Annotated in this window: 44 protein-coding genes, 1 pseudogene and 1 riboswitch (1 of these 46 running past the window's edge); of the genes and pseudogenes, 15 read left to right on the forward strand and 30 right to left on the reverse strand. The window is 48.8% G+C overall.

The window, feature by feature from the left end; genetic code table 11:
* Positions 1-210: 210 nt before the first annotated feature.
* Together GVJ32_RS03290 and GVJ32_RS03295 are read right to left on the reverse strand one after the other, a co-directional pair.
* Complete coding sequence (locus tag GVJ32_RS03290) at positions 211-876, reverse strand: fumarylacetoacetate hydrolase family protein (RefSeq protein ID WP_159238638.1); 666 nt, start codon at positions 874-876, stop codon at positions 211-213.
* 17 nt (positions 877-893) lie between these two features.
* The gene (locus tag GVJ32_RS03295) at positions 894-2303 is read right to left on the reverse strand and encodes an FAD-binding oxidoreductase (RefSeq protein WP_159238639.1); all 1410 of its coding nucleotides are present in this window, start codon (positions 2301-2303) and stop codon (positions 894-896) included.
* A gap of 92 nt (positions 2304-2395) precedes the next feature.
* Here GVJ32_RS03295 and serA point away from each other — a divergent pair, with 92 nt between their 5' ends.
* Positions 2396-3622, forward strand: coding sequence for a phosphoglycerate dehydrogenase (serA, locus tag GVJ32_RS03300; RefSeq protein WP_159238640.1), 1227 nt, complete (start codon positions 2396-2398; stop codon positions 3620-3622).
* 26 nt (positions 3623-3648) lie between these two features.
* The gene (locus tag GVJ32_RS03305; protein WP_159238641.1) at positions 3649-4020 is read left to right on the forward strand and encodes a hypothetical protein; all 372 of its coding nucleotides are present in this window, start codon (positions 3649-3651) and stop codon (positions 4018-4020) included.
* A 144-nt stretch (positions 4021-4164) separates the two neighbouring features.
* Here the strand turns inward: GVJ32_RS03305 and GVJ32_RS03310 are convergent, their stop codons facing one another.
* Together GVJ32_RS03310 and GVJ32_RS03315 are read right to left on the reverse strand one after the other, a co-directional pair.
* Positions 4165-5112 (reverse strand): alpha/beta hydrolase, encoded by a 948-nt coding sequence (locus GVJ32_RS03310; protein WP_159238642.1) that lies wholly within the window; start codon positions 5110-5112, stop codon positions 4165-4167.
* A gap of 40 nt (positions 5113-5152) precedes the next feature.
* A complete protein-coding gene (locus GVJ32_RS03315; RefSeq protein ID WP_159238643.1) occupies positions 5153-5923 on the reverse strand; it encodes an SDR family NAD(P)-dependent oxidoreductase in 771 nt (256 codons plus the stop codon).
* Positions 5924-6083: 160 nt separating this feature from the next.
* Here GVJ32_RS03315 and GVJ32_RS03320 point away from each other — a divergent pair, with 160 nt between their 5' ends.
* From GVJ32_RS03320 to mscL, 3 genes are all read left to right on the forward strand, one after another.
* On the forward strand, positions 6084-7142 hold the full coding sequence (locus tag GVJ32_RS03320; RefSeq protein ID WP_159238644.1) for an NAD(P)H-dependent flavin oxidoreductase: 1059 nt from the start codon (positions 6084-6086) through the stop codon (positions 7140-7142).
* A gap of 33 nt (positions 7143-7175) precedes the next feature.
* Positions 7176-7565: a hypothetical protein gene (locus GVJ32_RS03325; RefSeq protein WP_159238645.1), complete on the forward strand. Its 390-nt coding sequence runs from the start codon at positions 7176-7178 to the stop codon at positions 7563-7565.
* A gap of 69 nt (positions 7566-7634) precedes the next feature.
* Positions 7635-8090 carry a large conductance mechanosensitive channel protein MscL gene (mscL, locus tag GVJ32_RS03330; protein ID WP_159238646.1) on the forward strand — a complete coding sequence of 152 codons (456 nt, stop codon included), beginning with the start codon at positions 7635-7637 and terminating at the stop codon, positions 8088-8090.
* A gap of 40 nt (positions 8091-8130) precedes the next feature.
* Here the strand turns inward: mscL and GVJ32_RS03335 are convergent, their stop codons facing one another.
* Positions 8131-8652 carry a hypothetical protein gene (locus tag GVJ32_RS03335; RefSeq protein ID WP_159238647.1) on the reverse strand — a complete coding sequence of 174 codons (522 nt, stop codon included), beginning with the start codon at positions 8650-8652 and terminating at the stop codon, positions 8131-8133.
* 109 nt (positions 8653-8761) lie between these two features.
* Positions 8762-9301 carry a DUF924 family protein gene (locus tag GVJ32_RS03340; RefSeq protein ID WP_159238648.1) on the reverse strand — a complete coding sequence of 180 codons (540 nt, stop codon included), beginning with the start codon at positions 9299-9301 and terminating at the stop codon, positions 8762-8764.
* A gap of 146 nt (positions 9302-9447) precedes the next feature.
* On the opposite strand from GVJ32_RS03340, the gene GVJ32_RS03345 reads away from it, so the two are divergent.
* From GVJ32_RS03345 to dxs, 3 genes are all read left to right on the forward strand, one after another.
* Positions 9448-9681, forward strand: a complete 234-nt coding sequence (locus GVJ32_RS03345; protein WP_159238649.1) for an exodeoxyribonuclease VII small subunit — start codon at positions 9448-9450, stop codon at positions 9679-9681.
* A gap of 3 nt (positions 9682-9684) precedes the next feature.
* Positions 9685-10599: a polyprenyl synthetase family protein gene (locus GVJ32_RS03350; RefSeq protein WP_159238650.1), complete on the forward strand. Its 915-nt coding sequence runs from the start codon at positions 9685-9687 to the stop codon at positions 10597-10599.
* 127 nt (positions 10600-10726) lie between these two features.
* On the forward strand, positions 10727-12652 hold the full coding sequence (gene dxs, locus GVJ32_RS03355; RefSeq protein ID WP_159238720.1) for a 1-deoxy-D-xylulose-5-phosphate synthase: 1926 nt from the start codon (positions 10727-10729) through the stop codon (positions 12650-12652).
* Here dxs and GVJ32_RS03360 read toward each other — a convergent pair.
* Entirely contained in the window at positions 12649-13728 is a 1080-nt protein-coding gene (locus tag GVJ32_RS03360) for an ELM1/GtrOC1 family putative glycosyltransferase (protein WP_159238651.1), read from the reverse strand. The two genes, dxs and GVJ32_RS03360, sit on opposite strands and share 4 nt — an antisense overlap.
* A 225-nt stretch (positions 13729-13953) precedes the next feature.
* On the opposite strand from GVJ32_RS03360, the gene GVJ32_RS03365 reads away from it, so the two are divergent.
* Positions 13954-14172, forward strand: a complete 219-nt coding sequence (locus GVJ32_RS03365; RefSeq protein WP_159238652.1) for a DUF6500 family protein — start codon at positions 13954-13956, stop codon at positions 14170-14172.
* A 425-nt stretch (positions 14173-14597) separates the two neighbouring features.
* Here the strand turns inward: GVJ32_RS03365 and ribA are convergent, their stop codons facing one another.
* The 5 genes from ribA to GVJ32_RS03390 form a co-directional block, all read right to left on the reverse strand.
* Positions 14598-15182 (reverse strand): GTP cyclohydrolase II, encoded by a 585-nt coding sequence (ribA, locus tag GVJ32_RS03370; RefSeq protein WP_159238653.1) that lies wholly within the window; start codon positions 15180-15182, stop codon positions 14598-14600.
* An 89-nt stretch (positions 15183-15271) separates the two neighbouring features.
* Entirely contained in the window at positions 15272-15916 is a 645-nt protein-coding gene (locus GVJ32_RS03375) for a retropepsin-like aspartic protease family protein (RefSeq protein WP_159238654.1), read from the reverse strand.
* Positions 15913-17394 carry a bifunctional hydroxymethylpyrimidine kinase/phosphomethylpyrimidine kinase gene (gene thiD, locus GVJ32_RS03380; RefSeq protein ID WP_159238655.1) on the reverse strand — a complete coding sequence of 494 codons (1482 nt, stop codon included), beginning with the start codon at positions 17392-17394 and terminating at the stop codon, positions 15913-15915. Before thiD ends, GVJ32_RS03375 begins: the two co-directional genes overlap by 4 nt.
* A 258-nt stretch (positions 17395-17652) precedes the next feature.
* Positions 17653-18483, reverse strand: coding sequence for a metal-dependent hydrolase (locus tag GVJ32_RS03385; protein WP_159238656.1), 831 nt, complete (start codon positions 18481-18483; stop codon positions 17653-17655).
* A gap of 35 nt (positions 18484-18518) precedes the next feature.
* The gene (locus GVJ32_RS03390; protein WP_159238657.1) at positions 18519-18872 is read right to left on the reverse strand and encodes a DUF2834 domain-containing protein; all 354 of its coding nucleotides are present in this window, start codon (positions 18870-18872) and stop codon (positions 18519-18521) included.
* 206 nt (positions 18873-19078) lie between these two features.
* Between GVJ32_RS03390 and GVJ32_RS03395 the strand changes: the two genes are divergently transcribed.
* Positions 19079-19765, forward strand: coding sequence for a MerR family transcriptional regulator (locus GVJ32_RS03395; protein ID WP_159238658.1), 687 nt, complete (start codon positions 19079-19081; stop codon positions 19763-19765).
* A gap of 157 nt (positions 19766-19922) precedes the next feature.
* Entirely contained in the window at positions 19923-20327 is a 405-nt protein-coding gene (locus tag GVJ32_RS03400) for a PaaI family thioesterase (protein ID WP_159238659.1), read from the forward strand.
* Here GVJ32_RS03400 and GVJ32_RS03405 read toward each other — a convergent pair.
* The 5 genes and pseudogenes from GVJ32_RS03405 to GVJ32_RS03420 all read right to left on the reverse strand — a co-directional run bounded on the left by GVJ32_RS03405 (position 20324) and on the right by GVJ32_RS03420 (position 27007).
* A complete protein-coding gene (locus GVJ32_RS03405) occupies positions 20324-21109 on the reverse strand; it encodes a sulfite exporter TauE/SafE family protein (RefSeq protein ID WP_235035030.1) in 786 nt (261 codons plus the stop codon). The genes GVJ32_RS03400 and GVJ32_RS03405 overlap by 4 nt on opposite strands.
* A gap of 190 nt (positions 21110-21299) precedes the next feature.
* The gene (locus GVJ32_RS03410; RefSeq protein ID WP_159238660.1) at positions 21300-23729 is read right to left on the reverse strand and encodes a TonB-dependent receptor; all 2430 of its coding nucleotides are present in this window, start codon (positions 23727-23729) and stop codon (positions 21300-21302) included.
* A gap of 407 nt (positions 23730-24136) precedes the next feature.
* The gene (locus tag GVJ32_RS18530; protein WP_435808064.1) at positions 24137-24826 is read right to left on the reverse strand and encodes an NAD-binding protein; all 690 of its coding nucleotides are present in this window, start codon (positions 24824-24826) and stop codon (positions 24137-24139) included.
* Positions 24818-25933, reverse strand: a pseudogene (locus GVJ32_RS18535) (monovalent cation:proton antiporter-2 (CPA2) family protein); the annotation flags it as partial. The gene GVJ32_RS18530 and the pseudogene GVJ32_RS18535, both read right to left, overlap by 9 nt.
* 222 nt (positions 25934-26155) lie before the next feature.
* Entirely contained in the window at positions 26156-27007 is an 852-nt protein-coding gene (locus GVJ32_RS03420) for a TIGR03619 family F420-dependent LLM class oxidoreductase (protein ID WP_159238662.1), read from the reverse strand.
* Between the two features lie 1045 nt (positions 27008-28052).
* On the opposite strand from GVJ32_RS03420, the gene GVJ32_RS03430 reads away from it, so the two are divergent.
* The 4 genes from GVJ32_RS03430 to GVJ32_RS03445 all read left to right on the forward strand — a co-directional run bounded on the left by GVJ32_RS03430 (position 28053) and on the right by GVJ32_RS03445 (position 35314).
* A complete protein-coding gene (locus tag GVJ32_RS03430) occupies positions 28053-29291 on the forward strand; it encodes a hypothetical protein (RefSeq protein ID WP_159238664.1) in 1239 nt (412 codons plus the stop codon).
* Positions 29292-29463: 172 nt separating this feature from the next.
* Positions 29464-31929 (forward strand): TonB-dependent receptor, encoded by a 2466-nt coding sequence (locus GVJ32_RS03435; protein WP_159238665.1) that lies wholly within the window; start codon positions 29464-29466, stop codon positions 31927-31929.
* An 86-nt stretch (positions 31930-32015) separates the two neighbouring features.
* A complete protein-coding gene (locus GVJ32_RS03440; RefSeq protein ID WP_159238666.1) occupies positions 32016-32918 on the forward strand; it encodes a tyrosine-protein phosphatase in 903 nt (300 codons plus the stop codon).
* Between the two features lie 245 nt (positions 32919-33163).
* Positions 33164-35314, forward strand: a complete 2151-nt coding sequence (locus tag GVJ32_RS03445) for a TonB-dependent receptor plug domain-containing protein (protein WP_159238667.1) — start codon at positions 33164-33166, stop codon at positions 35312-35314.
* A 168-nt stretch (positions 35315-35482) separates the two neighbouring features.
* Here GVJ32_RS03445 and GVJ32_RS03450 read toward each other — a convergent pair whose 3' ends face one another.
* The 13 genes from GVJ32_RS03450 to GVJ32_RS03510 all read right to left on the reverse strand — a co-directional run.
* Positions 35483-40387: a tandem-95 repeat protein gene (locus tag GVJ32_RS03450; protein ID WP_159238668.1), complete on the reverse strand. Its 4905-nt coding sequence runs from the start codon at positions 40385-40387 to the stop codon at positions 35483-35485.
* Positions 40388-40653: 266 nt separating this feature from the next.
* Positions 40654-41295 carry a glutathione S-transferase family protein gene (locus GVJ32_RS03455; RefSeq protein ID WP_159238669.1) on the reverse strand — a complete coding sequence of 214 codons (642 nt, stop codon included), beginning with the start codon at positions 41293-41295 and terminating at the stop codon, positions 40654-40656.
* A 101-nt stretch (positions 41296-41396) separates the two neighbouring features.
* Complete coding sequence (locus tag GVJ32_RS03460) at positions 41397-42197, reverse strand: thiazole synthase (protein ID WP_159238670.1); 801 nt, start codon at positions 42195-42197, stop codon at positions 41397-41399.
* Between the two features lie 98 nt (positions 42198-42295).
* On the reverse strand, positions 42296-42511 hold the full coding sequence (gene thiS, locus GVJ32_RS03465; protein ID WP_235035031.1) for a sulfur carrier protein ThiS: 216 nt from the start codon (positions 42509-42511) through the stop codon (positions 42296-42298).
* Positions 42512-42698: 187 nt separating this feature from the next.
* Positions 42699-43817, reverse strand: a complete 1119-nt coding sequence (gene thiO, locus GVJ32_RS03470; protein ID WP_159238671.1) for a glycine oxidase ThiO — start codon at positions 43815-43817, stop codon at positions 42699-42701.
* A 38-nt stretch (positions 43818-43855) separates the two neighbouring features.
* Positions 43856-45769 (reverse strand): phosphomethylpyrimidine synthase ThiC, encoded by a 1914-nt coding sequence (thiC, locus tag GVJ32_RS03475; protein ID WP_159238672.1) that lies wholly within the window; start codon positions 45767-45769, stop codon positions 43856-43858.
* 114 nt (positions 45770-45883) lie between these two features.
* Positions 45884-45998, reverse strand: a riboswitch (TPP riboswitch).
* Between the two features lie 143 nt (positions 45999-46141).
* The gene (locus GVJ32_RS03480; RefSeq protein ID WP_159238673.1) at positions 46142-46345 is read right to left on the reverse strand and encodes a DUF6447 family protein; all 204 of its coding nucleotides are present in this window, start codon (positions 46343-46345) and stop codon (positions 46142-46144) included.
* 219 nt (positions 46346-46564) lie between these two features.
* Positions 46565-47200, reverse strand: a complete 636-nt coding sequence (locus GVJ32_RS03485) for a hypothetical protein (protein ID WP_159238674.1) — start codon at positions 47198-47200, stop codon at positions 46565-46567.
* Positions 47201-47481: 281 nt separating this feature from the next.
* Positions 47482-51972 carry a beta strand repeat-containing protein gene (locus GVJ32_RS03490; RefSeq protein WP_159238675.1) on the reverse strand — a complete coding sequence of 1497 codons (4491 nt, stop codon included), beginning with the start codon at positions 51970-51972 and terminating at the stop codon, positions 47482-47484.
* Positions 51973-52358: 386 nt separating this feature from the next.
* Positions 52359-53537, reverse strand: a complete 1179-nt coding sequence (locus GVJ32_RS03495) for an HlyD family efflux transporter periplasmic adaptor subunit (protein WP_159238676.1) — start codon at positions 53535-53537, stop codon at positions 52359-52361.
* Positions 53534-55756, reverse strand: a complete 2223-nt coding sequence (locus GVJ32_RS03500; protein ID WP_159238677.1) for an ATP-binding cassette domain-containing protein — start codon at positions 55754-55756, stop codon at positions 53534-53536. The genes GVJ32_RS03495 and GVJ32_RS03500 overlap by 4 nt, the downstream gene beginning before the upstream one ends.
* A gap of 7 nt (positions 55757-55763) precedes the next feature.
* Complete coding sequence (locus GVJ32_RS03505) at positions 55764-57377, reverse strand: TolC family protein (RefSeq protein ID WP_159238678.1); 1614 nt, start codon at positions 57375-57377, stop codon at positions 55764-55766.
* A 228-nt stretch (positions 57378-57605) separates the two neighbouring features.
* A protein-coding gene (locus GVJ32_RS03510) for a DUF2442 domain-containing protein (protein WP_159238679.1) crosses the window boundary here: on the reverse strand, positions 57606-57671 show its end. It continues 171 nt past the right edge of the window; the window shows 66 of its 237 coding nt (coding positions 172-237); its start codon lies beyond the right edge, outside the window — the gene reads right to left on this strand; the stop codon is at positions 57606-57608.

The following is a 57671-nucleotide window of genomic DNA, read 5'->3' on the forward strand; positions in this document are numbered from 1 at the left end:
ATGTAGCTCTTAGTATGTCGGACTTCGCATGTCTTAGTTAGGCGGTCAGAGTAAGTAGTCATTACGAACGTGGCATCACGGAGTACGTCGTATGTCGGATGTCGGATGTCGGATGTCGGATGTCGGAAATTTTCTGGGTATCCGCAAACACTGTCAAATGCTGCTTTTGAATTTTCATCAGACGCCCGACGTCAGACCTCCGACTTAAGCTTAAAGCACTACCGTTTCAATCCTCAAAAAATCACCTAGTTCAGCCAGTAACTTATCGCCTGAACGCAGCGGCCCAACACCCGCCGGCGTTCCAGTCAAAACGACATCGCCGGGCATTAAGCTAAAGCTGTGACTGATCTCACTTAATAAATTTTCAACGCTGAATAGCATGTCACTACAGCTACCCTGCTGCTGTACGTCGCCGTTACGCGTTAAGCGCAAGGTTAGCGTTGCAAAATCTAGGTTTTGATCAAAGGGCACAAAGTCTGCAAGCGGGCACGCGCCGTCGAAGGCTTTAGCGCGCTCCCAGGGATGGCCTTTTTTCTTAAGCTCGTCTTGTAGCTCACGCAGGGTCAAATCTAGGGCAAGCCCGATTCCGGCAATGGCAGCGCGGCACTCTTCTGGCGCCGCCTTAGTCAACGGCTGCCCAATCAACAAGGCCATTTCCAACTCGTGATGACAGGCGCCAAAGCCAGAGGGCAACAGCAATGGCTCGGCCATTGCCACCATCGCCGTCGCCGGCTTAATAAACAGCAACGGCGACGCTGGTATTGCATTGCCCAGTTCTTTTACGTGATCTGCATAATTTCTGCCCACGCACACCACCTTGCCCGGTGCGTGCGCAAACTCAGCTTGACCAACAATGTGATGGCGGTACGTCGACATAGCAAACAAGCCCTTTATTAATCGAATATCTTACCGGGGTTCATAATGCCCTTGGGATCAAAAACCTGTTTCACCTGACGCATCAAGGCAATTTCTGTTTCTGAACGGGAATACGGTAAATAGGCTTTTTTCAATAAACCCACACCATGCTCGGCAGACACGCTGCCACCATATTTGGCGACAATTTCAAACACCCCAGTGCTGACCGTGCCGCACTTTTCAAAGAACTCATCCTTATCCATATCGTCTGGCTTGAGGATATTAAGATGCAAATTGCCGTCGCCGATATGGCCAAACCAAATGATTTCAAAATCGGGGTATTGGGCGTCCACCAAGGTTTCGACGGCTTCTAAGAAATCGGGCACCCGAGAAATAATGGTAGAGATATCGTTTTTATAGGGCGTCCACTTAGAAATGGTTTCAGAGATATCTTCTCGCAAGCGCCACAGATTTTTGAGCTGCTCTAAGCTTTGGCTCATCACCCCATCAGTGACCCAGCCCTCTTCAACGCAGGTTTCAAACAAAGCCATGGCCTGCGCCTCAACCTCGTCATTCAGGCATTCAAATTCCAACAAGGCGTAATAGGGGCACGTCGATTCAAAGGGACGTGGCACATTGCTATGGGCAACCACTTTTTGCAGCGCCTGCTCCGAGAAAAACTCAAACGCCGTTAAATCCATCTCCGCCTGAAAGCGGTTAAACAAATTCATAATGCCGCTAAAATCTTCCACCCCAAGCACAAAGGCAGTGAGGTTTTTAGGTGGCCGCGTAAGCTGCATAGTCGCTTCTACGATCAGCCCCAGGGTGCCTTCTGCACCAATAAACAGCTGGCGTAAATCGTAGCCCGCGTTGTTCTTCAACAGGCCGCGATTCAACTCCAGCATATCGCCGTTGCCGGTGACGACTTTTAAACCCGCCACCCAGTCGCGAGTCATGCCGTAGCGAATAACTTTAATACCGCCAGCATTGGTCGCGATATTGCCGCCAATTTGCGACGAGCCCGCCGAGGCAAAATCGACGGGGTAAAACAATCCGCGCTCTTCGGCAAAATCCTGTAACTGCTCGGTAATCACACCTGCTTGGCAAACCACCGTGCGGTCAATGGGGTCGAAGTCGCTGATATGGCTCATATAGTCAAAAGACACAACCACTTCGCCATTGGCGGCTACCGCACCACCGCTCAAACCGGTGCGGCCGCCAGAAGGCACAATGGCAAAGTCTAATTTATTAGCCAGCTTTACCACCGCCTGCACTTCTGCCGCCGTGCGCGGAAACACCACCGCCAGCGGCGCAGGAGTGTGCGCCTTGGTCCAATCTCGGCCATGACTTAACAGAATTTCGGCGTCGCTACGCACTTTGTCGTCGCCGACGATCGCCTGCAGCTCACTAATAATGGTTTCGGATGACGGAACAGGGCTTGCCGACATGGTAAAAATGCCTCTCTGAATAGCACTTGGGAAAGGCGAATATGATACCATACTGCGCTTTCACAGTACCTCAAAGTGGGGCTAGCAAACTCATGGCAAAAACATCCCTCGACAAAGCCAAAATTAAATTCTTGTTATTGGAAGGACTTCACCAGTCCTCTGTCGACGCCCTGCATGCAGCGGGTTACACCAATATCGACTACTACCAAAAAGCCCTGCCTGACGACGAGCTCAAGAAAAAGATCGCCGACGCCCATTTTGTCGGCATTCGTTCGCGCACTCAGCTTACCGAAGAAGTACTCGACGAAGCCAAAAAGCTGATTGCCATCGGCTGCTTCTGCATCGGCACCAACCAAGTTAATTTACAGGCAGCCACCGAGCGCGGCATTGCCGTATTTAATGCGCCGTTTTCAAATACTCGCTCCGTTGCCGAACTCGTTATTGCCGAAGCCATACTATTAATGCGCGGCCTAGCCGAGAAAAACGCCGCCGCTCATCGTGGTGAGTGGATGAAATCTGCGATTGGCTCATACGAAATTCGCGGTAAACGCCTTGGTATTATCGGTTATGGCTCTATCGGCATGCAGCTTTCCGTTATCGCCGAAAGTTTGGGCATGGAAGTGTGCTTTACCGACGTGGTCAACAAATTACCGCTAGGCAACGCCAGCCAAATCAGCTTAGGCGAACTACTCGCCACCGCAGATGTTATCAGCCTACACGTGCCAGAAACCGCGTCTACCCAAATGATGATTGGCGCCAATGAACTGGCTCAAATGAAAACCGGCGCCATCTTAATTAATGCGGCACGCGGCACCGTGGTTGATATCGACGCACTCGTCAACGTACTGCGCGACAACAAGCTCGCAGGCGCCGCCATCGACGTTTTTCCAGAAGAACCACGCAGCAATAACGATGAATTTATTTCACCACTGCGCGAATTCGACAATGTCTTCTTAACACCACACGTCGGCGGCTCTACCGTTGAAGCCCAGCTCAATATCGGCATGGAAGTCGCTGACAAGCTAGTAAAATACTCAGATAACGGCACCAGCACCTCTTCAGTTAACTTCCCTGAAGTAGCGCTACCTGCCCACCCCGGCAAGCACCGTATTCTGCACATTCACCACAATGTGCCCGGCATACTCAGCGCGATTAACCTTATCTTCTCTGAGAACAACATCAACATCTCTAGCCAGTACCTGCAAACCAGCGAGAAAGTAGGTTACGTGGTCATTGATATTGACGAAGCCTCTAGCGAATTTGCGGTAGAAAAACTGCTGGATGTGAAAGGCACCATTCGCTGCCGCGTACTTTTCTAAACACTTTATAGGAAACATTGTCGAATATGGCTGATATTCTCTCCCCCGAACTCGCCGCACTGCTAGATAAAAGCGCGCTCGTCGGCATCAGCTATTTCGACATTAACGGCGATGCCCTACAGCAAAGAATGTTAGCCGGCACCGTGGTTAGAGTCACCATAAAAGACGGCATCACCCTGCGCCAACACAATGAGGAAGAATTCACCCTGCCCTCATCAATGGCCCCGTGGTTTCTTGCTCCTGCCGGCAATTACAAAACCAGTGATGGCGAAGCCGTTAGCAACCCAGACTACCTCGTTACGTGGAATGTCCATCGCTGTCAAGACACCGACAAGCCCGAAGGCGAACACCAGTGGTGGGAATGGGTGGCGAATACTACACCACCATCGGTGGGATGAGCTACGGGAGTCGGCTTGACGGGAGATGGGAGACGCTTAAAGGCATTCGCTTCGCTCATAAGAACACCCGCTTTTGCGTTCACCGTCTCCCATCAAACATTCAGACCCCAAATATGGGCTTCCGACATCAGACACCCGACTTTCCTATAGATAATCATCACAAGCCTGCCACAACTGTTCTCGAAAACGCTCGCCCTCCTTCGCAAGATGATGCCGCGCTCCCGATACATAAACAATTTTCGCATTGGGAAACTTAGCTTGAATCCGTGGCAAGTTGTAACGCCACTCAACCGTTTCGTCTTGATCGCCCTGCAAAATAAGTAAAGAGCTAGCCACCGGCTTTTGGCGATGAAACCACGGTTGCCATTTTTTAAGTGCGCCCACCCAACTTAGCGGTAAAGATCGAGCTTGCAGCGGATCGCGCTCTCGCAAAAACTCCAAAAATAATTGGTCATCGGAGTTGTCGGCAAATTTACGCGGCAGGCTATGTATAAAATATTTCAACAGACTGTGAGCTGGCTTTCCCCACCACCAATCGCAGGGCTTTAACAGCGGTGCAAGTAACACAACGCGTTCAAAATCTGCATCGCCACCACTTAGCAGGTGCGACATAAGCACAGCACAACCTGTGCTTTGCGCGAGCGCTACACGCCGCGATGGCAAGCCAAAATTGGCCACGACGGCGAAGGCATCGCTCAGCACTTGGCGGTAACGCATAAAATCATCAATCGCAGCGCGCTCTCCCGTAGACAAACCATGCCCGGGTAAGTCGTAGGCGACAACAGAATAACCATGTTTTAAAAAATAATTTATAACGTTATTAAATAAACCAACATGATCATAATAGCCATGATAAACAAAAGCCGTGCTATGGGCATCTGCCAACTGAAAAACCTGCATGGCTATACGCTCACCGGCGCTATCGAAGGCACCAAAGAGGTGGCGCAATGTTGGATAGCGCTCCTCGTAATCAATATCGTAGTAACGGCTATACTCAGGCGCCCATTCAACATCAGAAATTAAACTGGTCGCAGCTATTTCTGGCAAGGGAGGAAGATTGAACGGATCTAAATCTGGCGACCAATTGAACAAATGAGCGTACTCCGAAATTAAATTAGTGAAGCCATTTTGCCTAAGCCAAACCAGCGGCTTGCGCACTTATGCCGCGTTGCGCCAGTACGCGATTATGATCATCGGGAAGACACATCACCGCGTGCTCTTCTGCGTCTAGCTGAGCAAGGCTTACCGCCACAATGTCTTCAGCATTCCACCAAAGCTCATCGGCCACTTTACTCTGATCAAGCGCCGCCAAGGGCTCTCTACTACTAAAATCACTGCGAGTGTAACTAGGGCACAGGCACTGCACGCGAATACCATCAGCTTGCACTTCCTGCTGCAGCGCCTGTGAAAACATATTCAAAAATGTTTTGCTCGCGCCGTATACCGCAGAATATTTTACTGGGAAAAAGCTGCCGACCGACGACACATTAATCACCACTCCCCGCCCTTCATCTTTCATATAAGGCAGGGCAGCGCGGCAAAGTGCCAATGTGGCATTGCAGTGCAGATTGACCATGGCCATTTCCATATCCATATCTGACTCAGCAAAACGCCCGTGGGTAGCAAATCCCGCATTATTGACTAGCATTGTGACGGGCCCTTTCTGACGAATAGCTTCCATCACCCGAGTTAGCCCCTCGGTGCTGGTTAAATCCAGAGCCAAACTCGTAATACTTAAATCTGCGTGCTCCAGCTCTGCAACAACGCTCGCTAGCTTGTCAGCGTCGCGGCCAATTAAAATCATGCCCTTGCAACGCGGCGCTAATTGCTGGGCAAAAGCACGCCCAATTCCCGCCGATGCACCCGTAATTAAGGCAATTTCTGTTCGCGACTGCGCACTCATTTTGTTTCCTTTTTATTTATCGATTGGCAGCATAGTACCTCAGCGCATATTGGCCGCAAAACCCCAAGCGGATTATAGGCAGACCACCGTGATTTTTATTTGTCGCAGCGCTCAGCTCTGGGCTAAGCTGTTTGGATCTATCAATCGCTCGGAAGGTATTATGTCAGCAAGGCTTTGCTCGCTTATCAACACCGAATTGGCCATTGTGCAAGCACCTATGGCTGGGGTGCAGGGCAGTAAGCTCGCTATCGCGGTGTCAAACGCCGGCGGCCTTGGCTCTCTGCCCTGCGCAATGTTAAGCGACGACACACTCCTCGCTGAACTCAACACACTTAGTAAGCAAACAGACAAACCCTACCAGCTAAATTTTTTCTGCCACACCCCGCCGCAGCAAGACCACACAGCAGAGGCCGTATGGCGACAGCTACTTAGCCCCTACTACAATGAATTCGACCTAGATATTAAGGACATTAAGAGCGGCCCCGCACGCAAACCTTTCACCAGTGCCACCGCAGACTTAATAGAAAAATTTAAGCCGCCGGTTATCAGTTTTCATTTTGGATTACCTAATGCAAGCCTGCTAGACCGCATTAAAAGCTGGGGTAGCGTCATATTGGCGTCAGCTACCACCGTTGAAGAAGCGCGATGGCTGCAAGCCCACGGCGCCGATGCCATTATCGCCCAGGGGCTTGAAGCCGGCGGCCATCGAGGTATGTTTCTCTCTAGTAATATCAACGAGCAATTACCGCTACGAGATTTGCTGGCGGCGATTAAACCCCTTATCAACATTCCGATTATCGCCGCAGGCGGGATTAGCTCTGCTAACACTATTGCCGAAATTATGACCCTCGGCGCCGACGGCGTACAAATCGGAACAGCATTTTTACTCTGCCCAGAGGCAGATACCAGTGCAGTTCATCGCCGCGCACTCCACGACAAAGCACACCCAACTACCTTGACCAATATTTTTTCCGGCCGTCCCGCTCGTGGCATTAGCAACCGCTTAATCCGCGAACTTGGCCCAATCAATCCGCATGCACCGGCATTTCCGCTGGCGAGCACCGCTATCGGCCCGCTTCGCAGCCATGCCGAAAAGCAAGAGAGCAGCGATTTCTCGCCACTTTGGGCAGGAAGTGATTACCGCCACTGCCGCGACATTCCCGCTGCGCAATTAATCGCAGAACTTGCCGACGGCTTCACTAGTCATTACACGCCATAAAGCGGCTCACCCAACATCAAGAGAAAATGATCTATGAGAAAACTAATGATCTATTTTGCCGCCGGCAGCATTGGCGCCGTCGCAAACAGCCTTGCACTTTGGTGGCTGGGTTATTACGGACTAACGGCACGATATGATATTGCGATTGCGCCCCACCTCAGCCCTGAGTGGATGTATCCGCGCATTGTGTGGGGTGGGATTTGGGGTCTATTGTTTATACTGCCAATGCTGCAATCTCGCCTATTACTGAAGGGCTTAATTATTAGCCTTGCACCAACAGCGGTGCAGTTACTGGTCTTTTTCCCTCAAGCCAACAAGGGCCTCGGCGGCACCGAGCTGGGAATTTACACGCCGATTTTAGTGCTCTTGGTCAACGGTATTTGGGGGCTTGCCGCCGCACTTAGCCTGCGTTTTTCGCGGTAAGTTACTTGCGCTAATTTTTTTATACACTACATTTCTTAAACATCTATCTTTCTTTCCGAGGAAATAGCCATGCTAAATGAGTTTAAGAAATTTGCCATGCGTGGCAATGTTGTTGATATGGCCGTCGGCATCATCATTGGCGGCGCCTTTACGACCATCGTTAAAAGTATGGTAGCCGATGTGATTATGCCGCCGATTGGTATTTTAATGGGCGGCGTCGATTTCGCGGAATTGTTTATCACCCTACAAGAAGGCACCGAGGTCGCGGCGCCCTACGCTACCCTCGCTGCGGCAAAAGCGGCAGGCGCTGTCACCATTAACTACGGGATTTTCATTAACGCGGTAATCAGTTTTATTATTGTTGCGTTTTCAGTATTTATGCTCATCCGAGCAATGAACAATATGAAACGTAAAGAAGAAGAGGCTGCCCCCGCAGAACCTACTACCAAAGAGTGTCCGCACTGCATTAGCCAAATTGCGATTAAGGCAACGCGCTGCTCTTGCTGTACATCAGAGCTGGTCTAATTTTTTAAATCCCCAGCAAATTACCCGCTGGGGATGAATACTACTTAGCACTTGTTAATTTTTTCCAGCCATCTTGCCCAAGCAGTGTGATCAGACGCTTTTTATTCACACTTAAAACCTCGTTCTTCGCCACCGCAATCAGCTCGTCGCGAACCTCAGGCTTTACTCCCGCTAAAACGTACAAATGACGCTGCGGACTTGCTGCTTTCTCTAAAATTTTCACACCTTTAAATTTAGCCACCCGCACCAAGTCTTTGGCATCTGGCAATTCAAGAGCGGTGTTTGGTGGTAACTGCGCGGCGACATCTGCCAGCGCGTAGTCGAGTAAATTGGCAACCACAGCAATCATTGCGGCTTTTCCGGCTAAGCGGTTTTGAAGCGAGATAGACGGCAAACGGCTTTTATCTCCGTAGGCCAAAAAATCTGCGCCTTCATAACCGTCTAGGCTACACAGCCATTCTGGAGCGTCACGCCTATCACTGTCTGGGTAGGCGCACTCCGCCTGCACCGACGTCGCAAAAATACAGCCCAGCATCAAGCTTAGCAGCGAACCCTGTCGCATCCCCTTACTCCTATTGCTAATATCCTGCCGGCAGCCTACAAGGAATCGGCGGTTTCAGCCACCGCAACTCACACTGAATTCAGTGAAACCACTGCTACAACGTACGAGGTCAGAATGAAGAACCCGCTTCCTGCAAAAATGCCAATTCCTCCGCAGTAGAGACTCGACCAAGCAAAGCGTTACGGTGAGGATAACGACCAAAGCGCGCGATAATGTCATGATGAGCAACGGCAAAACGATAATTATTTTCTAGGCCCAAAGCCTCATAAAGCCGCAGCGATGCATTCTGAATAGCCAGAGATTCGCTGTGCATATACGGCATATACAAAAAAATACGCTGCTCTTCCGTTAATTCCGCGTCGGCATAGGCACGAATGGCCTCCTGCGCGAGCACTAATGCCTGCCCATCGGCGGCAAATGCGCGCGGGCTATCGCGAAAAATATTACGGGAAAACTGATCCAGCACCATAATTTCAGCAAGTCGCCCCAGCGGCTTATGCCGCCAAGAATAAAGCTCTCCTGCTAGCGCCGCGTGATGAATGTCGCCAAAACGCCTCACGATAGTACTGTCTAATTCAGTGCTGCCTGCAAACCACGCTGAAGACGGTAGCTCAGCAAACCAAAATTCTATTATCGACCGATAGTGCATTGCGAACGGCTACCCCTTATTCCCTAAAAGCTGCGCCTATTATCGTCATAATTTTAGAAACTGAAAGTGCGGAATTACCCTGATCGACTCAGACACTGCTAGAATACGACCCGGCGACAACCCCACACATTCCCCAGGAGCGGCTGATGCCCAAGGCAAAAACGGTCAATTTTGAAACCTCACTCACCGAGCTAGAAAAGCTAGTTCAGAGCATGGAGTCTGGCGAACTTAGTTTAGAGGATTCATTGAAAGCTTTTGAAAGCGGCATGCAATTAAGCCGCGACTGCCAGCAAGCCCTGGCGGACGCTGAGCAAAAAGTGCAGCTGTTAATGGAAAAAGACGGCGAAATTGTTAGCAAAGCGCTTAACACGGACGATTAATAGATGAACCGAGAGTTTTCGGACTTTCTCGCTAACTGCCAGCAGCGGGTGCAACACGCCCTGCCCGAGCGTTTACAAAATACCGGTAGCGAATTTGCCGACGCCAACGCATCTCAGCGCTTACAAGTCTTAAGCGACGCGAGCTTATACAGCCTGCTCAATGGCGGAAAGCGCGTGCGCGCCACCTTGGTTTACGCCACCGCCCAAGCCCTCAACAGCAATATCGACGGCCTAGACGACATTGCCTGCGCCATTGAAATGGTTCACGCCTACTCGCTTGTTCACGATGATTTGCCCGCAATGGACAACGACGACCTACGGCGCGGCAAACCCACCTGCCACATTGCCTACGACGAAGCGACCGCCATTCTCGTTGGCGACGCACTACAAGCCCGCGCTTTTGAGCTGCTTGCCAATTTACCTGGACGCGACGCTGACACCAAACTCGCATTAATTCAGCAGCTCAGCGCCGCCGCCGGCCCTCGCGGCATGGTAGGCGGCCAAGCCATCGACCTCGCCTCAGTCAATCAGCAACTCGACCTAAGCTCACTGCAAACCATGCATCAACTTAAAACCGGCGCGCTCATTCGGGTGGCAATTAGCATGAGCGCAACATGGTGTCAGGCTAACGCCGAACAGACCGCCAAGCTTGACGCCTACGGCAAGGCCATCGGCCTGTCCTTTCAAGTTCAAGACGATATCATTGACATCGAGAGCAACACCGAAACACTGGGAAAAACCCAAGGTGCGGACCTCGCCCTAAACAAACCCACCTTTCCAGCTCTGCTGGGCCTAGCCGGCGCAAAGACATTAGCCGCCAAACTACACCAAGGCGCACTCGCCGCACTGAGCGACTTTGACGAAAACGCCGATCCGCTACGCGCGCTATCGCACTATATTATTGACCGCCAGCACTAATGCCCACACGAGCTCCAGGGGGCTATATGCGCCAATAGAAATCCACTTTATGCGCTACGTGAATAGGTAAAGCCAGTCAAATTCGTTTACAATCTCGCCCTTCCATCGGTTCTGGGTTCTACGCTTGATGTTTCAGGAAATCCCCCTTACAAGGCCAGCCACACCACTGCTGGACACGATCGACTCCCCAGCCGATCTTCGCCGCTTAGAAGAAAACCAACTAAGCGAGCTGGCCCTGCAACTACGGGAATACCTGCTATACACCGTCGGCCAAACCGGTGGCCACTTTGGCGCAGGGCTCGGCGTAGTCGAATTGACTGTTGCCCTACACTATATTTACAACACCCCAGAAGACCGCTTAGTCTGGGACGTTGGCCACCAATGCTACCCACACAAAATTTTAACCGAACGCCGCGAACGCATGGGCGGCATGCGCAAAGCCGATGGGCTGGCAGGCTTTCCAAAGCGCGAAGAAAGCCCTTACGACACCTTTGGCGTCGGCCATTCCAGCACCAGCATTAGCGCCGCATTAGGCATGGCCATTGCTGCGCGCCAACAGGAGTTAGACCGCCATACCGTGGCCGTGATTGGCGACGGCGCAATGACCGCCGGCATGGCCTTTGAAGCCATCAATCACGCCAGCCACACCGGCGCGAATATGCTGGTGGTGCTCAACGACAATCAGATGTCGATCTCTAAGAACACCGGCGGTTTGAACACTTACTTCTCAAAAATGTGGGCCTCTAAAACCTACAATCAAATTCGCAGCGGCGGCAAAACGGTTCTCAAGAAATTTCCACGTTCGGCAACCGATCTTGCCGCACGACTAGAAGAATATATGAAAGGCATGGTGTCGCCGGCCACACTATTTGAAGAGTTAGGCTTCAATTACATTGGCCCCATAGACGGTCACGACCTAAGTGTTTTAGTCCCAACACTGCGCAATCTGCGCGAGCTTCCCGGCCCGCAAATGCTGCATATCATGACCAAAAAGGGTAAAGGCTTTACTCCCGCAGAAGAAGATCCGGTGGGCTTCCACGCTATTTCTAAAATTGAGCCCAAACCTAAAAATGGCCAAGTGCCGGCCGCCAAAGCCAAGCTACCCAAATACCAAGACATCTTTGGAAGCTGGCTCTGCGACCAAGCTGAAATCAGCCCCGAGTTAGTCGCCATCACCCCAGCCATGTGCGAAGGCTCTGGTATGCTGGAGTATTCCGAGCGCTTTGCCGATCGCTTCTACGACGTGGCCATTGCCGAACAACACGCGCTGACCCTAGCTGCGGGTATGGCCTGCGACGGACTAAAGCCCGTCGTCGCTATTTATTCCACGTTTTTACAGCGCGCCTACGACCAGCTTATTCACGACATTGCACTGCAAAATTTAGACGTGACTTTTGGTATTGACCGCGCTGGACTGGTCGGTGAAGACGGCCCAACCCACGCGGGCGCCTTCGACCTTAGTTTTCTGCGCTGCATCCCGAATTTAATTGTGATGGCCCCCGCCGACGAAAACGAAACGCGACAAATGCTACACACCGGTTACGTCCACCCCGGCCCCGCCGCCATTCGCTACCCGCGCGGCACCGGCCCAGGTGTAAAAATTGAAGAAGCCATGCAGCCACTAGAAATAGGCAAAGGCCGCATTGTTCGAGAAGGTGCGCAAATCGCCATTCTCAGCTTTGGCACTCTGCTCGACTCAGCACTCAGAGCCGCAAATGAGATTGGCGCCACAGTTGCCGATATGCGTTTTGTAAAACCCTTAGATACAGATTTAATAGATGCACTGGCAGACGACCACACACTACTCGTCACCATTGAAGAAAATGTCATTGCCGGTGGTGCAGGTAGCGCGGTTTGCGAATACTTGAATCAACAAGGTCGTTGGTTACCCCTGTTGCAATTGGGTTTACCAGATCAATTTATTGATCACGGCAAACACCCACAACTGCTGAGCAACCTAGGCCTAGACAGCGCAGGCATACTCGACAGTATTCGCCGTCGCGCCGCTGCCATCCCCGAGCTGCAAGCCAGTATTACAGCGGCGCAAAACTAAACGGCTTGAACGCTACGCGGAACCAAATAATTAGCCGTCGGTGAGCGAACCATTTCGTTCACCGCACCTAGGGCAATAATGCGCGTAAAAATCTCATCCAAATGCGCGCTATAGGATTTTTCAGGCAGGCAATAACTGGGGCGATAATACGGCAGCGCGCTGAAATCCAAGCGCTCAATTAAACGCACCTCCGCCATATAATTCAGCGCCTTGCTATGGGCTCGCGTAGGTAGAGATTCAGTGGGCCGCAGCGTAATCACAGGCTTATCCATCGCGACCGCCTCAGACACCATACTCAAACTGTCTTCAGTGCAAAATATATGTGATGCGGCACCTAAATAGGCGTCTAATGGCTCGCTTACCTCGCCCTCATACCAAATAGCGGCGTGGCAAATATCATCATCCATATAGCGCCGTAAAATATTTACCCCCGCAGCACCGGTACGCCGTGAAGTACTAATCAACCACTGAATATCGTGTTGCTCACTCAAGGCCCTCACCGCCGCGCCCAAGCGATGCCAATCTGAATCGTGATAACCATAACCACTGCCATTACCGCCAACCAGTAAAGTCCACAGAGGTCTGTCACTATTTTGCAACAGCGGCAAACCCGCGCGCTGACAACGCTCTTGATCAACGCGGCATAAGACCACCGTTGTTGCGACGGCGTTCTTATCACCCAAGTCACCACTTAAACTAAGGTGCGCGCGAATCGCGTGGGAAGGAATTGTATAACTACTGCCAATCAAGGCATTCGAAATACCATGAAGCTGGCTATAGGCCACATTTAGCGCGACCACATTCCCACCAAAAGACACCACCAAATCGACTGGCGCAATCGGCATTTTTTCTATTCGATAAAATACAAACACCATACGCCGCAACATGGGGTTCAAACACACGGCCATTCGCCGCAGCAAATGATTCAGTAATTTCAGCCTCGGCACCACCCGCACAGTAACAATCTCGCACTCGCAGCGCGTACAACGGCTAGCAATCATTCGCGCCAAACCATACGACTGACTAAGATGCCCCGGCTTGCCGTCGTGTAACACCAATATACGAAACTGCTTCATGCTCAACCGCCAAATCACTGTATACATAGAACAGATTAGGCGGAGAGGATGACGCCAAGATAACAAGCAGATGAAGGCTATGAGACAAACCCGCAAATTGCCAAAGGCCAAACAGTAAGAATTACTTGAACCACGCCAAAGACCACATTACTGTGGCTGAGCATGAAAAAATCAATGTTTTATCTTCATTCAAAAATCGCAAGTACTCGACATTATGAGTAAATAATGAGAACAGAATTAAGAGCTAAAATAATCGACGTTTGTAATAAAAAAATTGAAACCAAAGGCTATAATGTCGGCGTTTCATTTTATGCTTTTTTTGCAAACAAAAACGATCATCCTGAGCTACTAATGGAAGCTGCAACTTGGTGGATACAAACCCACCAACTTGATCATTTTGTTAAAGCGCACAAAATTAGAGATATGATTAAAAATGGATTATAGCAGTGCATATAGCACTGACATTAACATCCGTCCGCTGAGAACGTTCGCAGACCGCTTATTATTGCTCAACTTAGCGAGCGGCAAGTACAACAAGACTAGGATCAAAGTTATTTACCAAGCACTGATCCCAGAAAGCCCTTTTCATATAAAAAACTCATCAGCAAACTGAGTTCACAGCAAGTTATTCACCTTACTGATAGAGCCAAGGGTACATGAGGTTTACGAAGAAACTGTCAGGCATGAATGGTTTAGGCGGTGTGATTCATAATAAAAAATTTATCGTTACTTCGCCCAGCAACTAAAGCTGAGATTGATGGCAAATACTAAACGCAAATTAAACCCGTGTATTCTGTCTGAATAAACCGGCATCTCACAAGGGCGCCTTTTTCAAAAGGCGCCCCGTATTAATCCCTAACAAACCAAACCTAAAACAAATGCCCCAACTTACCCGACTTGGTCGCCAGATATTTTGCATTATGGGGATTTTGTCCGGTTTGCAGTGGCAGGCGTTCAACAACCTCTACACCTTGGTCAGTCAGTGCGTTTATCTTGCGCGGGTTATTCGTCATTAAACGCACTTTGGTGATATTCAAATGCTCGCACATCACTGCCAACAAACTGTAGTCACGCATGTCCGCGCCAAAACCCAGTTGTTCGTTGGCTTCAACGGTATCGGCACCGGCGTCTTGCAATTTATAGGCGCGAATTTTATTCAGTAGACCAATCCCACGGCCTTCTTGACGCAGATAGAACAGTACGCCGCGCCCTTCTTCGGCAATTTTCTCCAACGCAGCACGTAACTGTGAGCCGCAGTCGCAGCGCATACTAAACAAGGCATCGCCCGTTAGGCATTCTGAATGCACCCGCGCTAACACAGGCTCACCATTACCAATGTCGCCAAGGCTGAGAACAACGTGTTCTTTACCGTTATCGGTGTCCTCAAAACCATGAATATCAAACACCCCCCATGGGGTGGGAAGTTTAGAGGATTCTATAAAGCTAACTGCCACGGGTATCTCCACGAGCAAATCCGGTGGCGCATTTTATCAGCACGACGCCCGCGAGGCGACCACTGCACTGATATTCATTGGCGAGATCACTAATAACGTGGGGTCAGGACTAAGATGTTATCTCGCTCCTGCAGGTCGATATGCTCTAAAAAGCTCATTCCGAGCAAGATCACATGGGGATGCTCACCCTCAATGACAACCGCCGCAATCTGCTGGGTTTTAATATCACCCACGTCGACGCGACCCAAGGTGATGCCAAAGGCCTTTTTCACACCTCCCGCCGTCGCCACCGCCGTCGCAGTGCCATTTTTATAAGCAATACCTAATTGTTCAGCGTGACGAGAACTCATGGCCACTGAGGTTGCACCGGTATCGACAATCGCATCTGAACTGCGGCCATTAATTGTGACGCGGGTGCGGTATTCCTTGTTGTTATTCTTGTGCAGGGACACTCCAGCCCGTGATGGCTCTCGGTAAATCGTCCCTATCTGCTTATTCAAGCCCAATGTTTTGCGTTTGCCGCCTATCTCCAACACTGTCTGCGCCGGGTTTGCCGACACGACCAGAACGCCAGATGAGTCTCGCTGACCAGCTCTTAATAATTGCTGGCGGCCATCGATTTCCAGCAATGCGGCATTTTCAAATAAGCCCCGCACCACGACCTTTACGGGCTCAGCGTTCGCGGCAACACAGGCAAAACAAAGACATAGCGCCAAAACTAATCTATTGATCACTGGTGTGACTCATGTAATGCCAAAAGCTCAGCGACCACGGCCTCGGGATTTTCTGCTTGAGTAATAGCGCTAATCATTGCCACGCTCCCCACCCCCGTCGCCAATACATCTTTGGCACGTTTGCTATCTATACCGCCAATGGCGGTTAAAGTGTAATCTGGCGATAGCATGGCTACCCAGCGCCGCAATTGCGGAAGCCCCTGTGGAGTCCAGGGCATTTCTTTACTGGTAGTGGAATACACGGGGCCGATGGCGATATAGCTGGGGCGCAAACTATGAGCCCGCGCCACTTCGTAATAGGTGTGAGTGCTAACTCCCAAGCGTAATCCAGCAGCGGCAATTGCAGAGATATCAGCACTGTCTAAATCTTCTTGCCCCAAATGGACACCGTAGGCGCCCTCGCTTATCGCAAGCTGCCAATAGTCGTTGATGAACACGCGCGCATTAAACGTATTACCTAAGGCGATAGCCTCTCGAACTTCGTGCTTGAGAGCCTCGCCGTCTAATTCCTTGACCCGCAACTGAATCGTCTTCACACCACAAGCCAGTAATCGCGCAATCCACTGCGCGCTGTCTACCACCGGATACAAGCCCAACTCACCATCACAGGATGCAAACGCAGTTCGCCGGCCGACCGCTGGCAAACGACGATTCAAACTCGGCAAATCTGCTAAGCGCTGCGGCCAACCAATATGGGCGACTGGACCGGGGCCACCACCCAGCTGCACAGACATCTGCAAGCCCTGACTCACATAGGCTTTAGCAATGACCAAGGCATCGAATAAGGCATAACCCTTGGCCACCGTAGCTGCAATAGCCGACGACAAGGTGCAACCGGTTCCGTGAGTATTTAATGTGTCGATATTGGCCCCGCTAAGCCAAAAGCCCTGCTCCCCGTCTGTCCAATAATCGTGGCGTTCATTGTTGCGGGCACTCAAATGCCCGCCGGTAAGTAGTACCGAGCGAGCGCCTAATGCCACGATATCCGCCGCCGCCCGCTCTACATCATCTAGGTCATTAATTTTTCTATTTAATAAGGTTTCTGCCTCACTCAGATTCGGGGTTAACAAATCTGCCCGGGGCAACAACTTCTCTATTAGCACATCGCAAACACCACTGGGCATCAACTCACCGCCCGAGGTAGACACCATCACCGGATCGCAGACTACAAAGCCCGCATAAGTCTCAAGATATTTACTCACCATCTCGATCACTTCTTTCGAGGCGAGCATACCCAACTTAATTACGTCGGCCTGCAGGTCACTATCTAAGGCGTTAATTTGCGCTGCCAACGTGCGGCGCGGCGTGACAGACACATGGCCGATCGCAAAACTATTTTGCGCAGTAATCGCTGTAATAACCGTACAGCCGTGCACCCCAAAGTCATGGAAGGTTGCTAAATCGGCCTGTATACCCGCGCCACCACCGGAATCAGAACCGGCGATACTCCATGCGATAGGTTTTTTACGACTTGCCATAAATCCTCTATTTTTAGGTGTGACTATCGTCAGTATAGCGGAGGCTGAGAAAGGCGACATAACTTAGCAGGAGTTGAAAATACAAATTAGCAAGCAAGGCGCAGTAAACAGCCAAAACAACCTAGAGAAGATTGGAATCAAAAATGACATATCACGGCAATATAATTGCCGTAGATCGGCTATAAGTTAACGATTTATTGATTCGATCTACGCTCCATCCTTCCACTGCGGCGCTCGAATCAAAAGAATTTCAGTCTATCAACTAGAGGCTGGCCCCCATTTTTCCTCAGCCTGCGCAAGTACTCTCATAGACTCACGCGGCTCAGCAGCATTTAGCGGGTCATAACTAGGGTGAAATGACTTTAAAAGCCGAGGAATTACGAAGGCAAACATTCTGCAACTGACACCCAACATCCGTAGACGGCTTCTCCAAGGGTCTGCGATTTTTCCAGACTTACGATCCTCAGAAATAATATAGAACGCGGTATTAAACATATATTTGAGCATATGCGGACCGGCGTACATGATTCCAAACAATCTGTACCAATAGCTTTTATACAATTTATGAAAAAGTTTAAAGGCTACATGACGATGCTCATATTCTTCTGCCAAATGCCAGCGCCACAAATCAAGCGTGGGATCACACACTGTCGGTGATTCAAGTTCTTTAGCGCCTTCCAAAAAATAACAGGCCATGATCAGACCTAGGGTTTCAAATCCTTCGGTATAAGCAAGACAGAATTTGTGGCTTCGGTTTTCTCCAAAGCCCTTATAATCCGCCTGCATTTTCTTTTCTCGCTGCGCTAATTCTGGGTAGCCACTCGCACGTAATTTTTCATTATATCTCGCGTGATTTTTAAAATGCCGAGTCTCTTGTTGGATGAAAATCTTACAGTCATTAATTAGCTCAGCGTTTTCTTCGCAATCTTCCAGCATTGCGATACCCGCGCGAACCGTCCGATTTAGAAACGGTTCGAGATACGGTAAATATGTCGATGATGCATTCCAAAACTGGGCAAACTCAGGCGTGTCCGGCGTCCAATGCAACTCAGAATCTGTATAGTCAATTTGTATATGTCGCACTTTCATATCGCACACTCCGTAACTAAAAGTTAATTAAAAAATTATTCGCCGCGATGTTTGTCTATGTAGCGCTCTCGAAATACGAGATATATGGGAAAGGTAAACGACACACCGATGTACGACAGTGCAACAAAGAACCATCCCCATTTTTTACCGGCACCAATACGGTCGCAATCGAACACCACCCAGATCATGAAAACAGCCCAGGCGATCATCATGTCGATACTTAAAAATGACGCGGTTCCGCCTGCGTCTATGGCGTCACCAAAAAAAGCAATGGGGTTTAAAATATTGCCGCCATTACGCATCCAATCAAATGCATATGGCCAAGTTAATAATAGTGCCGCAACCCCAAATATAATGAACACCCAATGCTTTATACTTATACTTTTCATATTTAGCTTCCCATTAAAAATGATCGTGATTTTTTTCTAAGCGCTGTATCTGCTGGACAATAGCCATGAAAGACACGCAGCAAACCTAATCACTCGACATAATGTATAATCGAGTTATCCATTATACGCAAAAAGTAAGCTTGCACAACATTACCTAGCAAGGCTTATTTAGGCAAGATAGCTAAAAGTAGTGAGACCCTATTGCAATGAAGATGCGTGAACTAGAGAAATTAAGTGGTATCAACCGCAAAATGATTCAGCATTACATAAACAATGGCATGCTACCGGAGCCAGAGCGCCCAAAACGCAATGTCGCTATTTACAACGAGCAGCACATCAACGCCCTTCGCTCTATTCGCCAACTTCAATCTGAGGGGCGTTTAAGTATCGAAGAAATAAAGCAATTACTGTCCGGAAATCCAGGGCGACACCCAGCAAATACCGCGGTATACCCACATATTGACGAGCTCTTTGCAGCTCATTCAGGAGTAGACCTAGAGCTAGTATCACTCGAATCACTTCTGCCGCGCTTCCCCCACGCAGAAAAGGACGCAGCGAGCCTAGGGCGTATCGGGGCAATCAAGCTAGTTAATCGAAACGAAAAGCTTTACCTAACACACCTAGACGCCCAAATAGTTGCCTGCTGGGGCGACATGCGGGCAGCGGGCTTTACCGAAGAAGAGGGGTTTAACGCAGATATTGTGTCTATTCATGTCAATGCGGCAAAAGAGCTAGCTAATGCAGAGGTAAACGCATTTCTAAGCCACACCTCTCCCACATATTCCGTAGAACACAAAGCAGCGATGGCGCAAGCCGGTAGCAAAATAACATTGAACCTGTTTTCATTACTGAGAATAAAAGCAACGATGCACGCCTTGAAGCACATGTTGTAATTTAGATATGACATTCACCGTGCTTCTCCGCCAGGTCAACTTAGAACAATCGTGACCGATATCAACTTACACGCAAGCAGACCGAGAGTCAGTGTACGCCTCAATAATTCACAAGCGAAGGCTTACACAAATAACGAAAAAATAGTGAGCGCATTAAATGACAAAGCTACAAAATATTAGCGAGTTTCTCGCCGCAGAATTCCCTCAAAGTCCTTGCTCGGTAGACGCCATCGGCCCGCAGTCTGCCACTGTACGCTACCGTGTTGACGTGCACGCCTTAAGACCAGGTGGCACCGTCTCAGGCCCAACGTTAATGACCACCGCCGACGTGGGGCTTTATGCCGCCATTCTGGGAGAAATAGGCATAGTCGCACTGGCAGTCACCACTAACCTCAATATTAATTTTTTGCGCAAACCCAGCGCCGACAAGGACATTATCGGTGAGTGCAAACTCATTAAAGTGGGGCGTAAATTAATAATCGGGGAAGTAGCACTATATTCAGAGGGCGATGAACGAATGGTCGCTCATGCGGTTGGCACCTACGCAATTCCTAGTGCTTAATTCGCAAGAACTCCAACGCCACCATCAAACAAGAGCTTTATACCCACTACAAACAAGAAAAAGTAGCAGATGCGATAGATGGTCTGCTCACTCACTTTATGCAACAAATAAAACCCCAACCGTACACCAATTGGCGCCACCGGCATCAGCACCGCAGCGGTTACTAAATTAGTGTGGTCAAAGCTGCCCTGCAAGCTATAGGGAATGAGTTTAATCACGTTCACCACGGCAAAGAATATCGCCATGGTGCCCATCAACAATGACTTTTCTAAACGCTGAGGAAGCAAATACATATTTACTGGCGGGCCGCCCGCGTGAATACCAAAACTAGTAAAACCCGCTACAGCCCCCCAAAACCCACCACGGATAACACTCGGCCCCTGCGCGGCAACAGCTAGTTTTTTAAGCCAGTAATTCAAACAAAACACCACTGCAATGAGGCCAATTAAAATTCGAATCATATCTTCAGATAAATAGCGGAAGCCGACACTACCAAGCGCAATACCGATCACGGCCCCCGGCACTAATATTTTTATATTGGCTTTGTCCCACTGCCCACGAAAACTCCACAGCGCCACCGCATCCATCACCAGCAATATGGGCAACAATATTGCCGCCGCCTGCACAGGTGAAATCGCCAAACTCATTAGCGGCACCGACACCACTGCGATGCCACCGCCAAAGCCCCCTTTTGCCATACCAAAAATCAGTATCGCTGGTATGGCGCAAAAATAGAAAAAGGGATCGACGATCACCGCAATATAACCCTTATAAACAAACATTGAACAACAGCCCAAGGCTGTCATTTTCGGATATGCGCCAAGCTTAACATCTGCGCACTAAGATGTTTTCCATTCTATAGACTTGTAGGCCTAAGCTCATTATCACCAGACGAAAAAAAGCCGAGCATGTGCTCGGCTTAGAGGGCTTAGCGGATGGTATTAAAATATCACCCAGGCTAAGCAAGCATGATTAGTTCAGGAAAGCGTCAAAATCCCACTTAACTTTTAAGCCATAAAGACGTGGTGGAGCTAGTGTTACGCTGCGACCAAAGTCTTGCTGCAGAATACTTGAGAAATATTCTTTGTCCTTCGCGTTATCAACAAAGGCCGTTAACTGAAGGCCCCAGGGATCGTAGAAGTAGCTGGTACGCAGAGACCAGATTTCATACTGATCTTGCACGTAGAACGGTGAGTTCTGCGGCGTAGTGAAAAACTCACTTTTGTAGGAGTAATCCACAGCAACTTCAAGCCCGCCAAAATCGCCAATGTCGATGTATTGGTTAACTGAAACCGACGAGGTGAATTTTGGTGAACGTGGCACCTGGTTACCCGTAAAACTACGCGGACCATTGACAAGAGCACCAGTAGAAACCGGTAGTTCGATACCTAGCAAGCCAAGTGGAATATCTTCTAGACCGCCTGGGCCGAAGTACAAACCAGTTGTATCATCAAAGCCTTCACCGTTTTCATAGTCGGTAAACTCTGAGTTCACGTAGGTAGCGCCACCCGTGATTGCCAAGCCTGGATTCAGGTTTGGCAAAGGCTGCCACTGCATATCAAACTCAATACCTTTCGCTTCTGCAGCGCCGGCGTTGGCGTACCGCACAATCGCACCAGAGGTGAACGAAACAATACCAGATAACAAGTTCTTGGTTTCAGTCGCGAAGATCGCACCGTTAAGTTGCAGCGTACCGTCCAGCCACTCAGACTTAATACCCAATTCAGCAGCCGTCGCCTCTTCACCTTCAACCGCATCTGGGTTACCGAAGAAGTTTACGATGTTATAGGTCGGGCTCTTATAACCACGCTGTAATGAGGTATATACCTGCGTGGTTTCGTTGGGGAACCACTGCAATGAGATTTTTGGCGAAAAGGTTTCTTCTTCTAACGGCGGGCCACCAAACTCGGAAATCAAGGTATTCCGCGAATAGTCATTACCCTCGTAATAACTCTGTGTAATGCCTGGTGTAAGCGTGTCAACCAGATACAAATTGGTATTGCCAATCTCACGCGTCTCTTCTTGGTAGCGAGCACCTAAGGTCAAGTTCCAAGACTCGTTAAAGCTATACGTACCCTGGAAGTAAACCGCATCAGACTCGGTGTAAAGCAGGCCACCAGATTCTAAAGTAACCTTTGGAAGGCCCGCCAAAAGGCCGCCGATATTCAAGCCTAACGGCGCGACAATAGGATCTAAGATGCTAGTAAGAGGACCAGTAGCCAGACCGTTGTTAACAAAGAAGAACAAACGGCCGAAACCACCCTCTGCCTCTAGACGGTAATAGCCCGCAACCCACTCAAAGCTATCTGAACCAGGAGTTTCTGAGTTCGAAAGCACTTGGAATTCATAGGTCTGCTGATCGTTGTACTGGTCGTAAACAAAGAAGCCCGAGCGGTCTTCATCAGTCGAGTCATAGTCGAATTGACCAAAGTCAACGTCAGCCAACTGATCAGCATAGGTGAATTTTAAATCCACAGGACCGGGGCGCCATTCCAATATGGCACCGAACATAGTGTTAATCGTACCGTTACCACCTTCAAAGTTGGTTTCAGTATTGCGATCAGCCTCGTCAACCCGTGCACCCGCACCAAGAACCAAAGACGGGCGAGTATTTTCTTGGGTTAGGGAGTTACCGTTAAACTGGTTAACGTAAGAGCCAATCAACGTTGCAGAGAAGTCGTCGCTATCCCACTTTATTTTAACGCGTCCGCCTTCCGAGAAATCTTCCCGAATAGGCTGTTCTACGCCGTTATTGAAGTTTTTACCGTAGTTCTCATGACCATCTTTAAACGCCGCCAAGGTAATACCTAGGCCATCTACGATGGGTAAACCTAAATACGCTTGGTACTCTTCGCTTCCGTAATTGCCCGTCACAAATTTGACGTTACCGACAATTTCATCAACCGGCGGATCTTCAGTAATAATACTGATCGCACCTGCAGTCGCGTTACGACCAAACAAAGTACCCTGCGGACCTTTCAGTACCTCAACCCGTTTTACTGGGCCCAAGGTGTCTTGCTTACCCTGACTGGCGGGAATGTTAATGCCGTCAATGTACGTTGCCACACTGGGATCGGCGTTCGGCAAAAACGCGTCACTACCCACGCCACGCAGATAAATCAGCGTGTAACCAAAGGTGTAAGTGAACGTTAAACCCGGAGTGATACGCTGAAGGTCAGCGGTATCTTCAATATTAAAGGCATCTAGCTTATCGCCTGAGAATGCCTGTATTGCAATAGGTACATCTTGTGAATCTTCTTCACGCTTTTGCGCGGTAACCACAACTTCCTCAAGAAGTCGGTTACTGCGTTTTTTTGCTGGCGCTTTTTCTGATTGCGCTACTGCGCCCACAGAAAAAACAGACACTGCCGCTATAGCAACTGCTAGTCTAGTTTTCTTCATTGTTAATGACCCCACCCACTTTGACTTTACTACTTAATATTATTTGTCTTTTGGCGCCGCCAATCTATGTAGCAATCACCATTACATTCAGTATGCTTTTCATAAGCATGCGTATAATGTACATGAAATTCAACCATCTTGAAACTATTTTATAAGTAGCTGATTTTTATGAACTTAGTTATTGACCGGCAAGATAATAACGCTTTTTATACTTCACAACACACTTAACTAGGCGCCTTTCTACGACAATGTGAGCGTATAACAGGAAAAACCATCTTACAAGGCGTTTAAACTGTTTTTATGATCTGTAACAACAAACACGCACAAACACTCCAAAATATGCACATTCAGGCAACTCCAGTCACAACAGCAAGCAGCGAAAGATTCGTCGCGACACCCTTAGGCGCTCACACCCCTTTTTCTTCAATCACATCGGCGTCAAATAAGGCCTGTAGCTCATCATGAGCGTCTCGCGCACTTTGAATTAAGGCTTCTCGGTCATCAAACATTTTATGCTGCTCAGCTAAAAGCTCTTCATCATGGCGCCGGAATCTTTGTATACGTGCCTCCGCCCGATCTGGACTTAAACCTAAGCCAATTAATGTCTCTCGACTAATCTCTAGGCTTGAATGGAAGGTTTCTCGAATCGGCCTAGCCCCCAGTTCCAATAGACGGTGCACGTGAAAGCGGCTGCGGGCCCGCGCAATAAACTTAATATGGGGATACAGGCGACTGACTAGCTCTGTAATTTTAATATTGGTTTCTGGGTCGTCAGCGGTGAGTACAAAATATTCAGCTTTATCCGCGCCGACTGCCCGCAGTATTTCTGGCCGCAAAGGATCGCCGTAAAACACCGGCATGCTGTCGATACTACGCGACAGGTCGATGGTATCTACCGACAAATCCAATGCCACAAATGGCACCCGTTGCGCCCGCAAAATACGGGCAACAATTTGCCCCATTCGGCCCATACCAATAATCACCACACGGGGCTCATCACTTTCAATTTGCTCATATTCCGGCGGCACTTCTTTCACCACCGGCTTTGGCTTGAGGATGCGTGCCAATAAAATAATCAGGAGCGGCGTGAGCGCCATCGACAAGGTAATGGCCAAAATTAAAGTACTATGTAACTGTGGACTTAATAGTTGCTGATCTTTCGCAATTTGAAATACAACAAAGGCAAATTCGCCGCCGGCCGCCAACACAATACCTAAGCGCAATGCACTGCGCCGATCCAAGCCGCCCAGCGCGCTGCCCACCAAGGCAAGAATCGGCAGTTTTATAACCATCAACAATACAGTTAAGCCCAGCACCACCAAGGGCATCGTGACCAACAAATGGATATCAGCACTCATACCAACGCTAATAAAAAACAAACCGAGCAGCAAACCTTTAAAAGGCTCTATTTGCGATTCCAACTCATGGCGATATTCAGAATCTGCCAGTAGTAAACCAGCAAGAAATGCCCCCAAGGCCATCGACACCCCAACGGCATCCATCAACCACGCAGTGCCTACCACTACTAATAACGCGGTCGCGGTCGACACTTCTTGTAGGCCCGTTCTTGCGACCATGCGGAATATGGGCCGCAGCAAATACCGCCCACCAATAATGACTGCGGCAATACTCAACAAAATTCGTAGCACCGAGCTTGCACCGGCCTCGTCTACACTCGACCCACCGCTCAACAGCGGCACCAATGCGATTAAGGGAATCGCCGCAATATCTTGAAACAGCAATATCGCAAAGGCCAAACGCCCATGCGAGCTGTTTAGCTGCTTGCGCTCGGCCAATATTTGTAAGCCGAAGGCCGTGGACGACAGCGCCAAGCCCAACCCCAAAACCACACTGCTTTGCCACGACTGAGAAAATCCAAAATAGGCAATTCCGCCAATTAGCAATCCACTCAAGGTAACCTGCGCCAAGCCAACACCAAATACCGCTTTACGCATTAACCATAAACGTCTGGGGGATAGCTCTAGGCCAATAATAAACAGCAGGAGTACCACGCCAAACTCGGAGAAGTGCGCAACGTTTTCGGGGTTATGTATGAGTTGCAGCGCCGCTGGGCCAATCACCACCCCTGCAATTAAGTAGCCCAGTACCGCGCCCAGCTGTAAACGTTTGGCCAAGGGCACAACCAGCACCGCCGCCAACAGTAAAACAAGGGTTGCCTGCAATAGACTGCTTTCATGTGGCATGGGCTTCTCCTAAGGGCGGGAATTTAATTCAAAACCATCATAACCGGCTTGATCAAAAATAGGATGCGCTGATTGCCAAATTTTGTAGCGGGTAAAATTTAAGGAAGACGATAAAATCGCCACCCTCGACCATAAGCAAGGGTGGTGACGAAAACAATACGTGTGATTTAGCTCAACGCCAGACACTTGAGTAATCCTCAAGCGCCAGAGAGAAAAGACCTATTACAATTCAGAAATGAGCGTTGAAAACCGCTCGATCATCGGCATAACAATCTCTGGCTTATTCCAGTTTTGCATGCCAACGCCAATATTACAGCGACTAATACCCGCGTCGCGATACTGCTTTAATAAGTCTGGCGTCACCTCAGCCATGACCACCAAGGTAATCTCGACCTTGTCGGGGTCTCGGCCAAACTCGCTAACCTGGCGCCGAAAATCCTTAACCGCCGCCCCCACATCAGGCAAGGCAACATCAACCGGCATCCAGCCATCCGCCCACTGCGCGGCATGACGCACGCCCAACGGCCCCATCGCACCAAATATCATTTCAGGAATATGTAGCGGCTTTGGCTCAAACCACACAGGATCAAAATTAATAAATTCTCCGTGATACTCCGGCGCTTCATCGCGAAACAATACCCGTGTCGCCGCCACCGTTTCTTTCATCACCAAGTAACGGCGTTGCCACGGCAAGCTCGTGGCATTTTCAAACTCCTCCTGATTCCAACCCACACCAGTACCAATAATGACGCGGCCACCAGACAAGCGATCTAAACTCGCAATAGTTTTTGCTTGAGAAAACAGCTCACGCTCCATCAGCAGCGCGATGCCCGTACCCAGCTTTAAATGACTGGTCGCAGAAGCTGCCGCCATCAAAGAAACATACGGGTCCATCATCTCTTTATAAGGTTCTGGCAATTCACCGCCCGGCGGATACGCGGTAGTTCGGCAACGTGGAATATGGCTGTGCTCGCCGTACCATAGCGACTCAAAACCCGCCTGCTCCAAAACCCGCGCAAGTTGAGCTGGGTCTGGGTCATTCACCGTATTCATTGAACTAAAGCCAAGATGCATGGAATCGCCTCTTATTGTTATTACTTATCTGCCAGAGTGTAGTGCACCAATATCGCAGCGTGTATACCCCACTTTGATGAGGCACACCGCCACAAAACATCCCATCAACTAAACACTGCAAAGCCCGCCGTAACATAACTGTAAAAAATACGTCGTATTATGAAGTTTTTTAGACTGAACTAATGATGCTGCCCGCTCCGCTCATTAGCGCTAACCGCGCCACCTATTATTTACTACTGAGCTTGGCTATTTGCCTACCGCTGACGGTCTCTGCCTATCTGTCTAAAACACAGATAAACGCCGTCGAACTTAGCGACTACCGCAGCTACCAATGCACTACTGGCAACGCTCAAGCCCAAGGCAGCTTTCGTGTGCTTACACTATTTTTTAGCTACGCAACCGAGCTAGCCGACGCACTTTGCAATAATGATGTTATTCAACAAACGTTTTCTTCCGTCGAAATACGATGGCGGCCACGCGCCTACCTTGGGGCTAGGCATATTCTCGATGAAGATTTTGATATATTTTGGAATCGCTACCATGTGGTGAACGGCTTGGTGCCGGCGTTTTCTAATTTTTATACCACCCTGCTAGACACCCCCACCTATAAATTATTTTGGCTAAGCAAAGACAGCCCACCAAATATAAACACTGACTATCTCAAAGATAAAACCATTGGCTTTTCGCACGACCCACAAAGCCAAACCCACTATTTACAACCAATGAGCGCACTACGACAAGCCGGCATCACCCTAAGCGCGAAACAGCAAAAATTTTATACCGNCCCCAGCGCACTCTATAACGCGTTTTACAATAATGAAGTCGACATTATTAGTGCACCGTTGTCGCTGATTCAAAGTAAAGATCGTGCAAAAATTTACAGTACATTAATTGATAGCGAGGTGTCATCTGGCGCATGGTTTATAAAGAATAAATTACTAAAGCTAAACAATATTGAGCAAATAAAATGCGCCATAGTAAACAGCCTGAGTGTTTACGAACCACTGCTTAGCTCTGGACGTAGCCCGTCGTCAGAAGAGTCTGCATGTTTATGAATTATGGGCGTCAGCGTATTTTATTATTCTTTGGTGTTTTGTTCTGCGGTTTAATCGGGTTGAGCGCCCTAAGCTACCAGCTAAGCCTAAATAATGCCGCTAACAGCCTTGAAACCGAGCTAAATAATAGCCTTCCTGAAAAAATTATCGGCGCAGGTATTAATGACTCTCAGCACGAATTATTAAATAATTTTTTAGTGAGCAGAATTAACCAAGACTTAGCATTTCTACCGATGACTGGCCGTCTCAACAACATTAAATATTGCCAAGCTCAAGTACAAAGCCTATATGGCAAGACCTATCACTCCCCCTCCTCAGTCTTACGAACAATCACCGTAAACTGGTCGGTCAATGAGCACCCTCATAGAATGAGCTTAGGCTTAAATTGCCAACACAACTGGTCATCACTTATATTCAGCCAATTCATTCTAGCGATACTTTCAGCCGCTTTGCTGGCGAGCATCAACAAACCACTTCATGGCAACAACAAACAACTTGTTAGCATCTTGCTTGCCCACGGCCACTCACGTTCAGATGCCATTGCCTTATGCGCCTCAACCAATCGCTGCAATCCCACGCAAGCGCAAGCATTAAACATCGTTGTCGCTAAGGCTCCCCAGCACACCGCCGCGATACTGAAATTTTTAGATACAGGCGGATTCAAAAATAGTAATACCGCTCAACTAGATTGGCTTAGCTACGGACTACAAAAGCACCCCGAACAATTTGAACAAGCCATTCACATTTGTTTGGCACCCGCCACCCTAAGCTTTTACCTCGCAACAGGTCATATCGCTATTCACGGCGTAGATATAAAGCTCCCCTCAACTCCCTTCTTTTATTACGTTTGGTACGCGCAGCAACGCCATCAAAATACCGATGGCAACGAAGGCTGGTTTATTAACCCGCCATCAAACCGAGCCGACCGCAGCACCGACAGCCAGCTAATTAATTTGATGCAGCAATACGGCGGCCACTACAAAGCCATAAACGATTTAGAAGAAAAAGGGCTACGCGCTAAAACCCTAGACCAGAACCGCAGCAAAATAAAAGATGAACTCTGCCAAGTATTAGGTGAAACCCTAGCCACTCCGTATTTATTTGAACTAGAACGCGACCCGCAAACCGCCCGCTTTAAATACCGCCTCGCCATCGAGCCCAGCGATATAGTATTTTTTGAGCACAAATGCCGTTCTGCATCAAAAGCCGCCACCGCATCGCACACTTAAAAAAAATAGCTTTAAATTCAAACAACTACGCATCACAACTCGTCTCAAACTCGCTTTAGAGACATCTCTAAACACGCAAAGATGTCTTTGTCACATCATCGAAATAGAAAATCACGACAATCCCCCTGCCGAATTTTTTCACACCTTAGCCTTAGAGCAGGAGATTACCCGCATGACTTCACATGCCGTACAGAAGTTATCCGCAATAGTATTGGGTGGCATTGTCAGTACCGTGCCATTTGTCGCACAAGCCGACGAAAAGCCAATGGAAATAATAACCGTTACCGCCGCCCCTATTCGCGATAGTCAACAGGCTGCCTTCGACGCCAAAAAATTTGCTGACAACTACGTCGAAATTATTTCTGCAGATACCATTGGTCGTTTTCCTGATCAAAACTTAGCAGACTCACTCGGCCGCCTCCCCGGCCTCGCCATTGAGCGCGACCAAGGCCAAGCACGCTATATTAATTTGCGCGGTGCCCCCTTCCGCTACACCAGCATCGCCTTTGACGGCATAGATGTGCCGGGTGCAGAGAATGGACGCATCCCCCGCTTCGACAGTATTCCATCGGTTATTACCCGCAAGGTCGAAGTAAACAAAGCCATTTTGCCAAGCATGCCTGGTGAATCGGTTGCCGGCTTTATTAACATCGAAACCTTCAGCCCCTTCGCCCAAGACGGCTGGTCCTTTGCTGCAGACGTTGGCTTAGGCGAGCAGGACTTGGGCGGTGGCGACATCAGCAAATACGGCCTTCGCAGCTCATGGTCAAACGACAATTTTGGCTTTGTTGCCTTTGCCTCTGAAAACAGCCGCGAACAAATCACCGACAATCGCGAATACGATTTAGAGCGCGACGCCAACGGCGAACTCATTGTTAACGAATTAGATTTTCGCAGCTATAAAGTTACTCGCGAAGACAGCGCCTACGGCGGCACCTTAGAATACCGTGGCGACGACACACTACAGCGCGTATTCGTCTCTACGCTATACAGCGAATTCGTCGACAAAGAGCAGCGCAACCAATTTGTTTTTGCTGTCACCAATCCCGAGGCGGGCACTGCAGTCAGCAACAAAGAGCTTAGCGTCTCGCGCCTGCTGGAATACGGCCAATACGAAAACTCGACCTTATCGAACACCATCGGTGCCGACTTTCAGCTCAGCGACTGGCGTGTAGAAACTCGTATCAATGCCACCGAAACCGAATTTTCTATGAACCTGCCAATACCCCAAAGTGTCGGTGGCAGCGCTATAGGCAGCTACGACCTTAGCGATATCGAAGATCCTAAATTGTATCTTGATCGCGACCTCGACAGCATCGCTTATGCAGCCACCATTGGCATTCACTATGGCCAAGAACTCAATATAGACGGGCTAAAATTCAAGGCCGATGCCGAACGAGATTTTAATTGGTTTAACAAATCTGCCGTGTTACGCATAGGCGTACAACACGATAGCCGCGACGCTGACGGCTTCATTGCAACACCTGCAGTAAAAGCCTTCCCAGACACTATAAACATCGACAGTTTCAACACTGGATCAGGCTGGGACAGCAACACCAGCAATACAATTGGCGCCAGCTATTACAATAATAAAGGCCTGCGCAATGCTTGGGCTGCAACTGGCGGCTTAGGCTCCGTCACACCAAGCGAAGACGGTGTGATAGATATAGAAGAAGACATCATTGCGATTTACGCTATGGCGACCACCGAATTTATCTGGGGCAATATCGTCACCGGCGCTAGACTCGAGCAAACCGACTACAGCAGCAAAGGTGTCGTCAACGGCAATGCGATATCGGTTGAAGACGACTTCAACAATATATTGCCAAGCGTACACGTCAATATTGATCTAGCCGAAAACCTAAAGCTGCGCATTTCTGGCTCGACCGGTATTAACCGTCCAACCTACGACGAATGGCGTGCCGCAGCGCGAATCGACCTTGTCGAAAAAGAAGTTGATGGCGGCAACCCCACCCTAGACGCTGAAGAGGCAATCGGCATAGATACCGCGATTGAATGGTATTTTGCCCCCGCCAGCATACTGTCTGCCGGTGTATTCTACCGCACCATAGACAATGTTATTTACGCCGACACCAGCACCATAGACGGCGGCGTGTATCTACCCAGCGCAGCCGGCGAACGCTGGGTTTACAAAGGCGCAGTTAACGGCGACGACGGTGAAATGCAGGGTTTGGAGTTAAGCTTTGTCGGCCATGCCAGCGACTTGATTAACACCGCGCACGGCCTTGGCGTCAGCGCCAACATCACCATGTTAGACAGCGAGTTTACCGGCATCGACGGGAAAAACTATAAGCTGCCTGGCACTTCAGACTTACTTTATAACTTCTCAGTATTTTACGAAGACTTTGGGTTGTCAGCGCGGATTAACTACCAATACCGTGATGAATGGATATCGCCAATTGAAGACCCAAGCGAATACTGGGGCGAACAAGAACGCGTTGATCTTTCCATCAGCTACGAGCTTCCCTTCGACCTGCAAGGCGCGACCATGTCGGTTTACGCCAACGCGAATAACCTGACCGATGAAACCGATGTACGTTATGCGGGCAACGGCACCACCAATCAGTCAGAAAGCTATGGTCGTCGCTACTTACTAGGAATACGACTGCACTTTTAATAGCGGCAAAGTGATGCGGGGCAACATACATGGCCCGCATCACTTAAAGATAACTTTTTGATATTTTTTCTAAAACAGAGGACTTTATGAATACTCGCAAATTACTATCGATCTGCAGCGTCATCGGCGTATTGACCCTTACACAGTTTTCTCCTGTTTACGCTAATACGGCTACGACTAATGCCACTGCGCAAACCACCCATCAGTCTCGCTTACTCCCCTTAGAGGGCGGCTCTAATTTTCGCGATTTAGGCGGCTACCAAACCACCGATCACAAAATCGTTCGCAGCGGCATGTTGTTTCGCTCTGGCGCGATGGCAAACTTAACAGCCAAAGACGAGGCTTATTTAAATCAACACAATTTTAAAACAGTGGTCGATCTACGCTCCCAGGAAGAGCTAGATTTATTCCCTAATCAGTGGGTTAAACATAATAGCGATATCAATTATGTAAATTACCAGTACAGTATTAAGGACATACAAAGTTCGCTCAAAAGTAAAGACGTACAAAACTACGGCGCGGGAAATTTCTATCTCTCTATTGCTGACCGACTACAGCCCCAATTAAAACTGTATTTTGCAGAACTCTTACATAAAAATACGCCGCTAGTGGTGAATTGCTCAGCAGGCCAAGATCGCACCGGCTTCGCATCAGCCATGCTACTTAGCGCACTCGGCGTACCCCGCGATGTGATTATTGAAGATTATTTATTATCAACCCAATACCGCAACCCAAAGAATGAAATGGGTAGCGTCGACCTTAAAAAAGCGGCTAAAACCAATGACTTCGCAAAAATGATGCTGCATTACACCGATAACGGCAAAGCCACCGACGCCAAACCCCTCATCACCCAAGATGGCACACCGTATATCAGCATTGCCTTCGCACAAATAGAAAAGCAATACGGCTCGGTAGAAAACTATCTTGAACGCGCTATTGGTGTAGATCAAAAAGATATCGCCAAATTAAGATCGCTGTACCTGCAATAGCCTCATATAAGCCGCGATAGCGTAGAGATATGCACTATCGCGGCGCACTAAGCACGGCACCTTCACCCCCGCTCCCATTAGCGCCCTTAACGCAAATAGAAAAAACTGACGGCCACATCGCCAACAGACCACTGAAATCGTCATTAACACCAATCAACTACCTCAACATCACGGTATTTCCCCTATTACATACTGTGCTACGCTTAGATACATTATAAAAAAAACACCAAACTCAAAGGTGCCACATGGAAGGCTTCAAGCTAACGATTCTTAGTTTGCTATTTTTAACCCCCACTTTGGCCACCGCAGAAAACGAACGTCCCAAAAGCGGCACCTTAGAGGAAGTCATTGTTACCGGCCTAAAGCGGCAAGACACCACAAAAATAAGCGAAGAATCCAGACAACTCTTTAGTATTGCCGGTGCGGCAGATGACCCCCTGCAGGCAATATATTCTTTACCTGGCGTCACTTTTTCCAGCGGTGGTGAACCCGTTATTCGCGGTTCTGGGGCAGAAGACAATATCTACTATATTGACTCGATTCCCGCCGAATATTTATTTCATGTATTTGGCAATTCTATTTTTAATAAAAACCTAATACAGCGCTTTGAACTTTATTCCGGCGCGTTTCCGAGCCGATATGGCAATGCTACCGGCGGCGTCATCGACGTTACGCTTCGTGATCCTCGGCATGAAGAATTCAGCACCACCATCAGCGGGAGCTTCCTGTTAACTGGAGTACTCGTGGAAGGCCAAGTCAGTGAGAATTCTGCCTTTTATGCCTCCTACCGTCGCAGCCTACTCGACCAGTTTGATACTGACTCCTTAACCGAAGATGAAGACGGCGTATCAATCACTGACTTTCCGGTGGCGCAGGACTACCAAGTAAAATATCGCTGGGATGTAAACCGTAAAAATAGCCTGTCTTTTATTGCCGCCGGTGCAGAAGACGATTTACAGGCAGAGGCAGACAGCAATAACGATTACGTCGCCCGCGACCCCGATCTCGCTGGCCCGCTGTCTTACGACCAAGGCTTTCACAGTCAATCTGTCGTTTGGTCATGGTCATCAGACAGCAGCATAAAAGAAGCCAATCTGATCGTTTCTCATATAAATGAATTTCTAAATTTAGATTACGGCAACGAACAAACCGTCAATACGCCGGCAGACCGTTATGTGATCCGCTTCGATTATGGCCAAGCCGTTTCCGACAAGCATCACCTTACCTTTGGTGTGAATACCAGCACCTCGAAATACGATTTTGAAATCGCAGCTAAAATCCCAACCTGCTCAGATTTTGAAAGCGACTGTTCAACCGCCGACGCGGAATTTATTACTCTTAATGACGACGTGACCATTAAAACCAACGACGCCTATATAGAAGACGTAATCAGCCTAAACTCTCAGCACACCGTCACCGTCGCGGCGCATTACACCAGCTATGACTATTTAGGAAAATCTCAATTTGAGCCGCGCCTAAGATGGGAATATCAAGCAAACGACGATTTAAAAAGCTACGCGGCTTTCGGTATGCATTCGCAATCACCAGAATTAGCAGAGATTATAGACGGCGTTGGCAACGCCAATCTCGATGTCGAAAAAGCCAAACACCTCGTACTTGGCGTTGAGAAATTTCTATCTGTTGACTGGCTTTTCCGCGCTGAGCTGTATTACAAACAGCTCAGCGACGTCGTCATTAATATTCAGCCTAGCGACCCAGACTTTGCCGAGCGCTATTCAAATGACGCAGAAGGCAATGCCTACGGCATCGAATTTTTTCTTAAGAAAGAGCTAAGTGATAAATGGTATGGCTGGACCGCGCTGAGCTTTGGCAAAACCGAAAGAAAAGATTTACGCAGCGGCGACACCTCCCCCTTTGAATATGATAAGCCCGTAATTTTTAATATCGCCGTCAATTACCAATTCAACGACTTCTGGAACTTCGGCGCAACCTGGACCTATCAGTCCGGCGCGCTATACACGCCGGTAGTCGGGCTCGACAGCAGTAATCAAACAAGCCCCAACCTCCTTGAATTACTATTACAAAACCCCTCCGGTGGTTTACTTGGGGCCATTACCGACTTGCTTGATCAGGTCAATCTTATAGGAGTCGCAGACCCAATATATGGCCGCTTTAATTCTGAGCGCCTGCCGGATTACCATCGCCTAGATTTACGCGCGGAATATACCAAGCCATCGGAAAATGGCCGTTACTGGAAATTCTATATAGACGTGCTAAACGCCTACGACCAAGACAATATAGAAGGCTATGAATACAGCCCCACAGATCGCGACCCCCTTTCCTACACACCCGCAGGCTACGGAGAAAACATCCCCGTCGCCGCCGAACACGGGATTGGGATTTTCCCATCCCTCGGGTTTGAGGTTCGTTATTAGAGGATGGAATAGTACCCCTCTATATCCGCTACTTGTCTTATCTACCCAAACCTCAGGATCTGACACCCTGATCTTTTCACATCGCAGCGACGCCACCCAAAAATAGAGTAGACATAAAAAAAGCCGCCCATGACTAGGCCACGGGCGGCCATCTATCATAGCTGTGGCTTAGGCGATTATATCATTCTGATCGAAAGTAATCGCACCCGCACCCACCAAACCAATAAACCCAACTTCGACGGTATCGACCGTAGGACTATTATTGGTAAATGAATACGCGTCAAATGCGAATAGCAAGTCGCTCCCCGCGTTATCGATAGTAAATACATTACTATTAACGCCGCTGCCAAAATTACCCTTAATAGCGGCGTAGCCGTTATCTACAAGTCCAAAGTCGACTGCATTAACGTTAAATTGGCCGTTGTTATCAATCAAATCCGCTCGCGAAACATCTAAATCAATAAAATCCAGGGCATCCTTAAAGCCTATAATTTTATCTACCCCATTTCCGAAAACTATTTCATTCCCATTAACAGAGGTATTCAAAACACCGTCAGTACGATTATGCACAAAAACAACCGGAGCTGGGTTAACTGCACTAGTAAAAGTGTCTGCACCGCTACCGCCATCTACTGACACTAACTCAATGTTATTAAAATTCAAATTTGAAAGGTCGACAGTGTCCGCACCACTACCACCATTGATTACCACCTTCTCACCGCCGTTAATACCAGTACCACTAATAGCCGTGCTCAAACCCGTGAGTTGAGATGAGTTAAAGGTGGCCGTTTGGCCCTCTGCGATATTAACGCTATCTAGCAACGTTAATGCGGCACCGCCGTTTAACTGGCTCAAATTAGTAGAGCTATCAACTCGCAGCGTTTCAATTCCCGCACTATTAAAATTAATGACCTCACCAGCAACAACATCGCCCGCGTTGTAAACATAGGTATTATTGCCCGCGCCGCCGGTCAGCGTATCCACACCCGCACCACCATTAATGATGTCATTACTAGCAGTACCGATGATGGTGTCATTCCCACCCCGACCAGAGATAGTAACGATGGCCGCCCCAACATCCACTTGTTGCAGATTAATAAGGTCATTTAGGTTGTTTTTACCGAAAAACGTTATCGCACTAAAGTCGGTAAAGGTAACCTTTTGAGTAGATACCGCTAGGGCATTCACCACAAGCGTATCATTAAGCGCACCAGCTACAATTTCATCAGCACCATTCGCGCTATTTAAGGACTCAAGTACGTTATTACCAGCAGCGAGGGTCAACGTGTCACCAACACCATCACCAAAATCAATACTGACGCTTTCGCCAGCAGCACCGGTAAATCTTTCTTTGAGTACGACGACGTCATCACCTAAACCGCCAGTAATACTTATCTTATTTCGCCCTGCGCCAACCGTTATATCATTTTTCAGCTGAGTCGAACCTTTTACCGTTGCACTGCCATTTCCAGGTGAGTAAGCGCCGATCTCGACTTCAAGGCCAACACCACCGGTAGTGGCAACAACCGCGCCCTCAGCTCTGACAGTTACACTGTTCGAGAATGCACCAATACCAGATTGCGCTCCAGTAGCAGGCGTAAATGTTAAATCCAACCCACCGAGGTTATTCGTCGCAACAATATTACTCACTTTATCGAGGTTCGAATCCCCGAGGCCATTTATAACCGTGCTGCCTGAAATGCTTAAGGTGCTTACGCTTTGAGCAAGCAATCCCAAATTATTTATTTGCGTATCTACAGCCCCAGTAATATCAATACTGGTGGCGCTAGTGGTTTCTAAATTTGTGCCGTCTATTGTGCTGCCAGCACCCATAACTATAGATGCAGTTTTAGCAACGTTAGCTGTCACATCGCCGCTATAAGTAGTGTCATCGCCAACATTCAAGGTAATACTCGGCGCCGCTACTGCGGTGATATTATCCGCAAAGCTGCCGGAGCTATTATTATTTTCACTCTGAGTAGATATAGTAAGCGCGCCAGAATCTTGAACAGTAAAGTTGTCATTCCCTTGGTAAGTTTCGCCACTTTGTTCTAAAAAAGCGAGCTCTAATGGCCTGCTGCCAAAATCGCGAATCGTAGTTTCCGTAGCAGTAGCAGCAGCAGCAGCAGCATCATTATCAATACCGCCATCATTGCTAACTTGTATTTTCTGCAAGCCAACTGCCTTGCTGCCTGACAACACAAAATTAGTAACGGTATCTTCCAGCTGAAGATCCAAGGTTTCAACGCCGGTCATATTTGGCGTCAAGGTGACAGTGGTAGACGTGCCAGAAAGGTCATCAATACCCACCAGCTTTAAAATATCGTCGCCTGCACCGCCATTAATAACCGTGCTAGAGCGGACATTATTACCCGCCACAATTATGTCATCGCCTAAGCCTGTAGAAATAGAGCTCATCGCGACAGCAGAGAATAGCGACAAACTCAAGTCACCTAGGGCTGCAGAGCCATTAACAGCACTGAGCTTAGAAAACGCAGCTAATGGATCAGGCGTACCAAGAGACCCTCCATTAAAGAATAGGGTATCTAAATCGCCCGCCCCCCCTAAGGTCAATTTCTGTATACCAGAAATGCCTTGGAGATCGATGTAGTTTTCGCCACTGCGAGCAACTACCGTCAAATTTTCTATACCTGCCGCAAAAACCGCCACTCCATCATCAGGCCCTTGTGCAGCACTACGGCGACCTACGTCGTTTAGAATTAGGGTAAGCGAGTTATTTTCACCCGAATTAGCAGCCGCATTAAAGTTCAGGTTGTAAACTAAACTTGGTGAGCTAGGAGTAGGGTTTGTAGCTAAACCATCAGCATCACTTAACTCAAATACTAAGTTAGTATCAGCCAATTGATTAAAATTGAAATCCTGATCATTCGCGTTTAACTGCAAATACGTCAAACCACTAACATTTGACGCATTAAAAGCCCGAGCGCCACCCGAAGTATTATTAATCGTGAGAATTTCGACGCCTTGCATATTACCGCCACCGCCAACTCCCCCAAAGCCGTCGAAATTAGCTCGCATATCGACCACTAAACGATCTACACCGCCACTACCTCCATTAATAGAATCACCAGGATTCAACGTGGTATCTGTGGGTGTTAAAAACGGAATCGCCGCCGCAGCATCAACAATACCAATGTAAGTATCAGCGGCAGCGGTGCCTTCTCGAGTATCTACAAACGTCGTTAAATTACTACTCTCAACGCCCGCTGGGTCTACACTTACCGTGTATTTATGTACAGTTTCGCCGCCAATACCATCTGACACAACCACGTCAAAGCTGTCGTTGCCGCTAAATCCAGGGTTCGGGTAATACACAAATTTTCCGGGCGTGCTCGTTGGCACAATCACACCATTATCAGCGCTACCCGCAGCATAAGTTGAACTGCCGCTATCAGCGACTGTAAAACTCACAGGCGCATTGTGGTTTGTAGTAAGGTTTTCAGTGTCAGTATTAATGGCAATCTGCACTTTCTGGCTAACACTCCCTCCATTCCCGTCATCAACTTGTACGGTAAATGTGTCACTGCCGACAAAATCTTCATTAGTAGGAGTGTAAGTAAAGGTGCCATCGTCATTATTCACTACGACACCTTTGCTTGGTGCGGTAGTCACAGTGTAGGTTAAGTCATCATCATCTACGTCGGTAGCCTCTACGGTAATATCAATGGCTTTACCGTCCGCTGACTGCACACTTTGAGTAGCCGCCACCTCTGGCGCATCATTGACGGGAGTANCCGTTAAATTCACCGTCTGGGTGCTCGTATTTTCACCGTCACTCACCGCAACAACAAAACTGTCGCTACCGTTGAAATCTTTTGCCGGTGTATACGTAAACACTCCGGGCTCATCAGTTAGCACTACTACGCCGTTACCAGCCTGTGTACTGATTGAGTAAGTAAGTTCGTCGTTATTAGGGTCTGTTGCCGTCACCGTTACCGTTACGGACTCATCTTCTGCGCTTGTCACTGCTTGAGTTGCAGCCAGCTCGGGCGGCAAATTATCACCTAAATTCACCGTGACTTTCTGAGTTATTGTTCCACCTTTGCCGTCACTGATTGTGACAACAAATGAATCACTACCTGTGGCGTCAGCATCATCTGCGGTATATACAAATTTACCGGGAGTATTTGCAACCGCCACTACCGCACCCTTGCTCGGTAAAGAGGAGATGGTATAAGTTAATGCATCCCCATCTACATCACTTGCACTAACCACGACTTCGAGTGGGTCGCCATTTGGTGCGTTAACAGTTTGCGAGTTCGCGGCAACAGGGGCGTCGTTTACAGGGCTAACATTAACGGTAACCGTCTTGCTGGTTGTCCCACCTTTACCGTCGGTTACAGAAACTGTAAAGGAATCTTGACCATTGAAATTTAAAGCAGGCGTATAAGTGAATTGCGTTGGATTGTTTGCTACTGGGGTTAGAACACCATTATTTTGCGTAGTAATACTGTAGCTTAGGCTGTCACCATCAGCGTCAGTGGCATTAACAGTGTAAACAATCGCAGTGTCTTCGGCGGTAGAAATCTGGCTTAAACCACTAATAACTGGGGCGGTATTGTTACCACCATTGTTGCCCCCACCGCCATTATCCCCACCGCCGCTATTATTGCTGCTACTAGAGCTACTATCACCACTTAATGCAGCACCAACAGCCACAAGACCTACAAGACCAAGACCAACAGTCGCTGGGCCAGAAAGACCGGAACTGGCACCGTATGCACTCGAGCCATAGCCACTGGAGCTATACCCACCAGACTGATAATTGCGATCCGCCGCCTCAAAGCCAACATTTTGAAGGCTCACTGCGGAATCTGTCATTAATGTATCGTCTTGAGGAAGCAAATCAGACGTTGATAATTCGGCTAATTGAATACCTTTGGCGTCAATCTCGACGCTTTGGACCTCGTCTAATTCCTTTTTCTCAGCATCCAGTGGTACTGGCTGCTCAAAAGTCTCAACCAGAGGACTCTGCTCAGGTGACAGCAGAGGATTATCAGACTCAACTTCTTGATTTACCGAAGCTGTTGCCGCCAAGTTTTGCTTATTCATAATCTGAAATCTCCAAGTTCCTGCAGGTGGGCTTCTGCCAACATCCGTATGTAATAATTATTTACAAGACAGTTAGTTTACTTATATACAAGGAATTTGGAAGTCTTGGCGCGCTAGTAAATAGGTAATTACACCTATCTAGGCACTCCAAATGCAAAAAAGACGGAAACAGCACACATTCATAGCACTAACAATGTGTTAAGCACCATAAACGCCCAAACCCATCATCAGACGAGTCAAAATCCGTAGAGAAGACCTAGACCTACTTACTTGGCGGCAAAAATAGCCTCAGCCTTTACCCAGGCAGGCCTTGCTCGCAAACGATTTAAGTAAGCCTGAATAGCTGGATAAGGCACAAAGGCCTCTCCCTTCACATCGCCTGCCTGAATGAATAAGGGAGATTCCAACATCATCAACGGAAACGCCACCATAATGTCTGCGCCGGAAAATTCACCGGCAATATAATCGCGCTCGGCAAGAATAGTATTCATATACGTAAACACGGTTTTAAACTCACCGTCGCAAAAACCTTTTAAACCCGGTGCGTCGGTCGCGGTCATCACACTAAGCATATTGATAAAAATCGGCGTCATTAGCGTGGATTCAGCGGCGTGTATCCAATGCAAATAATCGACATATTCCTCACTATCAGTCGGCGGCCTTAAACGCCCCTCGCCATATACATTCAAAATATACTCAACAATAGCGCCAGACTCTGGAATCGTCCGGCCCTTGTCTTCAATCACCGGCGCTTTCCCCATGGGGCTTACATCCCATAATGACTGCGGCGAACGAAACGTGTCCGGATTGCGAGTATGAGTCACTAACTCGTATTGCAAACCTAACTCTTCAGCCAACCAAATGCTGCGATCTGAACGTGACATACCGAGATGATGAATTTTAAGCATAAGATGCTCCAATTTTTTTAATTATTAGCCACTATAACTGAGTGCGCTGCTTAGGCCCTATTTACGTGGTCAATCTTTTATTAGATTAAACCCTTCGCTAATCACTGCTGATGCCAAAACGGCATGCCCAATGTCGGCGTCGATGGGGACGCGGTTTGGCGCTCCGGCATAGCACCAGCTAAAGCAGCTTGACGGCCGGCGTTCACCGCATCGCGGAATGCCCCCGCCATCATCACCGGATTACCCGCCTGAGCGATGGCGGTATTCAATAAAATACCGTCGTAACCCAGCTCCAAAGCCTGCACCGCGTGCGACGGCTTACCTATACCGGCATCGACGATTAAGGGCAGCTCCGGAATCCGCTCACGAATAGTTTGCAAATTATAAGGGTTCATCAAACCCCGCCCAGTGCCAATTGGCGAGCCCCAGGGCATTAACACCTGGCAGCCAACATCGCGCAAACGCTGGCACAACACTAAATCGTCGGTACAATAGGGAAAGACTTTGAAGCCAAGCTTTACCAACTTCTCCGCAGCCTCAACCGTGCCAAATGGATCGGGCTGAAGATTGTAATCATCACCAACCACCTCCAACTTCAACCAATCGGTTTCAAACAGCTCTCGCGACATTTGCCCAAGCGTGACAGCTTCTTTCACACTATGGCAACCCGCAGTATTGGGCAGCAGTGTTTTATTCATCTCTTTTAACTGCCGCCAAAAACTTTCGCCGCCACCCTGCTCAGGCGACTGCCGACGCAAAGACACCGTGACAATCTCGGCACCAGACGCCGTAATCGCTTCGCGCATAATTGCCGGCGACGGATACAGCGCACTGCCGATCAATAAGCGGCTTTGGAAGGTTTGGCCGTAGAGGGTCCATTTGTCTGATTCAGATGTTGTCATTTTATCGCTCAGTAATAGTTTAGTCGGACGTCAGGCGTCGGACGTACAGGCACGCGTATCGCCAGACATCAGACACCCGACGTCAGACTAAAAAGCCCTCACCCACCTTGCACGGGCGCTAACACATCCACTTTATCGCCATCTTCCAAGCAATAATGTTCATACTGCGAACGCGGAACAAAATCCTCGTTAACGGCAATTGCCACCTTCTCGGCGTCAAAGCCCCAGACCGTTAATAACCGGGCTAGGGGCTGATCTGAAGCGCAGTCTTTGCTTTCATTATTGACACTAACGGTAATTATTAATCCGGTCATGTTTGTACTCTGCATCAATGGTCGGACGTCGGAAGACAGACGCCTGACGTAAAATCATTCCTAACGTCCGACATCAGACTTCCGACATCGGGCGTATCGTATCCCCTAATTTTTTGCTGAACGCTTGATGGGAGACGGTAAGCGCAGAACCGCAGATGCCTGCTGTCTTTGCCTCTCCCGTCTCCCGTCAAGCATCTTGCAGCCCTACGCCCGACTCTCCCATCATCGCCAAGGCGGACTCGACTACATGAGGGCTTAATAAATAACCGTGCCGGTAGAGTCCATTCACCACTAACAAACCCTCCTCGCAGTGAATTATCGGTAGGTTATCGGGCATCGCGGGGCGGCAGTGGGCGTAGGCGTGTAGCAATGTCGCTTCGGCGAAGCCGCTGTGTACGCTGTACAGGGCTGACATTAATTCTAGGCTTGAGCGCACCGTCACAGGTTTCATTGATTCGCTTTCAATCTCGGTTGCGCCAATCACATAGCGATTTCCTGAGCGCGGCGAAATATATAATTTATAGCGTGGATGCATGAGCCGCACCGGCCGCCTTAAATTCACTTCTGGCGCGTGTACCCATAACACTTCACCGCGAACACCGCGCAAATTTGCTAACTGATTTTTAGCGCCCATGCCGCGACTGTCGATAGCCCAATCAAATTCATAGGCCTGATTTTCTAAAACTATTTTCCCTGCCTCTACGCACTGAACATTGCTGTATTCATGCCACACGCCACCGAGCTGGGTAATCGCCGTTTCTAATGTAGCCAGTAACGCACCGTTATCGAGATACCCCTCCTCCGCCAAAAACAAACCACCGCGATAACGTTCCGCCAGCTCAGGTTCCAACTCGGCTAAACGCCGCTGATCAATACGCTCAATATTGTGTTCGCAATCCGCCACCTTGCTGCGTAACTGTTGCTCAAAATGATTTAAGCTAGATTTATCCAATTCATGCGCCACCACCACACTACCCTCGGCGGCAAAATCAATATGCTCGCCAGTCAGCGCCTTTAGCGCTGCCAACTCCTGCGGCCACCAGCTTAAAGCCATGCGCCCCCAATCAAACACACAACGCTCGGCGCTAACCACTTCGCTGTATGGTGCCAGCATAGACGCCGCTACCTTAGCCGCGCTGCACTCCCCCGCGCGGCTGCCGCGATCAAATAAACTAACGCGGTGACCTTGGTGCAATAGCTTCCACGCCAGAAGACGACCGAGAAGACCTGCGCCGGCGATACCAATGCTTTGAGTGTCGGACGTCGGACGTCCGACGCCGAATGTAAGATCTGCGCCTACTGCCATATTTTTACACTGACCCCAATTATTATTTGCGTCAGACCTCAGACGCCTGACGTCTGACTAGAAAGATATATCTCACTACCCAGCTCTTTAAACTCTGCGGATTTTTTCTGCATTTCCGCTTCAAGTTCGTCGGACTCGAGTTTGGCGGCGTAGTCGCGGACGTCTTGGGTGATTTTCATTGAGCAGAATTTGGGGCCGCACATGGAGCAAAAATGCGCGACTTTGGCGGATTCCTTCGGCAGGGTTTCGTCGTGGTAGGCGCGGGCGGTGTCAGGGTCTAAGCCGAGGTTAAACTGATCTTCCCAGCGGAATTCAAAGCGGGCTTTGCTTAGGGCGTTGTCTCGCAGTTGTGAGCCGGGGTGGCCTTTTGCTAAATCTGCGGCGTGGGCGGCAATTTTGTAGGTGATGATGCCAGTTTTTACATCGTCTTTATTCGGCAAGCCCAAGTGCTCTTTTGGGGTAACGTAGCAGAGCATGGCGCAGCCATACCAGCCGATTTGCGCGGCGCCGATGCCAGAGGTGATGTGGTCATAGCCAGGCGCGATGTCGGTCGTTAATGGCCCAAGGGTATAAAACGGTGCTTCGTCACAGTGCTTGAGCTGTTCCGTCATGTTTTCTTGAATCATTTGCATGGGCACATGACCGGGGCCTTCAATCATCACTTGTACATCGTGCTTCCACGCCCGTTTTGTCAGTTCACCCAAGGTTCGCAATTCACCAAATTGCGCCTCATCGTTGGCGTCAGCCACCGAGCCTGGACGCAGCCCATCGCCTAGCGAGAAGGACACGTCGTAGGCTTTCATGATTTCGCAAATGTCGTCAAAGTGGGTGTATAGGAAGTTTTCTTTGTGATGCGACAAACACCACTTGGCCATAATTGAGCCACCACGCGACACAATCCCCGTCACGCGTTTTGCGGTCAGCGGTACATAGCGCAGTAGCACGCCGGCGTGGATTGTAAAATAATCAACGCCCTGTTCAGCTTGCTCAATTAAAGTGTCACGGAAAATTTCCCAGCTTAAATCTTCGGCAACGCCATCGACTTTTTCTAGAGCTTGGTAGATGGGTACGGTGCCAACAGGCACCGGCGAATTGCGCACAATCCATTCGCGGGTTTCATGAATGTTTTTGCCGGTGGACAGGTCCATCATCGTGTCTGCACCCCAGCGAATTCCCCAGGTCAGTTTGGCGACCTCTTCTTCAATAGAAGAGCCAAGCGCTGAGTTACCGATATTGCCATTTACCTTCACCAGAAAATTACGGCCAATAATCATTGGCTCTAATTCTGGGTGATTAATATTGGCGGGAATAATTGCGCGGCCTCGAGCCACTTCATCACGCACAAATTCAGGGGTAATTTGCTTTGGAATACTCGCACCAAAATCATTGCCGGGGTGTTGGAAGCCCAGCTCGCCAAAAGCTTCCCCCGCCTCTTTAGCCGCTGCCAAAGCCATGTTCTCGCGGATCGCAATATATTCCATTTCTGGGGTAATAATACCTTTGCGGGCGTAATGCATTTGGCTAACATTTTTACCTGCAATGGCGCGGCGAGGCTTGCGCTTTAAGTCAAAGCGCAATTGTTGCAAGCGTAAATCAGCGGCGCGTTGGCGGCTGTATTCAGAGCTATCGCCGGCCAGTAGCTCAGTGTCTTCGCGGTCAATAATCCACTGTTCGCGTATTGCCGGCAGGCCTTTGCGAATATCAATATTTGCCTTGGGGTCGGTGTAGGCACCAGAGGTGTCGTAAACCCGCACCGGTGGATTCGGCTCCAAACGGGTAGCGCCGTCACTAGTCTGTACCGGCGTTGGGGTGAGTTTAATTTCACGCATCGGCACTTGTATATCGGCGCGACTGCCCTGCACATAAATTTTAGATGAACCCGGCAGTGGCTCAACAGATGCGGCATCAACTTGGGCGGTGTCACGCAGTAATGGATAGTCAGACGAACTCATGCTCTTTCCCCTTTTTGCGCCAAAACGCAGGCAGCGTTAGACGATAGCGTTGAAATAAGGCCAGAGGAGATGAACGAGATCGGCTCTCAATTTACAAAAACGCAGGAGAGCTCCCGCTGAGAAGATCTTGTTTCCTACGCTGGCATTATCCAGATCAGGTAATACGGGATTCGAAAACGATCTCAGCCACATTGCACAATTATTTGCGCGGGCACCCCGACAAGAGCAGTTAGTGTACGGTTAACAATATCGCTAAGCAAGAAGGGAAATGAAGACGACTAACTCTTGCTGCCGTACCTCCAATAAAAAAGGCGCCTCTAATACAAAGAAGCGCCTTCCTACTACCACCTTCGCTCGGTGGTACTAAAATGCTTACTGATTAACTTTTGGTAGCGCTTCAGCAAGGGCACGTGCGTATGCGTTACGAGCAGTTTGCAGTACTGCCAAGTCTTGTTGTGCAGAGGCGATTTTTTGGTCTGCTACGCGAATATTCATTAATTGGCTTTTTGCTTCGTTGGTTAGTGAAGCTAAGTCGTATTCTTTACCGTCGATGGTGATTTTTTGAGCGTCAGTCATTGAACTACTGTCCTTGCATGAAGAATTGAATTTTGTTGCTTATGCAAAACCATCAATCGCCGCTTATACGCGGTTTTAGGCTTAAACATATTAGCGATTAAACAGATTAGAAGACGCTACCATACTATGCCGCGCCCAATAAAAGCAGTGCGTAATTTAACAGCTTTTAGGCCATGCCTCAATGTGCATGGCTACAGGCTTTGGAAGGCGTAATGGCTATTAGGTCTGGCCGGTCATTTGGGCGTATAGGGTGTTACGGTATTCCCGAATTCTTTGTTGGGTTGCCAAAGCGTCGGCAGCATCTTCTGCTTCGCGCTGACTTCTAAGCTCGATGGCTTGTAGCTGGCCGACGGCACCGCTGCGTATATTTGCCTCTACGGTGTCACTGCGTAGTTCTGTGCGACGCCACAGCGCAACACGCTGCTCGTCTGCGTACTGGCTAACCGCTCGACCCAAATCGCTAGGAGTTTTAATTTGCATGCGGCCATCTGGATCGGTGCTTGCTCCGAGTTGCATTTGGGCTTTGCCATAGCTGATCCTTAGGTCAGCTGCTGCGTAATGGAATTCCTTATCGGTTGCCGCCAGCATCTCTAATTTTGCGTTCAAGGAATTAGAGAGAGGAGGCTCTTGCTCCAAGGCGTCTATTGTCGACAGTCGCTGCTGGTTCAATAGCTGTAATTTTTCACTATAGACGTTGGCCAGCTCTACACCAGAAGAAGTATTGTTACCTCCCTGAGGGTTCAGGGCTTGGAGTTTTTCTGCAAAAAAATCAGCAAAAGGATTAGTCGCCTCCTTTGTTTGCGAGCGGGCCACAGAAATGGGCGTGGATGCGGAGCTTTCGTAGTTGACTATCATTTCGAACCTATCAATTTATCTGTTGTTTACGAGGCGCATTTGCTAAAAACCTAACTAAACAGCTTCTTAGTTACTCAATAGGAAGCAAATCTTGTGCCTTCAGCCCACACTAAAAATTCAAAATAAAAATCAATCACTTATAAACTTACAAGTAAACAACCCACTGAGTTTGCTTCGGTAATCCGGCAAGGGTTTGCCGCTAAATAGGCAAAAAAAAACCCAGCCGAAGCTGGGTTGTATTCTTAAGGGCTGCCTAAGCAACCCTATTTGAAAAAGACTTATTAGCCGATTTCAACAAGACCTGCAGTACCTGCACCAAGTGCCTCAACACCGTTGTACAAACCTACCAGCTCAACAACTGTATCTGCAGCACCATCTTGGAAGACAAAAGTACTGTCTTCAGCGCCAAGACCGTTCCCATTTGCATCGTATTGGAAGGCAACGGTCTCATTAGTGCTATTCAAGTTAGCAGCTAAGTAAGACAAGGCGTCAGTCAAGCTAATTTGACCCGCACCTGTACCAACAACTACAGCAGAGAACGCATTAGTATCATTCGTATCGAAAGTTACTAGTCCGTTAACATCAATAGTATGAGACTGAACTGCGCCAGCATTAGTACCATTGACGTTAGCAGCAGCAGCACTAATCAGTGTAGATGACAGATCCAACACATCACCACCAAGAGTACCGGAGCCAGCAAGAGTACCTAACGCAGATGCGAAATCAGCATTAAAACCGACCACAACATCCCATGCAGAAGCGGTAGATTCACCATCAGCAATAATTACTGTATCAATTCTCTCGAATCCAGCAGCTTCAGCAGCAACATCTTGCATAACGTATTTATCAGCACCTGCACCACCAGTGAAGATATCGTTATCGATACTACCAACTGCCGCATCGTTGCCTGCGCCACCGTTGAATACCAAACCATCACCCGCCGCGGAGCCAGTCCAGATTACAACGTCGTTACCAGCGCCACCGTTGACAGTGATTACGCCAGCAGTAGCACCAGGTAAACTAGTACTATTTAGTGTAGTGCCAACACCATCCAAGATGAATAGGTTTGCGTTTGCATCACCAGTTAGAGTAGCTGGACCTGCACTTGCTGCAACAGTCGCCAAACTACCATCTAGTACCGCGCTGTTATCTAGAAGCGTTGCACCAGTCCAGCTTACAGTTAGATCAGAGCCATTACCAACTGCCAACATTTGATCTACAAAAGCACCACCAACACCATCGGTATCGATAAGTACTTGCGCAAAACCATTGTTGATAGAAACAGTGTTTGTCGCTAGCGTGGCGTCTATACCAGTTCCTAGGTTGTCAGTAACGGTGTTAAATCCAGAGCCAACATCAAAGATATCGTTACCATCTTTAGCCGTTAAGGTGTCATCACCCGCGCCTGAAGTAATAACGTTATCACCACGGTCACCCATTACAATATCCCAGCCAGAGCCAGTAGTAATGGTGTCATCTTGCGCAGTACCGGTAATTGTGTTCATACCATTGCCAGCTGTAATAACCACGTCTTTACCGGCAGAACCCAACGCAGAGAACACGTTATCACCAGCACCCAATGCTACTGTTGCATTATCGCCTAGCGAAATAACCTGTGCAGTAAGATCACCGCCCACATTTGTGCTGTCAAAGTTGCTTAAAGAATTGTTTAGAGGCGAACCAGATACAGTGCCCAATACAACATCATCAGCAGCAGCCACAGTCAATGAAGCCATGTTCTTAGCGAAGATATTATTGATAGTTGTTACAGCATTAGCCGCACCAGCTGTCACATCTTCATCAGTGATGTTGATGTCCATGCTAGTAACGCCGTGTGCAGTTAACTGACCCACGTTGTAGGCAGTTGCACCGTAAATGACATCATCAAGTGCTGAATTAATATTAACAGTCAAAGGACCGGCTGTATTATTGGCAAGGGTAACACCGTTAAAGTTCGCTACTGTAGGTTCGTCAGAAATAACAGTTTTGTACGCTGCATCACCAGCTGCAGTTGAGCCTATGCCACTCCATGTTGGATCAGCAGTAACTGCTGCAGCTTCGGCTAGAACGCGATTTGCTGCAGTGTTGTCATCATCTGTATCAAGATCAGCAGAGAAATTCAACACACTCAACGAGGTATCATTTAAGGTAATGATATCTGTAGTGGCCACACCTGGAACACCAAGACCAAACGGCTCTGCAGTCACTGGTGAATTATCTACGCTACCATCAGCCGCGATATCTGCCAAGATCACTAGATTATCAACATCAGCATTCGCCATACCAAGTGTTACGTTCTGGTTAGCAATAATGTGCAGGTTTTCGATATTAGTTAATGCTAGGTTACCGTCTTGGCTAAATGCAGCACGAACTGTGTCATTACCGCCAGCGTCGCTAATGCTATCTGCTGCAGTAAACTGATCAATTGCATTAAAGGTCAACAGGTCGTCGCCAGTACCCAAACGGATGTCTTGATTAGCCGTACCTACAGACAAGCGCAAATCACTTGCTTGAGCAGACGCGTCAATTACTGAACTGATCAAATTGCCCGCAACTGTGAACTCATCACCAGCTTCACCGCCTGACAAGGTTAAGGTGCCAGTGTGCTCGCTAACTTTACCCAATGTCACGGTGTTAGTTTCAACGTCGTTATCAATGATAGTTACGTTTTCTACTTTGCCATCATTTTTGATGGTGTCGCCGTTAGCGTTATCGCCATCAATATTTAAGGTGAAGTTGAAAACATTGTTGCCGCGCGCGTCTGGGTTTGGAATGTTAAGGTCATCTTCAAGAGTAATCGCAACTGTGTCGCTAGCCCCTGAAGCATCCTTTAACAATACGTTAACTGTTGGGGCAGCAGCACCGGAAATACCGTGATTTAATTGTAAGCCGCCGCTTTCGGCCAAGGTCGCACCCAAGTCAAACAGGTTAAATACTGCTCCGGCACCTTGTTCGCCACGCATTAACACAGAAGTCAGAGAGCTATCAAAGGCATCAAAATCCACGGTTTGCGCGGCGCCAGCTTGCTGGCGAAGCTCAAGACCCTGAACATTGCTGATTGCAGCCGCCTCACCTTGTACATTTGCCGCAATATTGCTAGTGGTTACGATTTTGTTGCTACCAGCGCCACCATCAATTAAATCGCGAACAGTTGTTGTACCTGTAGTTGTTGCCGCAATAGCTGCAGTGGTGTAGAACGCATCGTCACCTGAACCACCCTTAACATCCGTGTGAACTCTCGCACCCGAATTTTGTGGATCGTTAAAGCCACCCACAGCGGTAGTGATATCAAGCATCGTATCACCGGTGAATGCAGATGCATCAAGGTTCAGCAGACCAACCGCACTAGGGTTACCAATTGCGCCACCAAGAATTGCGTTGAATTCAAAAGCACCCGCATTCGCCACTAAGTTAAGAACTTTTAAGTTATCACTACCAGTAATAACCAAAGACTCCATCTCGTTAATTGCAAATGCATTAAGGTCAACACCGTTAATTGCATTTAGGTTTACTGTTTCGAAACCTTCTGTCGCCGCACCAGAGCCACGAGCATTTTGAACAACTCCATTAGCCAAAACATCGTCAAGCTCTAATGCTAGCGTATCGTCACCGTCAAGTACGCCTTGCTTATATGTAAAGATAACGTTCGCATCGTCAGAGGCAGAGTTATGCACACGCAGATCACTTACAGGCGTACTGATATTGTCAACAGTAATCGGGGCACCAGCAGTACCGGCATCCTGAGTAATGCGCTCAATATTTACACGAGCAGTAGAATCTGAGTTACGTAGATCTAAAGTACGGGTAGTACCTGTCCAGTCGATGTTAATGTTTTGAATATTGTGCAATTCAGGAGTAACAACGCCTGTAGTACCTTCGTCAGCGTTGATATTACCCATGGTTGCATTCAGGGTGTTATCAGTTTTGCCAGCAGTACCAGTCAGAATGTCTTCGTCTTGCAGAGACAGGATGCGGTCAGAACCGTCTGGAGTGAAGACCATTGGTGCTATAAAAGTATCAGCAGTAGCGATATCAGTCCCTGCTGTTAGTTCAACTGTGCCTGGATCAGTACCTGGCGTTGGCTCGATAGTGATGTTTACCGTTTGGGTAGTTACGCCACCTTTGCCGTCAGAAATTTGAACGACAAATGAGTCAGCACCTGACAAGCCCGCAGTTGGGGTGTAGGTAAACTGGTTGGTGCCTGCGTTTTGCACTACGGTGCCTTGGCTTGGGTCGCTAACGATTGCGTATGACAATTCACCTGGGCTTTGCTCAGCATCACTTGCAATGATAGAAATAACTTTTGCACCGCTGTTTTGATCAACAGTTACTGCTTTAGTCGCGTCAGCAGTTGGAGCAGTATTCACTGGTGTTGGAGTAGATTTTGGACCGTCGCTGTCATCGTCGTCAGTTGCAACAACGATTGCGCCTGCAGTTAGTAATGCACCGCCAGCCCATACTAGTGGAGAAACACCACCGTCTGCGCTTGCAGCACCGCCGCCGATACCAGAGGTAGCTGCTGCAGTGTCTACTACCATTGCTGCTGCAGCGGCATCAGTTGATGCTACTTGTACAGCTTCGGCTTGAATTTGGCCTTCGCTGAGTTCCAGCTCCTCGTCAAGCTTCTTCTCATTGTCGAAGAGCTCTTCCGCAGGTGCTTGATTCAGGTCGGATTGTGGGGCAACAGCGGCTGCCAATTCGGCAGACAGTGTGTCGACAGCAGTCGTATCCACATCCACTGTAACGCGTTCTTGCATTTCTTGCTTTTTCATTTGTATCTCCTGGGTACGAGTACTATCCGACAACCGCCGGAATCGCTACATTAACTGACTTTATCAATCAGTATTCTTGTCAAGAACGGGCGGTAAAACCCGTTAATTAAGCACGCATTTAATCACGAAAAACGCGTAACTCAAGATCGGTATGCATATATACCGACTTGACATAATTTTTTCAGGCTAAAAGGTACGTCAGCGATGTCAACACGTCAATACCTCAAACACTGGGAACATCAATTTTATTTGGTATAAACAACATCTACAGGTGTTTGTTAAAGTTATTTGGCGATTATCGCCTTTTTTAACCTTATATAACACCTGTACTGACGCCCTTAGCTAAAACTTTTAACACTTAGAAAGACTATTCTAAAATATGCATGTTACCGCTCTGTTAAAGCCTCGGCGCTTCCTCTGCGCAGCGGTTTCATAATATATTGCGCTACTGTTTTATGCCCCGTGATGATTTCAGCTGTGGCTGTCATCCCCGGGATTACTTCTATTGCTTTCATGCTCGGCCTGTCTGGCAGTTCATTTATTTTTACCTGAGCACGGTAATACGGATCTTCGTTCTGACGCAAGTCTTCGTCAATGGTGTCTGCGCTGACGTATACGACTTCGCCAACTAGCGATCCGTAGATGCTTGAGTCGTAGGCGTCTAACTTTACGTTTGCGCGCAAACCTGGGCGTATAAAGGCAACGTCTTTGGAGTAAACACGCACTTCTACAAGTAGCGGCTCCCCTGATGGCACAATTTGCAAAAGCTCGTCACCGCCTTTTAGTACGGCGCCCATGGTTGTTATACCAATATTTGTTACTGTTCCTGCCATTGGCGCGGTAATTTGTGTTGCCGATAGCGCTTCTTGCTTCTGCTTAAGAACTTGCAATGTTTGTTCCAGCTCGGCCTCTGTGTTGGCGAGTTCTTTTTGTGCGTCGCGACGATACTCATTTTGCTTATTAGCCAAATTGCCGCGCAACTCCACTACTTGGCGACGAGAGCTTAGCACTTCTGACTGAGAGGCGTCGCCGGTTGATGCCAATTGTTGCAGAGCGTCTAGCTCTTCTTCTGCAAGGCGAAGTGATTTTTGTACGCTTTCACGCTCTTCTAGCTGCTGACGCAAACGACGACGATGTAGGTCACTTTGACGCTGCACTAACTGGCCTTCGCTTAGTACGTCGTCAGTAAACTTTAACGGCTTACCGTCTAGCTCTGCGATCAAGCGCGCGGCGTTAGCGCGTAGGTCTAACACTTTAGATTTAGTTTCTGCCACGCTTGCCGCGAAGCGTGCACGATCAAGCTCGGCAATAATGTCGCCGGCTTTGACTAGGTCACCCTCTTTTACGTATAGGGTCTCTAATACACCACCGTCTACGACCTGGACTATTTGTGAGCGGCTCGACACAATGACTTTGCCGCTAGCGCGCACTTGTTCGTCTAGTACAGCCCAATTAGCCCAGGCAACGCCTACCAGTATTGTAAGGCCTAGCACCCACATCATGCGACCTGCAAAGCCGACATTGACGGGTCTGCTGCGAGAAAACAGGTCTTCTTGGCCGATCATTGCACATTACCTACGTTTACTACTGACGGCGCGCTGGCCGGCTTTTCGACATTTTTTGCTTGAGCAGCCGCATCTGGCAACAGCTCTTTAACGATCTCGCCGTTGTGGATGATGAATCCGCGAGTCGCTAAATTAACCCATGATTGTTTATGGGTTGTGAATATTACCGTTGTGTCAGCCGGCAGCTCGTTAATGATGTCTATTACCTTTTGTTCTAGCACGGAGTCTAGACTGGCGGCTGGTTCGTCTAGTAGCCATATTTTTGGCTTTTGAAGTACTAGACGCGTTAAGCCAACGGCTTGACGCTGACCACCCGACATACCTGCACCGCCTTCTGCGATAGGGAGTTGCAAGCCCATTGGGTGACGCTGCACGGCTTCAATAAGGCCGGTTTTTTCTAGCGCAGCAACAATTTCTTCCTCGCTTGGCATGCTGATACCTAGCGTGAGATTGTCTAATAATGTGCCGGAAATGAGCCGCGGGTCTTGCGGCAGGTAGCCGATAACTTCACGCAGCCAGCTTAAACGACAGTTTTCATAATTCAAGCCCGCAATACGAACTTCGCCCTGATTTGGTGTGGCCACACCGGCTAATAGCTTTAGAAGAGTCGACTTACCACAGCCGTTACGACCCAATACCGCGACTTTACTGCCGGCGGCAATACGCAGCGACTCCGCACTAAATTGAGGCAGGTATGAGCCCGTATATGCATATTTGACCTCTTTTAGGTCAAGGTGCAGCGGCATGGAGTAGGTATTGGCTTCGCGGTTGGAATGAATGTCACTGGGCGCAGACAATAATTGATTAAGAATTTTTAATGAGTAGTTGGCGTGGTGCCAGCGCACCAGCAAACCGGAAATACCGGAGATACTTGCAAGGGTTCTACCGCCGAGGATTGAACACGCGATTAGACCACCTACGGTAAGGCCGCCGGCTTCAATTACGTAAACACCCACAATGATTAAAAATACGTAGGAGGCTTGCTGGAAGAAGCTGGTCATTATTTGCACTAGGGTTGAAACGTAGTTTAGCTCCTCCCCCCTGTCGCAGGTTTCACGCGTTGCGTTTAGCCATGCGTCGCCAAATTTGGCCTCGCCGCCCTGTGATTTTACGATTTCACCGCTTGATACAACTTCAAACAACATGCCCTGCCGACGTACCACGGCGTCGTTGTTTTCTTGTTGAATTCTGGCCAGCGGTTTGTAGGCGATAAAACCAATTAACGCGCTTAATACAGTAAACGCCAAAGGCACCAGCGCCACGGGGCCGGCTATTAGGTAAATAACCCCGATAAACATGAAGACGAAGGGCAGATCGACCAAGGCAAATAAGGTTGAGGAGGTAAAGAATTGTTTTACCGATTCGTAATCGCGCACCTGTGCGACCAGCGAGCCCTGCCGACTTGAGCGGCGATCTAATTTTAAGCCTAGCAGTCGTTCAAATATGAATAGCGATAGGGCTTCGTCTAAACGCTTGCTCACCGCGTCCATCATTTTGTGCCGCACGAGCTTAAATAGCACGTCGAATACATACATTACCAACATACCTACCGCCAAGAACCATAGGGTAGCGTAGGCAAAGTTGGGAACAACGCGGTCGTATACCTGCATGACGAACAGTGACGATACAACGGCGATGACATTGATGAAGATTGATACCAGTGCAACCCGCATCAAGAGGGGAGCGTGGGCTTTTAAGCCGACCCGTATTGCCTCTGAAGCCTGACCAACGGGCTCTTCTTTTAAGAAGCTCTCGGCGCTGGAGTCTGCCATTGGCGCGACGGGGATCATGACCTCTGGGTTTGCCGGCAGCCTGCTAGGCTCTGCACCAAACCACTGTATTTGAATTGGCTTGTCGCCCTCTGCCAGTTTGAGCACAACGCCCATGCTGTTTTCTATAATAATCCACGCTGGCAATTGGCTAGGCGAAAGTAGACCAACGGTGCTGGTGGCTACCGCATGACCTTTGTAGAGGGATTTCCACGCGGCGACCAATCTGTCGCGACTATTTGACGCGGTTACCTGCTGCCAAGCCTGCTCTGCTTCAAACTGCGACGCATGCAAACCGCGACGCCGAGCCATGTCCATGAGGGTTTTGCTAGCCACATGCAGGGAGATACTTTTGTCGTCATCGACAGTCTTGATCCCAGGGCGACCCGACTCTTCGAGCTGTTTTTTTGGCTCTTTTGTGTTTGCAGAATCTGAAACTTCACCTTTCATATCGGACCTATTGTTCTGCGAATGTCAATTCGGTTGAAGGCGCGCCGGCGTGTAGCCGTGCCCACAGCATTCCATGTAAAGCCAGACGGGTATTCGCCGACCAATAATTTCTTTTTATATTGGAGATTTCCAGTAGCGCCTCGTGCGCCTCGCGGTGCGCATTCAGCACTTCAAGCCAGGCCTTGCGACCCACTTTAAACTGCCTAAGGAAACTGTCTACCAATTTAACCGCCGCGCGCGCTGCTTCTACCTGTGCGTAGAATTGCTCCTGCGATGCATTGCGCTCTGAATATGCACTACTCACGATGTCGGTGACGTCTCGTTTTGAGTAAATCAAATCTTGCTCTGCCCCAGTCAAACGCTGAAGTATGGCTCTATAGCTGTTGTAGCCCCGCAAACCACTGTCCGTTGCGTACTGCAGTACCAGTTGCGTAGAGGAGTCTGGGGTGAAGTCACCGTCTGACTGATCAAGCTGGGCACTGTACTGCAAGCTTAATTGGGGGTAGATAGCAGATTTTGCAACCTTAACCTGCGCTTTTTGTATCGCAATTTCTGCGCTGGCAAGCTGTGGGTAAGGATGGAAGTTCACTGCGCGACTATCAAGTATACGAAACATTTCCTGATGGGACAGGCGATATTCTTCTTCTGGCCAATTTACATTGTGCACAGGTCGATGCAGCAATGACTCTAAATGCAAGCGGCTACGCAGCAGTATAGAGTGACTTGCCTGCAAACCCGCCCGCGCCTGACTAAGCCGCGTTTGCGCTGTTTGGATGTCTGATGGCGGCGATACACCGAGATCAGCTCGGCGGGTGATGGTGTCTAGGAGCGCTTCTAGGTTCTTTATATATCGCGCCCACAACTGCCCCTGTTCCTGAGCCAGCACAACATTCATATAAGCTTCGCTGGCGTCTAGGGCTAAATCTAGCCTGACCTTGTTGAGGTCTGCCAATGCGTAGTATTGACCCGCTTCGGCCTCGCTCACTTCTGCGCCAATTCGCCCACCCGACCATAGCGGCTGGATTACATTCAGGGTCGTGGCCGAGGCATCGTTACTGGCTTGGGTCGCGCTCAAAGATAAATAAGGGTAAAAACCAGTCCGCGCACCGGAAATTTCGTAACCTGTCGCTTCAACTTCTGACAAGGCGCGCTGAACATTGGGGTGCTCTTGCCAGACTCGCCCTAGCACATCGCCCAAACTTAGCAGGTGCTCGGTTTCTGCGGGCGCGTTTGAATAGAGCTGGACGCTCATTTCGAGTTCTTCGTTGGCCTCGATGGGGCCTAGGGAATAGGAGTTTGACAGCTCGCCGGTGTCGTCATCTTGCGCGCCGCCACCCATGGAGCGCACCATGACTTCGGAGTAAAGCACCGCCGGAGGTGGCGCGACGGCGTCCTCGCTTACATTTGATTCAACAGATGAGCAGGCAGTTAATAAAGTTGCTATTAACGCAATGATAAAAGGTGCCGTAACAGTCCAGCTTAAAGAAACTAAAGCTGCATTTTGTTTCTCTTTAAAGAGCATGCTACCAACTTTGAGGTTTGTATTACCAACACGGGAGGTGATGAAAGGATCATTCGCAAAAGCCAACGCTGAACGTCCACCTAGCCATGTGCTTTCCACTGCCAACAGGTTTGTGAGTTTAAACGTGTGCGATTTATGCCTTTCGACACGAGCACAGCTACGACATAAAAAAGTTTCGGGATACTAGCAGACCCATTTTAACAAAGCAATTAACGACTCTAGCATACTCGGGATTCTAGTAATTGCGCCTGATCACAGCACTTACACTACTTCCAGCAAGCTAGGGCAAGGGGCTAACTAGCAGCAACCTGAACTCACTTAACGCAGTTAATGAGTAGTGACTTTACGGTACAATGCATCCGGCGCCAAATCTGCATCGTTTGGCCAACACAC

It is taken from the genome of Zhongshania aliphaticivorans, from assembly GCF_902705855.1.
GTDB classification, from domain to species: domain Bacteria; phylum Pseudomonadota; class Gammaproteobacteria; order Pseudomonadales; family Spongiibacteraceae; genus Spongiibacter; species Spongiibacter aliphaticivorans_B.

Bases quoted from the DNA above. Each gene is read 5' to 3' on its own strand.
- GVJ32_RS03290 (WP_159238638.1), bottom strand. From the start codon at position 876: ATGTCGACGTACCGCCATCACATTGTTGGTCAAGCTGAGTTTGCGCAC.
- GVJ32_RS03295 (WP_159238639.1), bottom strand. From the start codon at position 2,303: ATGTCGGCAAGCCCTGTTCCGTCATCCGAAACCATTATTAGTGAGCTG.
- serA (WP_159238640.1), top strand. From the start codon at position 2,396: ATGGCAAAAACATCCCTCGACAAAGCCAAAATTAAATTCTTGTTATTG.
- GVJ32_RS03305 (WP_159238641.1), top strand. From the start codon at position 3,649: ATGGCTGATATTCTCTCCCCCGAACTCGCCGCACTGCTAGATAAAAGC.
- GVJ32_RS03315 (WP_159238643.1), bottom strand. From the start codon at position 5,923: ATGAGTGCGCAGTCGCGAACAGAAATTGCCTTAATTACGGGTGCATCG.
- GVJ32_RS03320 (WP_159238644.1), top strand. From the start codon at position 6,084: ATGTCAGCAAGGCTTTGCTCGCTTATCAACACCGAATTGGCCATTGTG.
- GVJ32_RS03325 (WP_159238645.1), top strand. From the start codon at position 7,176: ATGAGAAAACTAATGATCTATTTTGCCGCCGGCAGCATTGGCGCCGTC.
- mscL (WP_159238646.1), top strand. From the start codon at position 7,635: ATGCTAAATGAGTTTAAGAAATTTGCCATGCGTGGCAATGTTGTTGAT.
- GVJ32_RS03335 (WP_159238647.1), bottom strand. From the start codon at position 8,652: ATGCGACAGGGTTCGCTGCTAAGCTTGATGCTGGGCTGTATTTTTGCG.
- GVJ32_RS03340 (WP_159238648.1), bottom strand. From the start codon at position 9,301: ATGCACTATCGGTCGATAATAGAATTTTGGTTTGCTGAGCTACCGTCT.
- GVJ32_RS03345 (WP_159238649.1), top strand. From the start codon at position 9,448: ATGCCCAAGGCAAAAACGGTCAATTTTGAAACCTCACTCACCGAGCTA.
- GVJ32_RS03350 (WP_159238650.1), top strand. From the start codon at position 9,685: ATGAACCGAGAGTTTTCGGACTTTCTCGCTAACTGCCAGCAGCGGGTG.
- dxs (WP_159238720.1), top strand. From the start codon at position 10,727: ATGTTTCAGGAAATCCCCCTTACAAGGCCAGCCACACCACTGCTGGAC.
- GVJ32_RS03360 (WP_159238651.1), bottom strand. From the start codon at position 13,728: ATGAAGCAGTTTCGTATATTGGTGTTACACGACGGCAAGCCGGGGCAT.
- GVJ32_RS03365 (WP_159238652.1), top strand. From the start codon at position 13,954: ATGAGAACAGAATTAAGAGCTAAAATAATCGACGTTTGTAATAAAAAA.
- thiD (WP_159238655.1), bottom strand. From the start codon at position 17,394: ATGGCAAGTCGTAAAAAACCTATCGCATGGAGTATCGCCGGTTCTGAT.
- GVJ32_RS03385 (WP_159238656.1), bottom strand. From the start codon at position 18,483: ATGAAAGTGCGACATATACAAATTGACTATACAGATTCTGAGTTGCAT.
- GVJ32_RS03390 (WP_159238657.1), bottom strand. From the start codon at position 18,872: ATGAAAAGTATAAGTATAAAGCATTGGGTGTTCATTATATTTGGGGTT.
- GVJ32_RS03395 (WP_159238658.1), top strand. From the start codon at position 19,079: ATGAAGATGCGTGAACTAGAGAAATTAAGTGGTATCAACCGCAAAATG.
- GVJ32_RS03400 (WP_159238659.1), top strand. From the start codon at position 19,923: ATGACAAAGCTACAAAATATTAGCGAGTTTCTCGCCGCAGAATTCCCT.
- GVJ32_RS03405 (WP_235035030.1), bottom strand. From the start codon at position 21,109: ATGTTTGTTTATAAGGGTTATATTGCGGTGATCGTCGATCCCTTTTTC.
- GVJ32_RS03410 (WP_159238660.1), bottom strand. From the start codon at position 23,729: ATGAAGAAAACTAGACTAGCAGTTGCTATAGCGGCAGTGTCTGTTTTT.
- GVJ32_RS18530 (WP_435808064.1), bottom strand. From the start codon at position 24,826: ATGGCGCTCACGCCGCTCCTGATTATTTTATTGGCACGCATCCTCAAG.
- GVJ32_RS03420 (WP_159238662.1), bottom strand. From the start codon at position 27,007: ATGCATCTTGGCTTTAGTTCAATGAATACGGTGAATGACCCAGACCCA.
- GVJ32_RS03430 (WP_159238664.1), top strand. From the start codon at position 28,053: ATGTTTATGAATTATGGGCGTCAGCGTATTTTATTATTCTTTGGTGTT.
- GVJ32_RS03435 (WP_159238665.1), top strand. From the start codon at position 29,464: ATGACTTCACATGCCGTACAGAAGTTATCCGCAATAGTATTGGGTGGC.
- GVJ32_RS03440 (WP_159238666.1), top strand. From the start codon at position 32,016: ATGAATACTCGCAAATTACTATCGATCTGCAGCGTCATCGGCGTATTG.
- GVJ32_RS03445 (WP_159238667.1), top strand. From the start codon at position 33,164: ATGGAAGGCTTCAAGCTAACGATTCTTAGTTTGCTATTTTTAACCCCC.
- GVJ32_RS03455 (WP_159238669.1), bottom strand. From the start codon at position 41,295: ATGCTTAAAATTCATCATCTCGGTATGTCACGTTCAGATCGCAGCATT.
- GVJ32_RS03460 (WP_159238670.1), bottom strand. From the start codon at position 42,197: ATGACAACATCTGAATCAGACAAATGGACCCTCTACGGCCAAACCTTC.
- thiS (WP_235035031.1), bottom strand. From the start codon at position 42,511: ATGACCGGATTAATAATTACCGTTAGTGTCAATAATGAAAGCAAAGAC.
- thiO (WP_159238671.1), bottom strand. From the start codon at position 43,817: ATGGCAGTAGGCGCAGATCTTACATTCGGCGTCGGACGTCCGACGTCC.
- thiC (WP_159238672.1), bottom strand. From the start codon at position 45,769: ATGAGTTCGTCTGACTATCCATTACTGCGTGACACCGCCCAAGTTGAT.
- GVJ32_RS03480 (WP_159238673.1), bottom strand. From the start codon at position 46,345: ATGACTGACGCTCAAAAAATCACCATCGACGGTAAAGAATACGACTTA.
- GVJ32_RS03485 (WP_159238674.1), bottom strand. From the start codon at position 47,200: ATGATAGTCAACTACGAAAGCTCCGCATCCACGCCCATTTCTGTGGCC.
- GVJ32_RS03490 (WP_159238675.1), bottom strand. From the start codon at position 51,972: ATGAAAAAGCAAGAAATGCAAGAACGCGTTACAGTGGATGTGGATACG.
- GVJ32_RS03495 (WP_159238676.1), bottom strand. From the start codon at position 53,537: ATGATCGGCCAAGAAGACCTGTTTTCTCGCAGCAGACCCGTCAATGTC.
- GVJ32_RS03500 (WP_159238677.1), bottom strand. From the start codon at position 55,756: ATGAAAGGTGAAGTTTCAGATTCTGCAAACACAAAAGAGCCAAAAAAA.